Here is a 57,671-nt window from a genome sequence, read left to right on the forward strand (position 1 = left end):
AAAGGGATTGATTTAAATCAGGCAGATCAGCATTATTTAAATCAAGTTGCCATGTCACTGAATACTCGTCCTAGAAAGGCGTTAGATTGGCTTACACCATTAGAGAAATTTGCTCAGCTTGTTGATTATCATATGGCTTTTGAAACTGTCGCACCTCATGTTTGAATTCGCCCTACCACTCTTAAAGAGTGGTAGTTGTATCTAGCACTAAAAAAGAATAATTAAAAGTTAAAATTAATTCATATTTTTTTGCTCCTTAATACCCAATTTCACTGCAATTTTATGACTTTCACCGCGTTTCGGAACTCTATTGTTCTTTAAAATTCGATAAACTAGGTCTGGAGAAAAATGATTATCTCTTGCCCATTCAGCAATGGAAATTCCATTTGCTGAAAACTCTTCTCTAACTTGCTGAATCGATTTGATCATATCGGATAAATTTTGAATGATGTTGACGAAAAAATAGAATATTTTTCAGGATCAATCAATCACTTTTTTATTGCAAGTTATTGTTTTTATTATATTAATATTATATATAATGGTTTTTATAATCATCCATTATATATTTTAATAATGCTATTTATTGTTTTAATCTTTACTTCACAAAAATTAATCTGATAATCAATTTCTTCTTTATATTTTTGAATTGAATCACAAAATTCAGGGTAAGAAACTGCCAATTCATTAATAAAATCTACCTGATTTTTTAGAAAGCTTAACTCTTTGTTTATAGTGTTTTTTTGGGTAAATAGTGGGTTGTTTTCATCAATATCAATCAGTTTTTTTCGCAGTTCTTTTAATTTTGGCGTTTCACTATATAAATATAATCTTTTATTACATAGTGATCTTTGTGCTACCAAAAAATCATTTTTCAATAATACTTGAATTGCTGTGTACATGCGCTCACGTAATGTCTTCATACTTAAAATGCGTGGTCGATCTGATTGTTTAATAATTAACCAAAAGCATTTTGATTCCCAATTTTTAATTTCATTGTTTTTTATTATTTCAACGAAATCTTCGGCTAAGGGAATATTCAATTTCAACATTTTAGACCTCTTTCATAATGAAAATGAGGATTATAAGCCGTGGATGTTTAATCCTCAATTGGTGATATTTCTGTTTTTTGAGAAATTTTTCAAATGTCAGAATTATCTACTGAAATTGGTCGATTATTACGAAAAAAAAGAGCGGAGAAAAAAATTACCCAAGAAGCATTAGCATTACAATGTGGAATTGATCGTAGTTATTTAGGTCGTATTGAACGTGGTGAAGTAAACATCACTGTCTTAAAACTCTATGAGCTTGCTTCTGTGCTTCAGATTGATGCTAAAGAGTTATTGCCTTAAATTTCTCACGCCAAACCATGTCGCATCTCATTTAATTACAATAGCTTTTTCTATTAATATCTACCACAATATCCTCAAAGAAATTTGAGAGTCATCGGTGTGATTACAGGCGAAATTAAAAGCAAAATTGACCAAATCTGGAATGCATTTTGGAGTGGGGGTATTTCTAACCCACTCGAAGTGATGGAGCAGATGACCTATTTGTTATTTATTCGCCGACTTGATGAAATCCAGATTACAAAAGAGCGCAAAGCCAATCGTCTAAAAATAACAATAGAAAAACCAGTGTTCAAACCAGAGCAAGATCATCTGCGTTGGTCAAAGTTCACTACCTTGGGTGATCCTACTCAGCTTTACAATATTATTGCCAATGAAGTTTTTCCGTTTATTAAAAATCTTGGTAATGAAGGTGATACTACATACAGTCATCACATGAAGGATGCCCGTTTCACTATTCCTACACCTGCACTTTTAACGAAAGTGGTCGATCTCTTGGCTGAAGTGCCGATGGATGATAAAGATACTAAGGGTGATATTTACGAGTACATGCTTGGTAAAATTGCATCTGCAGGTCAGAACGGTCAATTCCGTACACCTCGCCATATCATCAAGATGATTGTGGAGTTGATGCAGCCAAAACCAACCGATACCATTTGCGACCCTGCTTGTGGTACAGCAGGCTTCCTCGTTGCTGCAAGTGAATACTTAAATGAACATCACAGCACAGAAATTTTTGCATCACCTGAAGCAGCAAAGCGTTTTAGTGAAGAAACTTTCTTTGGCTATGACTTTGATAGCACAATGCTTCGTATTGGTTCTATGAATATGATGCTGCACGGTGTTGAAAATCCAAGTATTGAAAACCGTGATTCTTTAAGCGAAGCACATTCACATATTGAAAGTCAGTTTAGTTTGATTCTTGCCAATCCACCATTTGCAGGCAGTTTGGACTATGAAAGCTGTGCTAAAAATATTCAGGCGATTGTTAAGACCAAAAAGACTGAATTGCTATTTTTAGCTTTGTTCCTACGATTACTGAAAACAGGTGGTCGTACAGCAATTATTGTGCCTGATGGAGTGTTATTCGGCTCATCTAAAGCACATAAGGATTTGCGTAAAAAGATTGTAGAAGAGCAAAAGCTTGAAGCGATTATTTCGATGCCTTCTGGTGTATTTAAGCCTTATGCAGGGGTTTCGACTGCGATTATGATTTTCACCAAAACCATGTCGGGCGGTACGGACAAAGTTTGGTTTTATGATATGCAGGCGGATGGTTATTCGCTAGATGATAAGCGTAACGAGCTAGATAGTTCAAAGCATGAAAATAATAACATTCCTGACATTCTTGCCCGTTTTAAAAATTTGGATGCTGAAGCAGATCGTAAAGCGACTGAGCAAAGTTTCTTGGTGGATAAAGCGGATATTGCTGCCAATGGTTACGACTTGTCGATTAACCGTTATAAAGAAGTGGTGTATGAGCAAGTGGAATATGAAGCACCAAGTAAAATTTTGGCGGATTTAGAAGTACTTGAGCAGGATATTTTAAAAGGAATGACTAAGCTTAAGGAGTTGTTGAAATGACTATTCCTGTTAAAAAAATAAGTACATTTTGTAAAACAGGTAGTGGTGGTACACCTTCTCGTTCAAATAATGCTTTTTTTGAAAATGGTACAATTCCGTGGGTTAAATCAGGCGAATTAAAAAACCGTTATATCACTGAGATTGAAGAATACATAACTGATTTAGCGGTAGAAAAATCTTCAGCTAAATTAGTGTCAAAAGGTTCTTTACTAATTGCTATGTATGGTGCAACAGTTGGAGAAGTTTCTCAGCTCACTTTTGATGCAACAACTAATCAGGCTATTTGTAATATTCAACCTGATGAAAATGTTTGTGATGTTAATTATTTATACAGATTTTTAGAAGCATCAAAACCATATCTTTTAAGTCGTCGAGTTGGTGGTGGTCAGCCAAATATTTCTCAAAGTGTAATTAAGGATTTAGACGTTCCACTCCCACCACTTTCCGAACAACGCCGAATTGCGTCAATTTTAGATCAAGCGGATGAATTACGCCAAAAACGTCAGCAAGCGATTGAAAAGTTAGACCAGCTTTTACAAGCTACATTTATTGATATGTTTGGCGATCCTGTGAGTAATCCTAAAGGATGGGACATCGGGTGCATTGGAGACATGCTTGAATCAGTAAAATATGGTTCATCTGATAAAGCTACATTGGAAGGCGAAATACCTATTCTTCGCATGAATAACTTGACGTATTCAGGTGAAATGAATTTAACCGATTTAAAATATATAACTAAAGTCCAAGCTGATGAAAAATACCTTGTAAAAGAAGGTGATATTTTATTTAATCGAACGAATAGTAAAGAATTGGTTGGCAAGACTGCTGTTTATAATGGCCCTGAACCAATGGCTTATGCAGGTTATCTTATAAGAGGTAGAACTAAAGCAAATTATACACCTGAATATATCTCTGCTTTTTTAAATTCTCCTTGGGGGAAAGAGAAATTGCAAAGTATGTGTAAAAGTATTGTTGGGATGGCAAATATTAATGCCAAAGAATTTCAATCAATAGTTTTACCTATTCCACCTGAAGCTTTACAAGCTCACTTCAAGAGTAAAGTTTTAGCAATCAGAGAGAAGAAACAATTACTTGCTAATCAATTGAAAGTTTTTGAAATTTTATTTAAATCATTACAAAACCAAGCATTTAGCGGAAATTTATAAAATTATTAGAGGGTGGATACATGAGCAACTTTCAGTTTTTAGAGCCTGAATTTAAAAGCTTGGCAAACACTGCTAAAGAAGCTGAAAAGCTCGTGTATATTTCCCCACAATTTGCCCTTGCTGCTGCAAGAACATCACTAGAAAATCTCGTGCTGTGGCTGTATCAATACGATAAAAAACTCACTCAGCCTTATGACCCATCACTCTACAACCTCATCACCGATGTAAAGTTTAAGGAAATTATCCCACCCTACATTTGGGACAAAATGGATAACATCCGCATGGTGGGAAACAGTGCGGTACACGGTAAAAAATTCAAACAACTGACGACTGAAGAAACAGTTAAACACATTAGCCATCTGTTCCTGATCTATGTCTGGTTTGAGCGTAATTATGGCTCACCATCAAAAGATCGCTCTCAGACCATTTTATTCAATCCTAGACTAATTCCAAATGCTGACCACACACAGCAAATGGCAACGAATCAGGAACAACTGCAAAAAGAAGTTGAAGCCAAAGAAAAAGCATTTGCAGAACAACACAAAGCATTGCGTGAACGTGAACAACAGCTATTTGAATTATCTGCAAGTCTAGAAGAACGTGAAAAACTACTTGCCAATATTGACGCTGAACTTGCTCAAAAACGTGCTGAAGTTGAACAGGCTAAACTTGCCAATAGCCAGATTCCTGATCATACCGACTACAAAGAAGACGAAACTCGTAAACTAAAAATTGATCTTTTACTAGAAGAAGCGGGTTGGGAAATTGGTGTAACGGCAAGAGAGGAAGTTCCAGTTACTGGCATGCCAAGTCCATCAGGTAAAGGTGCTGTCGATTATGTACTGTATGATGCCAATGGCTTGCCTTTAGCCTTGGTAGAGGCTAAACGTACATCGGTTGATCCTGAAGTGGGACAACAACAAGCAAAACTCTATGCAGATTGTCTAGAACAGCAAACAGGTCAACGTCCTGTGATGTTCTACACGAACGGTTATAAAACCCGTATCTGGAATGATGTGCAAGGTGGCCCACCTCGTTTGGTACATGGTTTTTACACGCAAACTGAACTAAAACGCCTAATCGAAAGACGCAAAAATAATCCAGATTTGGGGAGCTTTCCGATCAATGCGGAAATTGTTGAGCGTTATTATCAAACCCGTGCCATTAAAGCGATTTTGGCCGCATTTCAGCGTAAAGAACGTGCAGGTTTACTAATTATGGCAACTGGTACGGGCAAAACCCGTACCGCAATTGCGTTGGTTGATGTACTGATGAAAGCCAATGCTGTTCAGAAAGTTTTATTCCTTGCTGACCGTACCTCATTGGTCGTACAAGCCACCAATGCTTTTAAAGCCAATTTACCTGACTCTGCACCTGTTAATTTAGTAGACAGCAAAAACCAAAATGGACGGGTGTATTTATCTACCTATCAAACCATGATGGGGCTGATTGATGAAGTGAATGCAGATGGTACACGTAAATACGGTACAGGCATGTTTGACATGATTATTGTCGATGAAGCCCATCGTAGCGTGTACCAAAAATTCGGTGAGATTTTTAAATACTTTGATAGCTTATTGGTTGGTTTAACTGCTACCCCACGCGATGAAGTAGACCGTGATACTTATGCACTTTTTGGTTTGGAAAGTGGCGTTCCGACAGATTATTACGATTTAGACCAAGCTATTGCCGATGGTTATTTAGTTCCACCTAAAGCCTTTTCAGTCCCCTTAAAATTCATGCGTGAAGGTGTGAAATTTAATGAGTTGTCCGAACAAGAAAAAGAACACTGGAATGAGCTAGATTGGGGCGGTGATGATGCACCTGAAGAAGTAAATGCATCAAAAATTAATAAGGAACTGTTTAATACAGGCACAGTAGACAAAATGCTGCAGCACTTGATGGAAAATGGCATCAAGGTTGAAGGTGGAGATATGTTGGGTAAAACCATCATCTTTGCAGTCAATCAGAACCACGCCAATTTCATTGCAGAACGCTTTGATAAAAACTATCCACAATATGATGGTAAGTTCGCCCGTGTGATCACGCACTCCACCAAGTACGCACAAAGCCTGATTGATAGTTTTAGTAAAAAAGAGCTGGCTGATCCACAAATTGCTATTTCTGTCGATATGCTCGATACAGGCATTGATGTGCCTGAAGTGGTCAACCTAGTCTTTTTCAAAGCTGTACGCTCTAAAGTGAAGTTTATGCAGATGATTGGTCGTGGTACACGGCTTTGCAAAGACCTCTTTGCCCCAGGAATGGACAAAAAAGAATTCTATATTTTTGATTACTGCTCAAACTTTGAATATTTCAACGAAAATCCTGATGGTGCGCCTGTATCTACTGCTGAACCCTTGGGGCAACGACTATTTAAGGCACGTTTAAATCTTTTGAGTTTGTTGAATGCTCAAGACTATCAAACTGAAGAATTGGCAGCCGTCCGTCAAGACATACAACAAAGCCTACAAACTGAAGTGAAATCAATGAACAAAGATAATTTTATTGTTCGTGATGAGCTTGAGTATGTTGAGCAATTCCAAAAAGATGAGGCATGGAACAATTTAGATGATCTTGCTATTGGTACGTTGCGAGAACACATTTCTAAACTTCCAAATGAACTAGAAGCAGAAACACTAGAAGCCAAGCTGTTTGATATGTTGTGCTACAACATCGAACTTGCTGTGCTGAATAAGGATGCCAAAGCAGTACTTGCCTATGCTAATAAAGTGATTGAAATCGCTTCAAAACTGGAAAGTAAAGAGAATATTCCTGTGGTCGTAGCGCAGATTAAGTTGATACAAGACATACAAACCGAAGCCTATTGGGAAGGAATTACAGTCCCTATACTTGAGTCGATGCGTAAATGTATCCGCGGTTTAGTGAAACTCATTGAGAAATCGACCTCAACGATTGTCTATTCTATGTTGGATGATGAAATTGGAGTGATGCAAGCAGTCGATATCCCCGTCGTTTCAAGTGGTGTGAACCTAGCTCAATACCGTAAGCGTGTTGAGAGCTTTATTAAAGCCAATGAGAACCACATAACTATTGCCAAACTCAAACGTGGTTTAGCATTGACTCCAACCGATCTAAGTGAACTTGAACGCTTCGTATTCGAAGCTCAGGAAGTTGAGAGCAAAGAAAAATTTGAAGAATGCTTTGGTACAGAGAAATCTTTACCACTATTTATTCGTTCTTTAGTCGGCTTAGATCGTCAGGCAGTACAACAAGCCTTTTCAAAATATTTACAAGGCTCAAGCTATAACGAAAAACAAATCCGTTTTGTTGAAATGATTATAGATCATCTGACTCAAAACGGTGTATTGGCTGCTGCACAACTTTATGAGCCTCCATTCAATCAGGTTCATTTTGAAGGGATTGATGGTGTATTTAGTGATGGCGATGTCGATAACATATTTGGGGTTGTTGAAGTGTTTAATGAAGCGGTCGCGTAATTTTTATAATTTTGCATTAATGAGATAAAAATGAATCACATTGTATTACCTGAATTAAAGAAATTAATTTTCAAGAACGTAGACTGTAAAAATAAAGTTGAGCACTTAATTTTAGAAAACGATACTGTTGATTTTACATGGGTTGAGTCAAATCGAAGCTATGATGTAATCCAAGTTCAAAGTATAAATATACTAATCACCTCAAATAAAAATTTTGAAACATCAGCATTCGACTATGTAATTCACTCCAATCTTAAATTTAGTCAAAGTAATTTTTCACAAGGTAAGGTTCAACTAAAGGGCTGGATAAAACATCCTAGCTTCAGAGATTATAGTAATAGTGAAATTATTGGCTCTTGGGTTAATAACTTCAACTTCAAAGAAGAAAACCCTGCTACAAATTCTTATGGACTGCGTGAACCTCAGATTGCAGCTCTATATTCCATTTTAAGTCACTTAAAAAGTAAAGATGATGTCATTGGAACTGTAGTTATGCCTACAGGAACTGGTAAAACAGAAACAATGCTTTCAACACTAATCGCAAATAAACTAAATAAGATTATTATTGCTGTTCCGTCAGATGCTTTACGTGAACAAATATATGAAAAGTTTATTAAATTAGGTCTGTTAAAAAAATTTGGTATTGTAAGTAATGACGTTCTATATCCTAGAGTTGGCATTTGGTATGAAAATTTTAAAAAGTCGGAAGACTTAAACAACTTCGTTGATTCAAGTGATGTAATTGTTACCACTATGAATGTTCTAACAAACAACCATGGTGAAATTTTAGATGAAATTAATGAAAAAATAAGCAATATCTTTATTGATGAAGCACACCATGTCGAAGCTGATACATGGAAAAAAGTTAGTAATGCTTTCGCTAAACAAAAAATTCTACAATTTACTGCAACGCCTTTTCGTAATGATAGAAAACGATTAGATGGCAAAATTATCTATAGTTTCAGTTTAAAGAAAGCCCAAGAGCAAGGATACTTTAAACCGATTCACTTCAAATCTATTCGTGAATATGATCAAAAAAAAGCTGACGAATTGATCGCACATCAAGCAGTTGAAATTTTAAAAGAAGATTTGTCTAAAGGATTGGATCATATTTTAATGGCAAGATGTGCAGATAAAACTAGAGCTAATGAAGTCTTTGAATATTATAAGCAGTTTACCGAATTAAATCCTGTATTGGTTTATTCAGGGATTCCAAAGAAAAAAGAAATTCTAGAAGCTATTGTAAAAAAAGAGCACAAAATCATTGTTGCTGTAAATATGTTGGGTGAAGGTTTTGATCTTCCTCAATTAAAGATTGCAGCCTTTCATGATATTCGCAAAAGTTTACCCATAACCTTACAGTTTGCAGGTAGATTCACAAGAACATCAATAGACTCAACTTTAGGAAATGCGACCTTCATTGCTAACATTGCTATAGCAGAAACTGAAGAGGAATTAAGTGAATTATATGCTCAAGATTCTGATTGGAATTTACTATTATCAAACTTAAGTAGCGGGCAAATTAATGAACAGATTGATCTAGGAGATTTTATTAAAGGATTCCAAAATTTAGAAAATTCTAAAATACCTTTTCAAAATATTAGATTTGCTCTGAGCACTGTTGTTTTTAAAAATATTGGGAACTCATTTAATCTTTCTCGATTTAAAAAAGGAATAAAAGGATATGATGATTTAGAATATAAATTTTATGATATCAATAATGATGCAAATACAGCCGTAATTATTACAGCTTCAAAATCTGAAATAGAATGGGTGAATTATAAGGAAGTATATGGTTTAGATTGGACTCTTTACGTTATTTATTATGATGAAATAAATAAACTACTTTTTATTCATAGTTCAGATAAAAGTAGCCTATATCATGAGTTAGCTAATGCTGTTCTGTATAAAAATGCAACTTTAATCGAAAAACTAGATGTTTTTAAAAGTTTTTATGAAATTAAAAGAGTCTCTTTACAGAATGTTGGACTTAAAGAATATTTAAATAGAAAAATTCGTTTTTCAATGAAGGTTGGAACTGATATACAAGATGCATTATCTATTGCAGAACAACAAAGGGGAGAAAAAGCTTTTGTATTTGGCACAGGATACATTGAGGGGAAAAAAATTACTTTAGGTTGCTCTTATAAAGGACGGATATGGAGTTATTTAAAGAATGATATTAAGGAATTTATAAAATGGTGTAATGCAATTGGTGGAAAATTAATTAATCCTTCTATTGATCCAAATCAAATCCTTAAACATACATTGATTCCAGAATCAATAAGCAAACTTCCAGATATTCAACCAATCTATATTGATTGGAGCGATAGTTTTTATTTAAATACAGAATTTAAAATGAATATCAGAGATGAAAAAGATGAAACTAATATTGCTTTTTGTGAGCTAAAACTAATTAGCTATGATCTGATTAATGGTATTTCCTTTGAAATTTCAACGCCATCAAAGAGTTACAAGTTCAATAAATTGTTATTAGACGTTACAAGTCCAAATGGTAATAGTATTCCTGATTTCAACATATCTAAAGCTGACTCTGAAAATGCACAAATAAAAATTGGAAATAAAATTTATAGTTTAGAAGACTATTTAAATAGTAACCCTCCTATTGTTTGGTTTGCAGATGGTTCATCACTACAAGGTAATGAATTTGTTGAAATTAAATCTGTTATTCGTCCATATCCAATAGAAGCCCTAATTCCATGGAGTTGGGTTGGTGTTGACTTAAGTAAAGAAGCTCAAGGTGTTAATCCAATTCAAACAGATTCCATTCAATATAAAACTCTTCAAGTTTTAGAGCAGCAAGATTTTGATATTATTTATGATGATGATTTTTCAGGAGAAATTGCTGATATTATTACAATCAAAGAAACTACAGATAGTATTGATGTACAGTTTTACCATTTAAAATTTGCAAAAGATGGACTTGTGAGTGCCCGGGTTGATAATTTTTATGAGGTTTGTGGTCAGGCACAAAAGTCTATTCATTGGAAACATAAAAGTGGATTAGAGTTTTTTCAACACTTGTTACGCCGAGAAGAGAAAAAGAAAAATGGGTTTTCAAGAAGTCGTATTGAAAAAGGTTCAAAAGAAGATCTTGAAAGATTATTGAGAATTGCAAAAAACCATAAACCTATGAATTTTGAAGTATTCATTGTTCAACCTAGTTTATCCAAGCAGGCAACTACAAGTTCAATTATGACTTTACTTGGAGTCACAGAAAACTATCTCAGAGAAGTTGCAGATATCGATCTCAGAGTGATTGTTAATGAGTAGTTTTTAACTTTAATCTGTCAGATTTTTAATAAATTTAGAGTAATCCTTCAGATCAGTATGAGATGATTTTAGTTACGTTGAAGTTACCAAGTTAGATACGTCTAGCCATTAAAGTATTTTTGATATTTTGTATCCATGTTGATAGGAATTTGGACTACCTTTGTAAATATGTCTAAGATTAACTTGCTTGTTTTTGAGTGTATCCAGTGGACTACTCTTAAATGGAACTAGTGGACTACTATCAATGATATTTACAGAAAAGGTGGCATTCCAAGATGCTCTAAAATCTGTTCCTGTTCCCATCTATCCAACGACCCTCCTTCCAATCCAGATATCAACTCACTTGCTGTTTCCAAATATTGTGCTGTCTTTTCTCTGGACTCTCTTAAACTTAGCCACTGCATTTCTCTAGCGAGATGAAGAGGAGCAACTTCCTCAATTGAAAGCCAAACACTCCAATCATCTTTCGGTACATCAATATATCCTGGCGTATAAAAACGTTTAGGAATCGGCTGTCTACGTTCGATCCAAGATGACAAAGGCTTAAACATATACAAAAAATCCATTACTAATCAAACAGATCATAAAACTCACGTAAGAAGCACGAAAGAATATAATATTCTAGACATAATAATATAATCTAAAAACTGCTTTTCAGAAAATGACAGCTTATGTGTCGCAAAACTCGAAAAATGACACTAATTGTGTCGCAGAAGTTGTCATTAATTATCCCTAATGATGTCTAACTACTTGATTTTTCATATTCTCGATGACAACTTATGTGTCGCATGATGTTTAGCTTAAAATGACACGACATCTGTGATTTTAACTTTAAATAAAAAGCCACCCTTGCGGTGGCTTTTTTATGATCTGATTTATCGTCTTCAATTCTGGGATTTATTTCAACCGCTTTCCTGCTTCATCAATAATCATTTCCCACGTCTTCTTTGCTAAAAGCTGCGCGCTGCGGAGCAGAAAAAATATCTAAAACAACTTCTGATAGAGGAACTTTACGAGTTCACCCTCCTCACTCGCGGTCAGTCTGCTGATCTCACAGATCGATATTCTGAACGGGTCGAAAGTGCTGAAGAATTATCAAAACGGGTGAATCAGCAGACAATCTAGTTTTATCTCAAATCCGCTGATCAACTTTTCAAAGCTTAAATATTAAAAAATCCCGCTCAAGAAGCGGGATTTTGTTTTTTGAGAATTTAACAGCCCTAAATCATTTCAATTAAAATTCTTTTGTCACACTCAGACCAGCACTCCAGTTCCGCCCTTCTGCCGGCTCATAATAACGTCCTTCTGGTCTACTACTTTCATTAACAATCACCGAACCAGAATAATCTTTATCAAACAGGTTATCGACACGCACAAAAGTATTCACCGCCCAATCTTGCATTTTCCAGTGATAACCTACATTGGCACCAGCGACTGTGTAGCTTGGCGCATATTCAGTATTGGTATCATTGACATAAATATGATCTGAGTAACGCACGTCTAAACCCGCACTCAAACCATTTTCAGGTTTCCAGCCTAAACTTAAAAATGCCTGATTTTTGGCAATCCCCGGAATATAGTTTCCTGATTCAACTCTCGACACTGCAATACTGCCATTCTGATTTAAAATTTCAGGAATATCTGCATCAAAAGTTGCATCTATATAGCTATAGCTGGCCTGTGCAATTAGGTCACGCCATAGGTTTTTATTCCAGGAGAGTTCAATACCTTCTCTTAAAGTTTGATCGGCATTACGGAAAGTAGAGCGACCATTGTCATTACCTGCAGAAACAATGTCATCCTGAGTCGTCGTATGGAAAACTGCAACAGTAAAATCACCTAATGTATTGGCAGATTTCAATCCCATCTCATAGGTTTCACTTTCTGCTGCTTTTAAACTGAAGCTGCGGTTTTCTGCAGTATTTGCAGGATAAGACATTTCGGTAAAGGTCGGCGTTTCAAAGCCTTGTGCATAACTGACATAAGTCATCAGCTCAGGTAAAATCTGCCAGCTTAAAGCCATGGAGGGCAATAATTTCTGATAATCGGTTTTACCTGAATTATTGCCATTCGCCAGAAACTTGTCTTTAGACTTGAAATGCACATTGCTATAGCGCAGGCCGGCATCCAAGGTCCAATCGGGAGCAAAGTGATAAGAAGCTTGCAAATACGGATCTAAATTCCACAGGGTATTATCTTCATCTCGACGCAGTTCACCTTTAACCCCCAAGCGATCACCTAAAAAGTTTTGATAGCCTTTACGGTCTTCGGTCATCGCATCAATCGCAACACCAGCAATCAGTTTTAAATTTGGTAAAACTTCTTTGCCTGTCCAGCGTAAATCTGCCCCATAAAAATTACGGTCAAAATCAATCACGCCACCCACATGATTAACTCCACCTTGTGCTGTACGAGGAATCGATTGATATTGCGTGACTGCGCGCTGTCCCCAGTAGGCCATGCCATACAGTTCATGCTGGTCATTGATCGGTTTATTCCAGGTCAAACCTGTTTGCAACTGCTCAATTTCTTTACGTGCATTATAAAGAAGGACGTTGGTCGCGACCTGTCGGGGATTGACCTTCCACTGTTCTCGGGTTAAACCGCCCGGATCATCCGCTGCAATTTTAACGTAGTTATTCATCCAGTTGATTTTAGAACCATCTTCCAGATCCCAAGTCAGCTTGGCATTATGCAGAACTTTATGTGCACTGCTGTGGTCACGGTAACCATTGGTATCAAAATAAGAGGAGCTAATGACATAGCTTGGCTCTGAAGCATTCTCTGAACCGCCTTGCAAAACCAGCTTGGTCTGCCCTTTGTTCTGGCTCCCTGCAGAATGCCCCAGTTCAATTGAGTCAGCGCCTTGCCCTTCCCTTGTGGTGGTTAAAATCGTTCCTCCGGAAGAGTTGCCATACAGTGATGAAAATCCACCACCCAATACTTCAATATGGTCCAGACTATTCAAGTCAATATTCGAGGTTTGCCCCTGTCCATCCGGCATTGTTGCAGGGATTCCATCTACATATAAACGCACACCACGCACACCAAAACTGGAACGTGCCCCAAAGCCTCGCATCGAAATTTGTAGGTCTTGGGCATAGTTTTCACGATTGTTTAACTGTAATCCCGGAACGCCTTTTAATGTTTCCGAAAGATTCACATTCATGCTGTTATCTTGTTCTTGATTCAGATAATACACTGACGCCGGTGTGGTCAATCGCTCCCGATCTGTACGGGTCGCTTGAATGACAATCGTGTCTAAGCTTTGGACTTCTTGTGTATCATTTTCTGCATAAATGTTCTGACCTGCGCAAGCAATCAGGCAGGACAAGGTCGATCTCACGAATGGAAATTTCGGGCTTTGGTACATAAATGACAGGCCTTATTTGAAAGTGGTTTAATGCGGCAAATACCTTATCGAGATGGCGTACATCTCATGATTCAACTCATTTTGTTTTAAGCATCGATACCAAATAAGTATGCTAATTCGATGACATATAGTTCGCTCAATGGATAGAAAAACTTTGAGCTTAAAATTCTGTGTTCGATAAATTCAGACTTGATTAATCCTTTATCTGAATAGCGCTTAAAATCAGCTATATACAAAAAATATTATTTTAATGCGATCTGAATGAAATTGATCTTTCAGCAACAAATCAACATCATTTCTCTGTGTCCGTAAAACTCGATTTAGGCATTCAACAATAGCGTATAAAAAAGCCTGACGAATCAGGCTTTCCCATACAACAGCAGAGAGTCAGTTACTTATTTTCTGGCAAGGCATAAGCCACCAGAGAGTCGCCCATTTTAGTCCCAAAGGAACCATGACCACCTGCCATAATGACCACATACTGCTTGCCATTGGCTTCATAGGTCATTGGTGTAGCCTGACCACCTGCAGGTAGACGGCCTTTCCACAACTCATCACCGTTGTTCACATTGATGGCGCGAATGTAGTTATCTTGAGTTCCGCCCACAAACATCACGTTGCCCGCAGTTGAAATAGGACCACCCAACATCGGCACACCCATTTTGAATGGCGGCAATGGAATGCCCGGCATACTGTCACGAATGGTACCGATGCGGCGTTTCCATGCCACTTCATGAGTATTTAAGTCCACACCTGCAACAAAGCCCCATGATGGCTGTTTACACGGTAGACCGAATGGAGACAGGAACGCACTGATTTCAACGCCATAAGGCACACCATACATCGGTTGAACGCCGGCTTCTGTACCTGCACCTTTAGCCGTCTTAGGACGGTTCGGATCTTGAGGAATCAGTTTTGATACAAATGGCAGGCCAATCGGGTTGGTTAATGCAATTTGACGGTCCGGATTCACCGACATACCACCCCATTCAAACACACCTAGGTTACCCGGGAAGACCAGCGTCCCGTTTTCAGAAGGTGGGGTATAAATGCCATCGTAATTCAGTTTGTGGAAAGCAACACGGCAGACCAACTGGTCAAACATGGTCGCACCCCACATCTGTTTATCGGTCAATTTATCTTGTGGCGCCAGATTAAAATCAGAGAACGGTTGAGTCTTAGAATAGAACTCGCCCTTGGTTTGAGGTCCACGCTTCACAGATTGTGGTACCGGTTTCTCGGTAATCGGTACAATGGCTTTACCATTACGACGATCCAGCACAAAAGCATTCCCGGTTTTGGTCAAGACATAAATAGCCGGGATCATATTCCCGTTTTTATCTTTAATCTCGGTCAATGTCGGCTGTGAAGGTACGTCCATATCCCACAAATCATGATGGGTAGTCTGGAAGTTCCATACCAGCTTACCAGTCGTCGCATTCAGGGCCAGCATCGAGTTGGCATAACGCTCGTCCAGTTCAGTCCGGTGACCACCGTAAATATCCGGGGTACCGACACCCGTTGGTACGTAGACGATATCCAGCTCTGCATCATAGGCCAAAGGTGCCCATGCATTAGGTGAATTATGTACAAATTTTTGACCCGGTGCAGGAATCAAATTCGGATCTTCAGCGCCTGTGTCAAATACCCAAAGCAGTTCACCGGTATTCACGTCATAACCACGGATCACACCCGATGGTTCTTCAGTTGAATAGTTGTCGGTAGTTGAACCCGCAATAATAATGGTGGTACCGGTGACTACAGGCGGTGAGGTTGGAATATAACCGCCCGGATATGGGAATGGCATATCTTTTTGCAGATCGACTTCGCCATTTTTACCAAAATCAGAACAGACTTTACCGGTGGTCGCATTGACCGCCACTAAACGCCCATCATTGACCGGTAAAATGACTTTTTGTGGACATTCAGCAGAGCTGCTTTTTTTCGCAGCGAGACTGCTTTCAAAACCAGCCGTATTGTTGACATCATAATAAGACACGCCACGACAGGTTAAATGCTGATAGGTATGATCAGCTTTCAGCTTTGGATCATAGGTCCATTTCGCCTTACCTGTTGCCGGATCAAGCGCAGTCAATTTCTGGTGAGTGGTACAGATGTACATGTTGTCACCCACCTTGATTGGGGTAACCTGATTGGTGGTTTCACCCGAGTCATTTTCAGTCTTGAATTCGCGCGTGTGATATTCCCAAGCCACCTGCAAATCTTTGACATTTTCAGTATTAATCTGCTTTAACGGTGAATACCGTAAACCGGACTGGGTACGACCATAAGCAGGCCAGTCTTCATCTGCCACACCCGGGATTGGCTGGTGGGCTGCAGGCTGCTGAGATTTTAATTCACCGCGAATTTCTTGCGGGTCATTAAATACAGCATAAATCATGACAGCGATGGTAATAGCCAGTGAACCACCCAGGGCAATTTTCGCACCTTTGCTTTGATCAAAACCGCGTGTTACTGCCGGAATCAGCAGGGCCAGACCAAACAGCCCTAAAATATCTAAACGCGGCGCAAGTGCAAAGAAATCTGAACCGACTTCCCACAGCCCCCACACCACTGTCGCCAAAACGAATATGGCATAAACAAGGAGTGCAGCACTTTTTCGTTTATACAAGAGAACTGCGGTCGCAATAAAGAGAATACCTGCAATGATGTAGTACCAAGACCCACCCAGCACTGCAAGATAAATCCCTCCAATCAGCAGTCCTATACCGAAAACAGCGGCAATGACCGCTAAAATCGTTTTCAGTACTGAACCTGATGATGAAGTATTCATATTGAACACCTATAAAAGTTTTTTTTGAAAGTCCATGCACATGACAGGCATGAGCACCCTTATTGTTAAATTCTGAGTTATAAATACATCAATGTCTTAAGCAGGCATTGCCCATTACTGCAACAAAGCACCTAGAGATTCAATAGTGTATTTGCAACTAAAAACTATGTTTTAAAATGACGTATTAAACTTAATTCCGCCCACCCAGACATTTTCACCGTTTTTGTCCGCACCGACGTGACGCACATATTGCACATTCGGGCGAATGGTGAGCCAGGGGGTGGCATGTAAACCATAATAAATTTCTGCATCGATTTCTTGATGACGATCAGTACTGACATCGTTATTCATGTTGATGCGTGCAATACCGAACGCAATTTCATCTTGAGGACGTGAATCCATCGCGCCTTTGTAAACCAGCCCGATATTTTGCATATCACTGACATTATTGGTTTTGGAGTCATGCACTGTCGCATTCACAAAGCCGGTCAAACCACGCGAAGTATCTCCGTGATGTGCAGTCAATTGTTGCTTGGCAACAATCCAGCCCCCATGGTGATGATCGGTTTGATCTGGATTGGAAATGACTTCAGCCTCTGCTGTACTGTAGTAATAACCGGCACGGTATTCACCCGGTAGTTTCTGTTCACCCAGTTTAGGTGCCCAAACCACTTCTGCAGGAAGCATTGCCCCTTTGGAACCATCCGTACTCAGGTTAAATCCTTTACCACGTTCCAGATTCTCAGGGTTGTATTCATAAGCACCGACTTGGGCATAAAATTCAGGGTTAATGTTGTATTTGACCCGGGCTGCCCATTGGCTTACTGGCCAGTTGTACCATTGATCACCAACCCAGTTCCCGACTTGTGAACCGCATAGGGCCAGATTCTGAAAATCGCAATCAAAACTGTTGAAGTCTTCACCCTCACCAAAGCGTCCGACTTTCACATCTAGTTTTTGTTCCAGGAATTTTTTCTTGATCCATAAATCAGTCAGACGCCAGGTTTGACCACGCCCCCAGACCTCTTGCACTGAACTCAAATGGCCGTTTAAAGCAGCAGCGCTTTGAGACAGTGACTGACCGTTACGCTGGGTCACTGTTATTTGTGCTTCGGTGTCTTGCCAGCCTGCAATTTTTGCCAGATCCAAATGTGCCCCAAAAACAAACTGGTCCGTATATTCAGTTTTATGGTTTGAAGATCTTTGCGCATCGATCAAGGTTGCCATTTCACCCGTATAACCAAAACTGAAATCATAGCCCTGATTTTGGAGTGCTGTACGTTGCCCGTTCCAGTCACCGAGCATCCACGGGCTTTCCGAACTGAAAGCAGCTTCAGCATGCACAGTGGTCGTGGTTAAGATGAAAGAGGCACAGCAAAGGTAAACGGCCTTCGATAATGGGGAGAGATACATTGAATGTGATACCTTCATCACAATATGAAGCTTTTTATTATACACCTGTTGATTTTAAAAAATCATTACTAATAGATAAAAAGTATGAATAAAATGTTGTATTTATTAGTATTATTATATACTTTTTGTAAATTTAAATATTATAAGTATTTGTTTATCATCATATTAAATTTAATAACACCAAACCATAGCTCCAAAGAAAAATTTGATATTCATCAGATAGATTTAGCTTTAATTTCTTATAACAGGTTCAGAGATAAATCAGCTCCATTAATGTTTAATGTTCTTCATTTTCAAATCATGCAACGCCACATTTTTTGTTGATTGAATATTAAATCACTATTGCGATAAGGCTTTTAAAAACATGAAAAAATTATTGTCATTTCACCATAAACTTTTAAAAATTAGATTATGCTAAAGTTATTCTGATAAGAAATTGCGTCGCTTTAAAACAATAATCTGGCTTAATAGACGAGAACAAGCATGAAAGGTTCAATCCTTGATTTTTCTATTCAACACAATACCGGTTTTATCTCGGGGGATGATAATCAGCGCTATAGCTTTAATGGCGCAGACTGGCGTAGTGAGCGTCCACCTTCACGCGGTGATCGGGTCGATTTTATCGTCAATACCGCGGGTGAAGCATCTGAGGTTTATTTAACCTCAGGCAGTTCTATTTATCTGGGAGAAAAAATTTCCAGTCAGCTTGGCAAATATTCAAATCTGGATCAAGCCGAGGAAAATTACAGCAGCATTGACTGGTTTGTAAAATGTCTGACCAACTATGCAAACTTTTCCGGCCGTGCACGCCGTAAAGAATTTTGGTTCTTTATGCTGTTTTGTGTAATTTTAGGCATTGTTGCTGAGGTAATTGATACAGTTTTAGGCACTAAGCCGCTGGTGAATAGCCTGCTTAATCTGGCACTTCTAGTCCCAAGTCTGGCCGTTGGCGCGCGTCGCTTGCATGATGTAGGACGCTCTGGTTGGTGGCAATTACTGACGCTTACCGTGATTGGCATACTGATACTGATCTGGTGGTGGGCAACTGAAACCAAGCAACAAAACAATGAGTATGGTGCTCCTGCCAAATAACCGAACCTTACAAATCCCGTCTTGATGCGGGATTTGTTTATCGATTATTTAATGACTAAATATCAGCAAAATCAGACTTTCTCCATGCTGCAAGATCAATTAGTGAAATTTCCAGATGCTGTATGGGTGCAAATCTATAAAGATAAAATGCAGCTGATGAATATAGATGGCACGATTACGCATACTCTGCTACCCGATGTGCCTTATGCCCATCCGCGGAGTATTATTGCCGACTTTGATGCAGCCGCGGTGACGCTGAAACGGCTGTTACCATCGTCAATGATGAAGAAACTATTTAGCTCTATAGCACTGCTGCAAATTATGGATCTGCCTGAAGACGGTTTAACCGAAGTTGAAAAGCGCGCGTTACTCGAACTCGGTTATGAAAGTAGCGTGCAAAATGTCATCCTGTTTGACCATGCAGGAAATGCACTGACCAAAGCCAGAGTTCCACCCCAACATCGAATGACGATCATTAACATTTTACTGGTGATTATCATTATGGTGGTGCTGGCATCGACCTGGTTTTTGACGCTTTAAATGTTCTTGCAAGAGCAAAAATCCCGCATGCTGCGGGATTTTTATCGAGATAACCATCTAATAAGAGAATTGATCTCTATAGATGAACCAGCTTATAGACATCGCCTCTCTAAAAATCAGCTCAAATAAAATAAGCAAAAATTAGGGTTTATTTAAAATAATCTAGCAACTGATTAAAGCAGTCTATTTGATATTTTGGCTGTGCCAGTGCTAATTCTTCCTGACTGCCATAACCATAATTTACCGCAATAGTCTCAATACCATTTTGACGGGCACCAAAAATGTCATGCTCACGGTCACCCACCATCAGGCATTGATCGGCCTGTAATTTTTGCTGCTCTAAAATATACTGAATCAGCTCAGCTTTATTGGTTCGCTCGCCATTCAGCTCACTACCATAAATGTCGGTAAAATACTGGGCCAGATCAAAATGTTCCAGAATCTGTTTGGCATACACTGTCGGTTTTGCTGTAGCGACAAACAAGCGATAACCACGGCGTTTCAGTTCTGCCAGCGTTTCTGCTACACCCTCAAAAACATGATTTTCATAGAGACCCTTGACTGCAAAGCGCTCCCGATAACCCATCAAGGCCTGTTCAGCCAGAACATGATCGGCCTCAACATTTAAAATTTTGGCAAGCGAGGCTTTTAAGGGCGGACCAATAATCCAGTCGATATTGATCTCGTCACTAATCGGATGACCGATCTTTTCCAGACCATAGCGTGCAGACGTCGTAATCCCCACTTTCGGATCGGTTAATGTCCCATCCAGATCAATTAAAATATTCTTAATCACCGCCCATCCCCTCTCATTAGTACCGATATAAATTAATATCGAGAGTTCATTCAAATTTGCCTATACTAATGCAATTTTAGTGAATGAAGGACATCATTTTGCGCCCTACCGTACTTTGCTTTTCCGGTTTAGACCCTTCAGGTGGAGCCGGCCTTCAAGCAGATATTGAAGCCATTGGTCAAAGTGGTGCACATGCGGCAATTGCCTGCACAGCCCTCACTATTCAAAATTCACAGCAGGTTTTTGGTTTCGAAGCCACTTCCAGAGAATTGCTGTTGGCACAGGCCAATGCGGTGGTCAATGACCTGCCCATTCGTTGCGTAAAATCTGGCATGTTAGGCACCACAGACAATATCGCAGCACTGGCCGAGTTTCTGGCTGCACATCCAGATTATCTCTATGTGCTGGATCCGGTTTTGGTCGCGAATAGTGGCGGTTCGCTGGGTAATCAAGAAACGCTGGTCAAAGCATTTACCCAGTTGATTCCATTAGCCACTATCTTAACGCCGAACACGGTTGAACTACGCGCCCTGACGGGTGAGCAAGACCTCAAACTGGCCACTCAAAAATTATTTGAAATGGGTGCACAGGCAGTTTTGGTCAAAGGTGGCCATGAAGATACGCCAGATTACATTCAGAACAGCCTATATATCGCAGGTGAGCTGGTCAACGAAACTCGCTGTCCACGTCTGCCAGGTGAATATCATGGTTCAGGCTGTTCACTGGCCAGTTTCATTGCCGGACGTCTGGCCATGGGTGATCAGTTGAAAACTGCGGTACAGCATGCTGAAACCTGGTTATTTGGGGTATTAAAAAATGCTGAAATTCCTGTTCCAAATGGCCAGAGAATTCCAAAGCGTTTTTAAGATCACACTTCTTAAAATCAAAACTAAAAAAGCCTGAGTCATTCAGGCTTTTTTATCACTGCTATTTTTTAAACAATACTATTTGGCCTGATAAATGATTTTGCTTACATAGGTCGGTAAATTCCAAGCACCACCGGCGAAGCCTTTGCATTGTACGGTCAGACCACTGAAGCTTTTGACAAATTTCTTGCCATTCCAGGCCCATTCGTTCTGACTCAGACAATCGCCCAAACCACGCACTTTATGCCCGGAAAATATCTGGCCTTGGTTAAAGGTTTCTCCCGAGGTCGTTACCAGCTGTTTAAATTGCTTGTTTCGATCCATCAGCCAGAAGCCACTACCCATATTATAAGCCCCGCGCCAGCATGGAATCTGAATCAGCTGATTCTGGGCATTAATGGGATAAATTGTCATAACATTATCATCGAGAAAACGCTGGCTAAACAGCAAATCACATTGATCCTCGTTGGTAGTCGCTTGCAGTTTTCGAATCATCTGCTGACTGGCTGCCGTATTCAGTTTCGCTTGGGTGACTTTGCCTGACTGATATTTTGGTATCTGAATTTTCGGTATCGCTGCAGCTTTGAGCACCGCCTGATTGGATTTTTCCCCCGGCCTGATCAAGGCTGAGGGCGTAGAAAGTCGACGCTGAAATTCATCCATCTTGAGTAAAACGGCACTGGCGCCGGCGGTCGACAGGTTCCAGCGTGATTGCGCATTTTTAAATATCACTGGACTCGTTCCCTGCACCGCTTTCAGCAAGGCACGCGTTTGACTGCTATTGAGTTGCCCTATTCCCTCCCTATTCAGACCAATCACGCCATAAGGTGTGCTGGCAATTTGCAGCCGAAGCTGTCTGGTGGGTGTGGCAGCAGCTAAGGGTAAAATCTGGACCTGAACTTTGATGCTACTGTTTGCACCTGCAGCACGCTCTAATAGCACCGAAACCGGCTGATCAATATCTTGATCCGATTGATAACCGGCAGCACGGCAGGTACCAGTATTATCACAGGCAATTTCCCAGTCTTTATGTGAAAAATGCAGTCCTTGAATGGCCGCCAGACTTAATGAGCTGATACTGGCTAGACCAAATGTGATACTCATGATTTTGATGCTGTAGATCCATTTTTGTTTCATCATCTAGTCCTTATTTAAAACGCTTGCCGAGGTGGCAGGCCGCATCTGCTCAATCTGCTTCTGTTTATCTTTTTTCTTGCGCTCATTGCTCAAAGTCGCCATTAAATCCTGCGCCAAAGCCTTAAGCAGAATCATATCTTCGGCCTGCATCTGCCTCGGTTGTTTATCCAGCAGACACAGACTCCCAAGCGCAATTCCATTTTTATCTTTTAAGGGTACACCAGCATAGAAACGGATATGATGCTGTCTTAACTCTGACAGATGCGGAAAGCGCGGGTCACGCTGCAAGTCTTCTATCACCAAAGGCTCATTCTGATAGAGCAAGTGGGTGCATACTGAATCCTTGCACATTTGTCGGGTTGCAACAGGCTCCTGAGTAAAAGGACTGACTGGAATATACATTTCGTGCTGATTCAGCCAGGAAATTTGTGCGTAGTCGACATCAAAAGCCTGACGGGCTTCTTCAATATATTGTTTATAAAGGATCTGATGAAAGTGATCTAATAATCCCAACTCATTTAAAGCCTGCTGCCGTTCTTTTTCATTCTTGATCTCCAGATTCTCAAACCAGCTTTCCCCTTCATTCTAGGTATAAGTTTCGATAGTCAGAATCAGATCATCGACATTATTGACCAGTGCCTGCAGCTCAAAACGTTGTTGCAGTTCATCCAGAAGCTCCAGCTGCATCACACTCCAAGTCGCAAAAATGATTTTCAGCTCAGGATATTGCTGCGCCAGTCTATATTTCAGCAACCGAATCTGTGCCGCAGGCGCATGATGAAAAATCGACACACATAAAATCTTGATCGAAGCTGGTAATACAATACCCTTTCCTGATTCACTCGATTGAATCAGCACATCCAGATCATTTCGGGCAGCAATATTTTTGAGATTCAGCGCGTGTGCCACCATGGCAGAAATCTGGGTGTCAATTTCCCAACGCGCACCGACACAATAAACTTCGGGCTGCTCAGCACTTAATTTACTTGGATAGGCTTTTTGAAATGCATGATTAAAGAATTGCAAGCCCTGATAAAGACGCAACCGGTGTTCGGCAGTAACATCAGTATCATGTCCTTGAGAATAAATCCGAATGGCTGGAATGGCCACTTCGCCATAGAACATTTGGACACGACGGGCCACCTCCTCTGCACTGGGTTTTTTCGGTAATTGCGCACAGATATAATCATTGGCTACCTGCATTGCATCATTGACTTCATCTGCCACCAGTCGCTGGTAAAAGCGTTCGGAGGGTGACAATACTGGCGTACTGCCGAGCAAGGTTTTGACAAAACCCAGTGCCGGCACATAATTGGACAAAACCAGCAGACAAGCAGTCAAAGGGGTCGACAAGATCAGCCCTACCGGTCCCCAGAGAGTGGTCCAGAACGTGGCAGCCAGAATAATCGCCAAGGTAGACAGACCGGTACTTTCCCCATAAAGCCAAGGTTCAATCACGTTATTGCTGATCAGTTCCAGCACCAGAATCAAGCCCACAGTCCAGAGCACCATGTCCCAGCCCGGATCAACGGCGAAAGCCAGCGTAATCGGGAAAATAGCTGAAACAATCGGACCAACATAGGGTACAAAACGCATAACCACCGCGACCAGCCCCCACATGATCGCTGCCGGTACGCCAATCAATAACAGACCAATCGCCATGGGAATGCCATAAGTGACATTGACCAGCAGCTGCATGCGCAAATAGGTTCCGATACTCTTGCCGGCATCATCCAGCGCATCGGTGCCGATATTCAGATTACCACCCAAGAGTTTCAGAAAGCGGTCATGCAAGTCTTTGCCATTGAATAAAATCAATACCATAAACAGGAACACAATCCCGATAATCGCCAACGGATTCAGGATTTTATTCAACCAGTCTAGGGCAGCTTCTTCACTCGTTGGTTCCAAACCGACCACTTTGACATTCTGCACATTTGGGTCTTCTGTTTCCTGTTCTGGGGTGTCTATCGAATCTTCGACTGTGTCAAAGGTCTGGATCGCACCGTCCCACATACTCGGTCCCTGACGATAGTTTTCGAGCATTTTCAGTTTTTGCTGGATGGTGTCCTGATATTGCGGCAGTTCCTGACTTAGCTTGCCAAGTTGCACCCCCAGATAAGTTGCAGTGCCACCCAGAAATGACAAGGTCAGGCACATGACCAGGCCAATCGCCGCCCATTGGGGACAGCCCCAGCGCTTTAAACGGGAAACCAGAGGAGAAAGTAAAAATGCCAGCAGAATGGCCAAAGCCAGCGGAATAAAAATATCACGGCCAAAATACAACGCCGTCATGACCACAGCAGCAATTACAAAGCCTGCCATCATTCTGAGTGCATGTTGGGTGCGCTGCCGCTCGGACTGATCCGGCATCAATACTTCAGTCTGTTGTTGCAGGTTGGCCTGTCTTGGTTTTACTTGACTGTTCTTGTTGTTATCCACCTGAAAAGTCCTAAAATATTATTCCTTCAACATAATTTAGGACTTTCTATATTTTTGTTACAAAGGTATTCCTGTAATCATTTGCAAAGATATTTCACTTAAATCTTTTCAGGTAAATGGATTAACTCACGCTTTTGATCCGGCGCATTTTCCGGGTTTCGAGTTGCACAGGGACTGAAGTATGTTGATGTAACAATTGCCATTTGCCCTGCTGCTTGCTCAGGCACATGCTGACCCGACACCAGCCCAACTGGAAAATCGGTTCAATCACCGCATAATTCACCCGGACATAACCATCGACTACAGCCAGATCAGAAGTGACATGAATATTAAGATCTTGGCGTTCGATGCGTATTCCTTCCGGCATAAAGCTTAAATATTGTTGCCAGAGTGCCTGATAGGCCTCGACACCTTTCACTTCCATACTGACATCGACCAGACGGATCTCCGGTCGGCACAATTGAACAATATCCTGAATATCGAGTCTGGCTATGGCATTGTCCCACTCCTGAAGAAATGCCATGACTTCCCGAGCCAATTGTTCATCCCCAAAAATCTGCATCAAATTTTCCTCAACCGGACAAGTCAGACCTGAAATAGGGATTCAATCAACTCACCGGATTTCTGATCTTTTGTTCTTATTATTTTGCCTGTGCTAAAGCGTTATTCTCGCTTTGCTCTCCCCACTGCCGGATTGGATACAGCTCACCTGAAGATTATTTTTTAAATTATTTTTATTTCAATCAGGATGAATATGCTGTTTCTAGATTGGATGATTCAAAAATCAGCAGCAATTAAAAGTTACTTTAGAACTTTCATCGCATGCCTGTAAATGACATAAAGCGTCATTTAAAAATAGAAATAATTTTAGATCTGAATAGGATAGCGAGCTGTTGCAGACCAAGTCGATCTGTTTATAAATTTCGTACGGCATTGATAAAATTTAAGGCATTTGATCCATGTGATATCAGCAGATAAAAGCCATCATTCAAATAATGGCTTTACGATAAGTCTGCTTTGGCATTTCAATGATTTCGACACAAAGCTGTATTTTTAAGTCTGGCTGGGCCGCAATATATTGCTGCATGACGTCGAGCACCAATTCGGAAATTGCCTGACGAACTTCGACACTGCGCCCGCTCAACAGTGAAACTTTAGCATGCACATAGGCCTGATCTGTAACAACATTCAGTCCAATCACATAATCCTGCTGCATAATCGCACGACTTTTTAAATCATTGGGATCGGTGACATGGCCGGCGTTAAAAAGTGCCTGATGAATCGCGACCAATAAGGGTTTGATCTCGATATGTTGCAGATTGTCAGAATATTCCAGATGCAGGTGCGGCATTAAAGGGATCTCAAATCGAAATGTGAGGATCAGGCGACAGGAAAATGATCAGCCCCGAATTTCAGCAATAATGAGAATAATACGATTAATCAACCGTATTATTCTCTCGTCAGAATTTTAGTCTAAGGCTAAATTTAAGCTTTCTTGACATATTCGGATTTCAATTTCATCGGGCCGATCCCCTCGATTTTACAATCGATATCATGCCCATCGGCAGCATCAGGCAACAAACGGATACTTTTGACTTTAGTGCCCACTTTCACCACTGAAGATGAACCTTTGATTTTCAGGTCTTTAATCACCGTGACGCTATCACCGTCCGCCAGCACATTGCCGTTGGCATCCTTGATGTTCACTTGTTCTTCAGTGACTTCACCTTCTTTCCACTCATGTGCACATTCAGGACAGATCAGTAGATCGCCATCTGTATAGGTATATTCAGATTGACATTTTGGACAGTTTGGCAGACCCATAAAAACCTCGAAAAAAAGAGAAAAATAAAATAAATGAAACAAATAAGCGCACAGTATAGCATCTTTGTCTAGAGCACTCATGAATAGAACATTGAGATGAAAACCACACAGGAGATCGAAGGAATTAATTGTCTGAAATCTGCGGATTAACCAGCAAAGACAGGAGTTGTAGTGATTCCTGCCAGCTCAAATGACACACCGCGGGCGGTACCACATCCGGATAACCCACCTGAATAATATGCAAACCGGTACCGATTGAGACTTTTTCAAAGATGATCGTCACCTCTATTTCACCCTGCAAGTCTGGGGTAGAAAACTGATCGGTATAGCGCAGCAGCTGATTAGGAATGACCTCATGATAAATGCCGTGAAAATGATGCTGGGTCCCGGTAGAAAAATTGGTAAAGGTGGTTTTATAGCTGCCGCCAGGTTTGACTTCCGCATGTTCTACTTTGGCAATAAAGCCATGTGGTGCCAGCCATTTGGCCAGTGCATCCGGATGCACAAAGGCACGATACACCCGCTCCGGTGGCGCACTGAACACACGATGCATTTTTAAGGTGTAACTCATTTTTTTGTCCTTTGTTCTTATTATTTTTTTATTGCGGGATATTCCCTGCATTTGTTGTGACTAAAATCATCAGCCTGAGTTAAGTACTCATCTGAGTTATTTTATCCAGTTTTGAGCTGGCTATATATAATGAGTATGTATCTATACTCAAGCTCAAATCTTCGTATAGCAATTAAATAAAGCAATAAAAAACCCGACAGACCGGGTTTCTTACTTTAAATCATTTAAATACAAGCATGCTCAGCTACTACGCAGGCTGCTCTCTTCATCATCCAGCTCATCATCATAGACATAGGCCATGCAACCCCAACCATCATATTCGCCCTGAAATTGTGCCGCGATTTTGCTGAACCATTGTTCCAGATCAACGATATCTTCGTAGGCAGGCTCCATATACACATAAATCGTGATGATCCATTCCAGGGTATCGCTTTCTTCATCCTGAAACAGGCTAATTTTTTGCTCTTCTTTTAATAGATGCAAGGCACAACGATCCGCCTGCGCTTCATCCGCAAAGGCAATCGAAAATTCAATTTCGTGCGCTTCTTGCAAGTCGTCGCCATCCTGATGCATTTGCCACAGTACATTGCCATTTTCATCGTCAGGGAATTGATTGTAATCACGTGACATAGAAGTTTCCTTATTATGATGCTGTTTTATTCTGCATTTAAGATTAGCTGATTTTTGTACAATTATCGAGATACAGACAAAAAATATTATCTTTTAACCATAAATAAACATATGATTTTTATAAATATAAAAACAAGTAAGGGGATCAATATATTCGAGATTCCTCAAGGCCAAAAATCCTGAAAAATATCAGGATTTAAACCAACTTATAGCATTCAGAATACTCTGGTAAAAATCTTCTAGCCCTATGAGTGTCATGATCTACGCGATGTATGGATGCAGATGATCTTGTTTCAATTGCAAAACCAGTGCAGCAAACTTGAGCTCCTCTAAACGCAGATCAAGATAGGATTCTTGAATCATCGCCTGACTCAGTGTCTGCCCGGTATAATTCAGCAAGACATAATCATCCTTTAAGGCCTGCAATATCTCGCCCAAATTTTCTGTGCTTAATTGAGAGAGATATAAATCTGCCTTACAGTTGAAAGCCAGACTCAGGATTTCAATAGTACTTCGACGGCGATTGTCGTCGACATAATTACAGCTCCCCACCTGCTGTTTTTCTATGGCCTGTTGAATTCTGTCACGGACATTGCGTAAATGCCGAACCGCATCCGTTTCGCTATAACCCTCAATCAGCTGCTCTAAAACCTGTGTTGCGGGAAGCTGCAAGCCGAAGCGCTGGGCCTGTATTTTATGCTGTAAAGCACTCAATACCTCTTGCAAGCGATGCTGTTGTTTAGCCTGTTCATAATAACCGTGCAAACTTTGTCGGGCCTCCTGCTCAACCTCGGCCACGGCCTGCGCCTGAAACTGGGCAAGATAATCTTTTACTCTTGCGATATAGGCTTTGAGATCATCGATCATGATCGAAGCATCCAGCTTGGTCGCTTCAACAAAGTTTTCGGCCTGCAAAGTCCGGTTAATAATATATTGCTCGATATCCCAGATATCCTGATATTTTTTATATTTATTCAGGGCAATGTTTAAACTGCCATTTTGTACCCGCAATTGGGTGATTTCATAATTCAATTCATCGACTTGAGTTTCATAATCTGCCAATTTGCTGCGGGAATGATCCAGGTTTTCCTGTAAAAACTGGATATTGCTGCGTAATGAAGCCTGTACCTTTAAGCTCCATAGCAATGCACATATTAAAATACTCGCGAGAACGAAGAGAGCCATACTGAGCATCGTTCTTTCCTTTAACCCCGGGCAGCGCCCTAAACCATCAAATTAAAAATTTATTATAAAGTCATGATTAATTTTGCATCACTTTAGCCAGATAAGCAAAGCCATTAATCAATACTAAGTCATTCATTCATTTTATTTTTCTACAAAATTTTTATGTGAAAGTCATGTAGGACAGACTGCTTTCCGGCTCAAATCAAATCTATTCTGAAACAACTTACGATATTTTTTATATCAAAGGATATAATTTAAAAGTTTAAAAATAATAAAAGGAAAATTAAAAAATCATAAAAATAAAGGCATCAGGCCTATAGCGGGAGATAAAAGAATAAAAATTCTCTAGACTCATCATCAAGAGATAAACCGAATATTAAAATTTATACTCTGCAGTGACAGCCGATCAGGCAGTGGATCAGTAGAAAATTTCATTTGAACATGCTTATAAAGCCACTCATCTCCAAGTTGCTATCGAAATAAATTCTCACACTTTTTATATGGGTTTCCCAGTTTAAGAGCTTGATCCTCATCATATTTATGAGATTAAAAAGCATCTGTCCGGTTGGCTCTGATTATTAAGCAGAATCAAATTAGAACGGTATGTCTGCCTTTATTTCGACCGGGACACCACTCAAAGGCTGGGTAAAGGCCAGATAACTGGCATGCAAGGCCATGCGATTTAAAGGACTGCGCTGGGGTTCGGGATGATAAATTTTATCGCCAGTAATGGGATGACCGATATGCAGCATATGCACGCGTAGCTGATGGGAACGGCCAGTAATTGGTGTCAGTAGTACCCGGCTAATGTCTTGCTGGGGTAGATATTCTAAGGCCTGATACAGGGTTTTGGCGGCCTTGCCCAGTTCAAAATGCACCATCTGACGCGGACGGTTTTCCCAGTCGGTAATCAAAGGCACATCAACGCTGCCCTCACCTTCAAGTTTGCCTTGTACCAGTGCAACATAATTTTTATGTACCGTGCGTGCCTGAAACATTTTACTCACCGCCACTTCTGCATCGCGGTGTTTGGCAAACATCAAAATACCGGAGGTGGCCATATCCAGACGATGGGTAATTTTGGCCTGCGGATACTGGTTCAGAACCCGCAAATAGGCACTGTCATGATGTTCAGGTAAACGCCCCGGAACCGACAATAATCCGGCCGGCTTTTCAATTACCACCAGATCATCATCTTCATAAACGATATGCAGTGGTTCTTGCGGTGGACAATAGACAAAGTCATGGTTGATGGGCATTTTAAGGGTACAGCATCTGGAATAATGCGCGCAAAATAACAAGCGGCTTCTAGGCTGTCAATTACCGTGCTTGACCAGCTCAGCTTAATCTGCCAGATAATAATCGACCGTCGAGACCACGCGTACTTTTTTCAAATACGGCGTATTGCTGTCGCGATCTTCAATACTAAACAGCCCCTGATTGGCGGACTTGATTTTGCCCAGACTGCTTTTTGAATCTGCAGCACATTTTTCCGCTACACTGCGCGCATTTTCGGTGGCCTGCTCAATCATCGCAGGCTTGATGTCATTCAGCTTAGTAAATAAATATTCCGTTCTTTGTCCGGAATCATCTCCGACAAAGGCAATGCCTTTTCTGCCCAAGGCCACCAGACGACTTTGTGCCGCACGCACTGCATCTATTTTGTGGGTATAGACGGTGATGGTCTGGCTGGCGGTGTAACGTAGCGCGACATTGGCATCCCCGCCATATTGCTGCGCGTATTTATCGGTGATACTCGGTGAAGCACTGGTAATCTCTTCCGCGCTAAATCCTTCATTTTTTAAGAAGGTCTGAATTTCCTGGGTATTGGTTTGCATGGTATCGTACAACTCGGCCAGATCCTGACTGCCGGCATTAAAGCGGATTGGCCATACCGCCACATCGGCTTTGACTTCGCGTTCCGACAAGCCTTTGACCGAAACTATACGTTCATACTGTTTAATTTTCAGCGCGCTATTGCCGAGAATCCATCCTGCAATAATCATTCCCAAGCCGATCAAGGCACCTAAAATCAGGGCCGGTTTGAATTGATTCATCCTTCAACTCCTTTGAAATCTTTTTTCGTTCTTATTGATCCTGCCACGCTATCAAGTAGCGATAAAATGATATTAATCCAATCTTATTTTTATCACTTGAAAATTCAATCACAACATCGCACTTAGCTTTGATTCATCAGATAGATTGCAATTAACGGCGTCAGGTTAAATAGCAGAATCCCAATTTTATAGAGCGCCATACCCGAATAATGAATCATATCGAAACTGGTATCTGACAGCCGAAACCATTTTCCATGCACCTGCTTCATCCAGTTTCGGGCAAAGACATAGACCACGAACCAGATCATGAGAATGACATAATTGATGAGTGTGCAAAACAGTAAAAAACGACACCAGATATCGAGATTCATGAGGATTCCCCTAGGGGGCAGCTGATGTTTTTAAAATAACAGATCGTGTTGAGAAATGAAGAGCTTATTTGTATCTTGCGTAGATGGATATTTTTCTTAAATTTATGATTTATATTTATTTTAATTTTTTATTCTGCGTATATTACTAGAGAATTTTTTAGGGTGTTGGGAAAACTCGCAATGGTTTACTTCAACTATCATTCTTTGTAAGACCTGATCTTATAGCCTATAAACTTTTGGTCTATAGCGTCCTAAGCCGGATCGAGACCTTTTGGGTTCGTACTGCACTCGCGTTTTGCGCCGCTCACAGCATGCTACTCTTTCCGATCCCATCACACCCTTGAAAGCTATATTAGGCAAAGATGGACGGGATTAATTTCCTATGTTTTTTTAATTTCGATTAAATCTGAAAATTTATTTCACTATTAACCCTAATATAGAGAAATAAATTCCATTTTTTATTTTTTACGCTTTTTTATTCGCCAAAATGAGACTTTATTGCAATTTATATTCAGGTCAGGATTGCTGTTTTATTGAAAGAATGTTCCCTGAATCCATTGCGCACTAAACCACCATGCACTGATCGCTGACATCCCGCACAGAAGATTGGCCAGAACCTTATTGAGTCTCGTCAGTTCAGAATTATAGATTTTCAGATTCACCAAATAAGCCATCACGCCGTAGAGCAAGCCAATTACGCCCCCAAACAGGATCAGAATTAATGGCCATGCGGAATAAAAATGGGCTTTTTTGCTTAATTTGCCTGATTCTGGTGCGTACTCTCTGATTTCCATATGCGCTTACCCTCTTTCCAATATGTACATATGCACTATTTCAAGGCAGATATTTAGCTGTTATTAAATATTTGCCGACTCAGACTTGGATTGAAGCAAGAAGCAGACCAGTTCTAGTGTACAAAGAGCTGACGGGTATGCTGGTTAATATAGGCATTTAGCCCATCGCCATATCGGGCAAGCTGTTTCATGTTCTCGACATGCTGATAACCGGCACTGCTATAGCTGTAGGTATAAACCTTAGAGGTTTTCTTAAATTGAACCCGAATAAACTCGTTACCAATCTCGTAATTGGCAACACCTGAGTCATGATTAAGATCAAGATAATGTTGCAATTGAGCTACCCTAAATACTTTGAATCTAAGGTTTTATATGGGGTTTTATTAATCAATTTTCAATCAACTTCAAACTATAAATAGCGAAGTTTGGATAGCAAAAAGCCCTATTGAGTAATAGGGCTTTCGTTCAAAACAGAGGGTAACTGTTTGAGTTGTTTTGCTTAGGCATTCTTATTGTTAAATTGATTGCCTTGGCATTTGGTACACGGTGGTAAACGATCAGTACCAATTTCTAAGTAGGTGCGGTGTCCGCATTGAACACAAAAATAGAAGCCTGTTCCGGGTTTTTCGCCAGCAGTAACCATCTTTGTTCTCCATGGTTTTAGAAATGGTCTAACTAGTATAACCCTCTGGTGATGAATGTCTATTGTCCATTTTTGTAAATGATAGTGTCGTTTGGGCTAACCCAAATTTTATGAAATTTGGGTTCTGACAAATTCCTGTAATGATTCCTTTACCTTGATATCTCCATGTAAATAACAACATTTTTTATATTTTTTACCTGATAAACAAGTACATGGATCATTAGGCTTAACTTTTTGGCTTATATTCCTAATCGGCTGCTTTTTGTTTTTATTTGCAGCTTTATCCAAGGCATCTGCAAAGGCTTTAAGCCCTGAAGCTAAGAAACCTTTTAAATCATTAAACTCAATCATGTAATAATTTCGCCCTAAAGCACTTCCTAAATGTATTGATTCTTTTAAATACCGTTCTGCCTTTTCATCATCTTTAGTCAATAAAATGCCTTTATGATATTCCATACCTAATGTTGCTAATGAATCTGGACATCCTAAATCAATTGCCTTTTCTAAGTAGTCTATGGCCAATTCCTTGTCAAAGACACCTGTATCAACATCAGAGTAGTAATAAAATAAAAACCTTAAAGCCATAACATCATCTTTTGCTTGGGCTTCAATCAAATATTTAAGAGAATCCTCATACTTTTTCAATTTGTATAAATAAGCTCCATATAATCCTTGGGCAGGTGAATAGCCTCTAAAAGCAGCAGCTTCCAATCTTTTCCAAGCGATTGAATTGGGGTTTTCTTCTATATCTTGTGTAGTTAAAAGACTATTTGCATATCTATATAGAGCCTCTAAGGCTGCACATTTATTAATAGCTTTTTCTTTATCACCTTTAAAAATATAAATATTTTTATCTAAATCTGCAGAAATTTTACATGCTGCATCATAAAAGTTAATTGCAATTTCATTTAATGAATCAGTATGTGCACTAAATGCTGAACTTACGACTAAACCTTTATCAAATGACTGTTCCTTTATAATTGTTTCACAAGCAACACCTGCTATTAACTTCTTTTTATAATCCAATTCTGTAGTTGCTTGGAACAAAATATCTTTAAATTCTAGCTGCTTAATATTTGTAAGTTGAATATCTTTAATACTTATATAGAGACAACGTTTTAAAATATTTAGAGTATCCACAAAAATTACTATCAGTTTCTGCCTAACCTCATGTGATTTTTGAATAAGCAATTCCTTACTTTTTTCATAAAAATCATTTTCATCTTTATCATATTTGCTATTGCTATTTTTATGCACTCCGCTATTACATAATTTTCTTACTAAATGTAGATTATCTCTCAAATCTTTATTAATAATTTGAATATCATATAATTCTTCAATTTGGTTAAAAATAATTTCTGTATCAAACTCAATTTTTTTACTCTTAGCTATTTCATTGATAGTATTTTCTATAATGAGCCTAAATTTAAGAAGACTATAATCTGGATTATGATTAAGAAATTCTAAAGCTACACAATAATCTTCATATATTTCCTCTGTGAATTCACTCGCTAATTTTAGATCACTAATTTTATGAGACATTTTATAAATTTTAAAATAAAAAAACTTACCCTAAAGTAAGTTTTTTCATAATATATTTCAATAAGTTTTCACTTAAACCATCAATGTACTAGGCCTTCCAAAAAATCCTGTGCAAAGCGCTGTAATACCCCACCCGCTTCATACACATGCACTTCTTCTTCAGTATCCAGACGACAAGTGACTGGTACTTCAATAATCTGGTTCTTACCATCATCGGTTGAACGCTCAATTACTAAAGTTAAAGTCGAACGTGGCGCAATATTACCAATCACGCTATACAGCTCAGTACCATCAAGACCTAAAGTCTTACGATCTGTACCCGGCTTAAACTCAAGCGGTAAAACGCCCATACCGACTAAATTAGTACGGTGAATACGCTCAAAACCTTCAGCGACAATTGCTTCTACACCTGCCAGACGCACACCTTTCGCCGCCCAGTCACGGCTAGAACCCTGACCATAATCCTTACCGGCAATAATAATCAACGGCTGTTTACGGTTCATGTAGATTTCAATCGCTTCCCACATCCGCATCACTTCGCCTTCCGGCTCCACACGCGCTTTCGAACCCTGTTTGATCGTGCCGTCAGAACGCACCACCATTTCATTAAACAGTTTCGGGTTGGCAAAAGTCGCACGTTGCGTCGTGAGGTGATCACCGCGATGCGTTGCATAAGAGTTAAAGTCTTCCTCAGGCACACCCATTTTTTTCAGGTATTCACCCGAAGCACTGTCTAAAACAATGGCATTTGATGGTGACAAATGATCGGTGGTGATGTTATCGCCTAAGATCGCCAGCGGACGCATATTTGACAATGTACGCGGTGCAGCCAAAGCCCCTTCCCAATACGGCGGACGACGAATATACGTACTTTGCGGACGCCAGTCATACAGCGGACTTGTTGCCTTTTCATTCACACCCAAGTCGAACATCGGAATGTAGATTTTTTTGAATTGTTCTGGTTTTACAGCCACTTTTACCAGCGCATCAATTTCTTCATCCGATGGCCAGATGTCTTTCAGGTAAATCGGGTTGCCGTCTTTATCATTTCCTAATGCATCCTTTTCTATGTCAAAACGAATCGTACCGGCAATCGCATAAGCCACTACTAATGGCGGTGAAGCCAAGAATGCCTGCTTCGCATAAGGATGAATACGTCCATCGAAGTTACGGTTGCCCGAAAGCACCGCTGTTGCATACAGGTCACGGTCGATGATTTCCTGCTGAATCTTTGGATCGAGTGCACCCGACATACCGTTACAGGTCGTGCATGCATAGGCCACGATACCAAAGCCCAGTTTTTCTAAATCTTTAAGTACACCTGCTTCTTCCAAATACAAAGCAGCCGCTTTAGAACCGGGTGCAAAAGATGATTTCACCCATGGCTTACGCACTAAGCCAAGCTCATTGGCCTTACGTGCCAGCAAACCTGCCGCCACCGTATTACGTGGGTTAGATGTATTGGTACAAGAGGTAATCGCCGCGATAATCACCGCGCCATCTGGCATCAAGCCTTCCGCTTCTTGCGCACGAGCTGCTTCTAAATTACCGGCAATGCCTTTTTCTTTCAGGTCAGCCGTAGATACACGTGCATGCGGATTTGATGGGCCAGCGATATTACGTGTCACAGTCGATAAATCGAAACGCAGCACACGTGGATATTCCGCTTGGGTCATGTCTGATGCCCAAAGACCAATTTCTTTGGCATAAGTTTCGACCAGTTTGACTTGCTCAGGTTCACGGCCGGTCAAAGTCAGATAATCAATGGTGTTCTGGTCGATATAGAACATCGCAGCCGTTGCGCCATATTCCGGGGTCATGTTGGAAATCGTGGCACGATCACCCACCGACATGCTGTCAGCACCTTCACCAAAGAACTCTAAATATGCGCCAACCACACGTTCTTTACGCAGGAATTCAGTTAATGCCAAGACGATATCCGTTGCGGTAATACCCGGCTTGCGCTGACCTACCAATTCCACACCAATGATATCAGGCAGACGCATCCAAGACGCACGACCAAGCATCACATTTTCAGCTTCCAAGCCACCCACACCAATCGAGATCACACCCAATGCATCTGTATGTGGCGTATGCGAATCTGTACCAACACAGGTGTCCGGGAATGCCAGACCATCACGGTTTTGAATCACCGGAGACATTTTCTCCAGATTGATCTGGTGCATGATGCCATTGCCCGCAGGAATTACATCAACATTTTCAAACGCGGTTTTAGTCCATTCAATAAAATGGAAACGGTCTTCGTTACGACGGTCTTCAATGGCACGGTTTTTCTCAAAGGCATCCGGATCAAAACCACCAAACTCAACCGCCAGTGAATGGTCGACAATCAGCTGGGTTGGAACTACCGGATTGACTTTAGACGGGTCACCGCCCTGTTCTGCAATCGCATCACGTAAACCGGCAAGGTCCACCAGCGCCGTTTGCCCCAAGATGTCATGACACACTACACGTGCCGGATACCAGGGAAAATCATGTTCCTGTTTACGCTCAATCAGCTGGCGTAAAGACTGTTCCAGAATGGCAGGATCACAACGACGCACCAACTGCTCTGCCAGGACTTTGGAAGTATAAGGAAGTTTGGCATATGCGCCTGGCTGAATATCTTCTACGGCCTGTCGTACGTCATAATATTCCAGCTGGGTGGATTGCAGCGGTTTACGGTAGTTGTTGTTCATAAGCTTGCCTGCCCTCGTTTATCTCTATTTTTATTCATCAATAGATATTGATGAGTTACTTTTGTAATAGCAGCATTGTACGCTGCACAAATAGCATTTCCCAAATTCTATATTTTTCAAATACTTAATTATAAAAATCGGTATTTTCGCAAAAATTTGTTACATAGACTTTAGAATTTTTGCTTTAAAGCGGTCTTTTGCTAAAAAAATCTGAATAATTCGCCTTATTCTTTAGTCTTATGTTGCAAAATATTTCTCTATCTTTTTATTTGAATATTACTCCAAACCACTAATATCATTAATAAATAATTAATTTTATGTGCATTTTTTTAAAGATAAAAAAATATAGTCTCACTGGTTTTCATAGGCCTGTCCTGCCGCCGCATTTAGCAAAATTTCAATCCCCTAATTTAGGATAGCAGATTTTCCAAAACTATCAGAACCTCAGTGTGACGCATGTCACATTATTCGCAATCCTCACATTAAAACAATAACCATAACAGGCAGAACTGAAATGTTGAAAATCGCAATATTCGGAGCTATAGCCGCCATTTTGACGCTCTTAGCTCGCGGTTGGGATGGAACAAAAAATCCATCACCACCGTCCAATCCATCTAACCCGTCCCAACCCTCTCATCCCTCACACCCAATACATCCACCCAAGCCATCACATCCCGTTCCGACAACATCAGACAGCTTAATTAGCAACCCACCTCTGTTACCGAAAAGTGCCAAGGGCAAATATGAGCTGATCGTGGCCTATAAAACCAGCAAACTCTATAACCCCAGAAACGGATTATGGGATCAGGTACTGCTGAGAGGCTATTTAACCAAACCCAGTTTATTTGATAAGAAAAAAACCGGTGAATATGTCGAGGATCAGCTGGTCGGACCACAGATTCGGGTCAAACAGGGTGAAACCATGGCGCTTAACCTGAATAACCAGCTGCCACCCGAGTCAGAAACAACCTGCCCAACTCATGTTGAGAATGTAAATGAACCACACTGCTTTAATACCACCAACCTGCATACCCATGGCTTCTGGGTCAGTCCTCAAGGCAATAGCGATAATGTCTTTTTGAAATTCAAACCTCAGGAAAAATTTGATTATCAGTTCAAAATGGAACCGAATCATCCCGCAGGGACTTACTGGTATCATGCCCATCTGCACGGTTCAACTGCTCTTCAGGTGTCGAATGGCATGGCAGGCCCATTGATTGTTGAAGGCTCAAGAACACCAAAAGTCAAAAATGGCAAAGTCACCTCAACTGGAGATATGGATATTCTATGGAAAGAAAAAAACAGTTACCCGAACGAAAACATCCTGTTGTTCCAGCAAATCCAATATCGCTGTAGCAACCCCGACCCTAATATCACATTCGCTGTTCCCAATAACTGTGAAGGTGTAGGTATAGGCATGCTGGAAAATTATAATGACCTCGCTGCATTTGCCTCCTGGGGCGACAATAACTACTACACCTCTATCAATGGTAAAATTTTAGGTGAAATCAAAGTAGAACAGAATCAGTTTAACCGCTGGCGCATAATTCATGGTGGAGTACGCGATACCATTGGTTTAATCATTAAGGAAATTCCTAACTCCAGTAAGTTTAGTGCAGAACAAACCATTAAAGCCTGTTCAGCCTATCAGGAGGCAGACAAAAAAGCTGAATTTGACAAGCTGAATAGCCTGAATGTGCATACTATCGCGCAAGATGGCTTAACCATGAATCATGTACAGACCAGAACCCTGTCCGTGTTCCATCCAGGCTATCGTCATGATGCAATGGTTGCCTTTCCGACCACCAATAGATACTGCATTTTTGACACCAAATTGAATATCGATGATGAAATTAACGCGCCATTACCAACGGGTCAAACTACACCTCAACTTGCCCCAACCAATCTCTTTAATGCCCAACTGCTGGGATGGGTCAATGTAAAAGCAGCCAAGACCAAGGCTCAAACTGCTGCCCAGTTCCTGAAAGAGCGTGCACAAAAAATTGGTTTAAACAAAGACATCCAGACCCAGTTATCTCAGCTTAATCTTTCTGCGTTTAGTGATCATCCATCATTGATGACGAAAGAGATTGATAAGGTGGTCGCTGCCCGACCAAAACAGTACAGTGCATTTGTGCTGGCTTTTGCGAATGGCTTGAAATTTGGCTTCCGGCATAAAGAAGGTGGTGACTTAATAAGTTTTGGAGATAAATTTGATGGTGATGGATCAGTGGGTGGAGAATATGTCCGTCAATTACAAGTTGGACAGACTGATGAATGGGAACTGACGACCGAAAATTTTGGCGGTCATCCGTTCCATATTCATGTTAACCCGTTCCAGATTGTTAAAATTTTGAATCCTGATGGTAAAGATGTCAGTGAAGCGTTATCTGAGCCAGTCACAGATCCAAATAGACTTGAAGATGTGCAATACCGTGGCATGAAAGGACAATTTAAGGATACGCTTTTTATCAAAGCTAACTATAAATTTATTCTCAGAAGCCATTACAAAAAATTTGAAGGTGACTTCGTACAACACTGTCATATTCTCGATCATGAAGATCAGGGCATGATGGAAACCGTACGGGTCTGTGGAGGCAAATTCCCTTGTGATTCGCCATTACCGGCTAGCCATCATCACTAAAGATCTGCTCGCTAAAAGCCAATGATTTCGATTGTTGGCTTTTTTGTTTGCCTCTATTTGATGCTTGCTGCACAATAACTGCATTGATTTATAGTATTCAAAACGGGGCTTATTATGGCAGCGTCTCCTGCTTTTACATTGTTTAGTCTGAATGGTGTAGATGTACAAAAATTCCTTCAAGGTCAGGTGACTTTGAATACTGAAACTTTGGCGGAAAACCAGACACGCTATACTGCAATCTGCAGTCTGAAAGGACGCATTCAATTTGGCTTATGGCTTAAAAAAATCAGTCCGGAAAACTTTGAAATCGTCAGCACTGCAGATCAGGCTACGGAACTGGCCAATCATATTAAAAAATTTGGCGCCTTTTCAAAAATGAAACTGGAATTGGTCGGTCCGGTTTATCCAGTCATCAATGGCATTCATACTGACTTTGTGGCAACTGAAACCGATGTGACGATGTGGGAACAGCAAGCCATTGAATCAGGTCAGGCCTGGATTCAGGCGGCTACCGCCAATCTGTTTCAACCACAAGAATTACGGTTGCATCAACGCGAAGGCATTCACTACGATAAAGGTTGCTACCTGGGTCAGGAAGTGATTGCGCGCCTGTGGTTTAAGGCCAAGCCAAAACACTGGTTACATCTGGTTCAAGGCACAGGTGCCGCGCCTGATATTGCGACCAAATTGAGTAATGATGTTGAAATCGTCAATAGCATCGCGATTGAAAATGGTTATAAAGCGCTAGTCGTGGCAAAACCTGAAGCATTGAACGAGCTAGGTCTAGAAGTTCTGGAACTTCCTGAAGCCTTAAGTGGTGATGTGGCGCGTCCGCAATAATGAGTGCTTAGCACATAAAAAAAGCCAAGATGAAATTCTTGGCTTTTTTGTTTTAGAAACCATGAAACAGCTTGTTCATGTCTTTCACGACATAGTCTTTGAAATGATAGGCTCGCGCATGTTTGGCATCAAACTTTGCCGTGAGTTCACCTTTTTGAAAGACATATACTCGGTCTTCCTGACTCATCAAAAACTCTGCACCAAGTTTCATCAGCAGCGCATCAATCTTGTCTTCATAGGCAATCGATTCATCAGCATTGATTCTGTCATAGTGACGTTTAATGGTTTTGACAAACATGGTGAAATCCTGGGAGTCTGATTCAAACCGAGATTTAACCAGAGAAGTCGTCTTAAGCAAAGTAATCCTTTTGATATCTGCAAGATTGAGCAAAACCTGTCCAAATCATGCATCGATTTAATCGGTATATTGTGCTTCGATGATTTGTATTTAGTGACAAATTGTATATTTACAAAGCACAAAATCCTTTTATGATGTAAGTGAAAATGATTAAAATCGCACCAAGGAATAAGGTGCCAGCAATAATAAGGTTATAGGAACCATGAAAAAATTAGTACTCGCTACAGTTCTTGCCCTTTCTGCGCAATTCGCTCTGGCAAATACCGTAAAAGATCAAGTCGATCCCCAATTCCAAAAAGTTGAGGCCATGGTCAAAGCCAATAACTTTAAAGGTGCCTATGACGCTTTGAATCAATTGGCTAGCCAAGGAAATGCCCAAGCTTTATATAACTTAGGTTATTTAACCCAAACCGGCCAAGGTACAGCCAAGGACGAGAAAAAAGCCATTCAGCTTTACGAGCAGGCAGCCAGCAAAGGCTATCCGGTGGCCAATTATGTACTGGGTAAAAATTATGCAGCCGGCACACTCGGACTCAAACAGGATTTGACCAAAGCCAAACAGCACCTGGAACGCGCTTCGGCAGCCAAATTTGATGATGCCAGCATTGATCTAGCCATACTGCTATTTTCTGAAAATACGGCAGCGTCAAATAAAGCCGGACTACAAAAGCTGCAACCGCTGATCAGCAAAGGCAATATGCAGGCCATTCATGCCAAAGCCTTATATGACATCAGCAGCGGTTTCAAAAACAAAGATGAAAAACCGATTCAGCAAGGCCTAAGCAGCATTCAGGAACTGGCAAAAAAAGGTTATATTCCAGCGCTGATGGCAGTAGGTAATATGTTTGCCAATGGCAGTATTGTTCCGCAAAACCTGCCAGAAGCGAAGAAAATCTTTGCTGCATTGGCGCAGCAAAATGTTCCGCAGGCCAAGGAATCTTTGGCAGCAGTAGATAAAATGCTGGCTGAGCAGAAAAAAGTACCTGCGAAGAAAAGTTAAGTTAATTCCACAAAATTAAAATATAAAAAGCCCCATGCAATTTGGGGCTTTTTTTAGTAGCAGAGCATCCATCTGCTAAAAGATTATCCCCACCACAAGGCAATTAAGCCACTGGTCACGATAAAACCGACAATAGTACTCATCAACAATGGCGTTAAGGTTCGATCATTCAAACCATACGCCTGTCCCAGCATGCCAAAAATCGTCGGCATCGGCAAAGCTGCAATGAGCGTACCAGCATGGACCATTTCCTGACTTAAATCAGTTAACTGGCTCAGTCCCAGATACATCAATAACGGCATCATGATATTGCTGGAAAATACCAGATAGAAACTTTGCAGATTGACATATTTCAGACTCATTCCCACGATCCCACCTCCAATGGCAAACAGGGCCAATGGTGAGGCTGTCTGACCAATCAAGGCAAAGACCTGATCGAGATAGACTGGAATTTTAATCTGGAAAACCGCACAGGCCATACCGAGCATTACCCCCATAAATAAGGGATTCTTCAGCAAGGTCAGCAGTACACTTTTCAGAATAGCGCCGAGATTTGCCTGATGTTGAGTACCCAGCGCCGCCATGACTAGCACCAGCGGAATCAACAGTACGCTTTCGATGATGACCACCAAAGAGGTATAGGTCATCGCCTGTTGCCCGATCAATAAACTGAGCACAGCCGTACCAATCAATCCAGTATTCGACATTGCAGCACCCAGCGACAAGACTGCACTTTGCGAATGTGTATTCTGAAAATGACGGCGCATGATCCAGAAACCGCTACCATAGAGCAGTAAGGTCACGCTGCTATACACGGCAAAGTATTCAAAATACCAGATTTCATGCAGGTCTTTGGAGGCAAGGGACTGAAAGAACAGCAAGGGCAAGGCTACTTTAATCACAAAAGCACCGACCGTCCCCACCTGCTCTTTGCTTAACACTTGACTCTTTACAGTCAGATAACCCACTGCCAACAATAAAAATATGGGCACAATGACCGCAAAAATCATAATGCAGTATCCTCTTGTCAGTGATATTCCATTATAAGAATTTCTGAGACTAAAGCAGTGTTAAAAAGGCTCAAACAGGTGATTCAAACCATGCGGTGCGCAGCGCAGATATTGCGGTGAAATCTTGATTTTTTCATCAAGTGCTGCCGCTGCATGCCAAGGCCAATGTGGATCATAAAGAATGGCACGAGCCAGTGCTATAGCGTCGGCTTGGCCCTTTTGTAAAATATCTTCTGCCTGCTTAGCTTCAGTAATCAATCCCACGGCAATCACGGGAATATTCACGACTTTCTTGATCGCATCTGCAAAAGGTACCTGATAATTCGGCTTCACATCAATGTTCTGTTTGACATGCAGCCCGGCACTGGAGATATGAATATAGGCAGCACCCGCAGCTTCTAGTGCTTTAGACAATTCAACTGAAGAATCAATGGTCCAGCTGTCTGGCTGATCCATCCAGTCGCTGGCTGAAATACGCACTCCAATTGGATAACCTTCTGGAACCGCCGCTTTCATGGCTTGTAATACTTCCAGAGTCAGGCGAATCCGGTTTTCCAGTGAACCGCCATACTGATCATCACGTTTATTTGAAAGTGGTGACATGAACTGATGCAGTAAATAACCATGCGCTGCATGCAGCTCAATCAGGTCAAAACCGGCCTCAACTGCACGTTTGGCACTTTCTGCAAAGTCAGCAATGACCTGCTCAATTTCCGACTGGCTTAAGGCTTTGGGTGGATGTTCATCGGCCTGAAAAGGAATATCACTGGCAGAAACAGTTTGCCAGCCATGTGCTTCATCCGGCTTAAACTGACCTTTACCTGCCCATGGTTTATCTGTTGAAGCTTTACGTCCGGCATGTGCGAGTTGAATCGCAAAAGGCATCGGGGAAATGGATTTGACTTTTTCCAGTAAGGTCTTGATCTGCTTTGCCTGTTCGTCATTCCATAAACCCAGATCGGCATAACTGATCCGGCCTTCTGGCTGTACCGCAGTCGCTTCGACGATACATAAACCTGCACCCGATAAGGCATAGTTGGCCCATTGCTGCTCGTGCCAATAGGTAATTTCCCCCTGCTCTGTTGCAGAGTACTGACACATCGGCGCAATTACGATTTTATTTTGAAGTTGCAGTGATCCAAATTGAATAGGTTGAAATAGTAATGCCACGCTGTATTTCCTCTTTTTATTGCACAGTTTCACTCTAGAAATAAAAACAGGCTCCCAAGAGCCTGTTTAGTTATAACGTGAACGATCAAACTTTAGAAGATGATTCGTGTAGTCAAACCGAGTACCAGTGCATCATCCACATTGTTGCTTGAACCTGGATTAATGACATATTGCAGGTTTGGACGCAGCATTAGCCACTTTGTTGCGTTATAGCTATAGTTCAGTTCAATATTGTATTCTGCACTCGCATCAAAATTCAGATTCTTGATCCGGTCATTAATATGCACACGGTTGACCGCCAGACCTAAAATGTCGTTCGGTTGGCTGTCCGCAAGACCGATATATTTCACACCAATTTGTTGTGAATTATCTACTTTGTTAGTATCGCGGTCATGCCAGGTAAAGTTGGCAAATGAATGCAAACCCTGACGGCCCTGACCTATAGACGTTAACTGCTGTTCTACAGCTAACCAGCCTGCAAAGGTACGGTTTTTGGCATCAGTAGGATTGGCAATATCTTTTTGGTTGGCAACATCATCGGCCGTATTGTACATCCCGCCAACCCGGTAGCTGCCCGGCAAGCCATTCACCCATGATTTCGGTGTCCAGATCACTTCTGCCGGAATCGTCACACCATCTGCATGGTCGGTATCCAGACTCCAGCCCTGACCTTCTTTAGCGCCATTACCATTATCCGGATTAAACTCATACACACCGACTTGTACCGCAAGTTCAGGATTGAGTTGCTGCTTCACGCGCGCACCCCATTGTGCTACAGGCGTATTCATCCAGATATTGCCCTGCCATTTACCCATCTGAGCAGCACAAAATGCCGTACTGGCAAAATCACAAGCCATGACATTAAAATCCATGCCCAGACCAAGACGACCCGCCTTAATACTGAGCCCTTGATCTTTATAATTCTTTTCAATAGACAGCTCGCTCAGACGGCTATCCTGATTACCACGCCCAAAAGTACCTTGTACATTGGCCAGTTGCGGCGTACTAGGATCCTGCAAGTCACGAACGGAGGTACTTTGACCCTGGCGTGCACTCATCAAGGCACGTACAGTGACACCATTCCATCCCGCCAGCTTTTCCATATCCAGTTGAGTACCCAGCCATAATTGGGCAGAAGTTAATGGATCTGCGCCCTCATTACGACCACCATCAGCAAGATAGGCGGTATCGGTTAACAGATTGGCTTCAAATTTAATTCCCTGTTGGGCCAGTTCTGTACGTTGACCATTCCAGTCCCCCAGTAAATACTGACCTTGTGGATCAAATGCAGATTCCGCCTGAGCGGTTGTCATGGCAGCCATTAAAGGCAATAGAGCTAGACCTAAATATTTCATGTAAAACCTAAACATTCGGAGAGAAAAACAAGCAAGGTTTTTAAATTGCTATTAGGTGCATGAATTTACATAACTTTTCATACAAATTCCCAGCATTTTTTTTATTACTCATTAAACTTTTAGTTATGTCTTAAACATAAAAATATAATTTTTATTTAAAAAATCTTAAATTATTTATATATTTTTCATCAGCTTATAATGTATTGATAATTTCCATTCGATTTACTTCTAAGAAAATGCGCTATAAAAACATAGAAACCCAGTTTATTCTTTAAACAATTACAACTTAAATAAATATGAATACCCAGTCATTTTCCAGCGATTTCACCCAGATTAACGCTTGCAATCCCAGCCAATTCACCCAATATTAGCTGCATCTCCCTCGCCACTGATGTGTTATGCCTGAATTACCAGAAGTTGAAACCACCAAAACCAGTTTATTGCCTTTATTAGAGCAACGCGTAAAACGTGTTGAAGTACGTCAGTCAAGTTTGCGCTGGCCTATTCCGGAGAATATAGAAAAGCTGGTGGGGCAAAAATTACTGAAGCTCACTCGCCGTTCTAAATATATTCTGGCGGAGTTTGAACACGACACCATGCTCTGGCATTTAGGCATGTCGGGGAGTTTCCGTCTATGCGAGAGCAATGAGGAATTACGCAAACATGACCATCTAATCATTCAGTTTGAAGATATCGAACTACGTTATCATGACCCTCGCCGTTTTGGCTGCATTCTTTGGCTAGATGCACAATCACAAAGCAAATTGATTGACACGTTGGGGCCAGAACCCTTAAGCGAGAACTTTAATGCCAAGTATTTATTTGAAAAATTGAAGAATAAAAATGTTGGCACCAAAGTTGCAATTATGGATAACCATGTAGTGGTGGGCGTAGGCAATATTTATGCGACTGAAAGTCTGTTTAATCTGGGGATTCATCCGGCACAACCGACCTCGACGTTAAGCTTGGTGCAGCTTGAAAAGCTAGTGCTGGAAATCAAGCGTATCTTGAAACAGGCAATTGATCTGGGTGGTTCAACCTTAAGAGACTACACCAATGCCATGGGCGAAAATGGCTATTTTCAGCAAACCCTGCTGGCTTATGGCCGTGCCGGTGAAATGTGCGTGAACTGTGAAACTACGCTTGAAAATATCAAATTGGGACAACGTGCTTCAGTTTTTTGTCCTGAATGCCAACCTTTGAAAAAGATCCAGCTCCCTGTCAAAAAAGTGGCAACTGTACGAGGGAAAAAGTCATGAAGACAGCTATTGTGCGTCATATTCTGGTTAAAGATAAAGAAACTGCTGAACAGCTTAAAAAGAAGATTTTAAGTGGCGCCGACTTTAATAAAATCGCAAAACAATATTCCACCTGCAATTCTGCCAAACGTGGCGGTGAGCTAGGTGAAGTGAAGAAAGGCCAGCTGGTTCCAGTGATTGATAAACTGGTTTTTACTGCCGCTGAACGTGTATTACATGGTCCGGTCAAAAGCCAGTTTGGTTTTCATTTGGTCGAAATCAAATTCCGGATGGATTTTTAATATTTATAAATCCCTCCTTACCTCCCCCTTTGTCAAAGGGAGGAGTTCCCTTTTTATAAAGGGGATTTAGGGGGATTAGAAAAATTAGACTTGAGGTGGACGCTTTTTCAATTCATCACGAATTTCACGCAGTAATTCAATATCGGCTGGGGTAGTCGGAGTTTCCTCGACTGGGCCTTCTTGTTTACGTAAACGGTTCATGAATTTCACCAATAAAAATACGACCCAAGCCAAAATTAAGAAGTTAATTAAAATCGTTAAGAAGTTACCGTAAGTCAGTACATTTACACCGGCCTTAGTTAATGCATCCAGAGATTGTAAATTGTCTGGGTTTCTTCCTAAGATAAAGAATTTTTGGGTAAAATCGACGCCACCACCGGTGATCACCGTAATTAAAGGCATAATGATGTCTTTCACCAATGAATCGATGATCTTGCTAAAAGCACCACCGATAATGACACCAATCGCCAGATCCATCATGTTGCCTTTGATCGCAAACTCTTTAAATTCTTGAATAATGCTCATATCTGCTCCTATATTTTATTTTCAAGTTTTGGGTCAAATTATACCTGAATAAATACTTTTAATTTTGACTTAGTTTAATGCGTTTTAGTAAATTGTGATTTAAGCATAACGTAAATATAAAAAAACCGTAATCTTCGAAAAGATTACGGTTTTTGAAAACCCGAAATAATTTAGAGATTATTTACCTGAACGGTTACGTTTACGTTCATTTTCAGTCAAGAAACGCTTACGGATACGGATTGACTTAGGTGTTACTTCCACTAGTTCATCATCTTCAATAAACTCAAGCGCTTGCTCAAGTGTATATTCAATCGCAGGAACCAGCGTTAACGCATCGTCAGTACCAGAAGCACGTACGTTCGTTAACTGTTTTGCTTTAGTCGGGTTAACTGTCATGTCGTCTGAACGAGAGTTAATACCGATGATCATACCTTCATAAACTTCTAACTGTGGTTTCGCGAATAGACGACCACGGTCTTGAAGTGTGAACAGTGCATAGCCCAGACAAGTACCTTGAACCATAGAAATCAGTACACCGTTTTGACGTTTTGCAACAGTACCTTGCTTCATTGGACCGTAGTGCGAGAAGCTAGACGTCATGATCCCTGTACCAGAAGTCATGGTCAGGAATTCCGAACGGAAACCAATCAGACCGCGTGAAGGAACAGTTGCTTCAATACGGATACGGCCTTTACCGTCAACTTCCATATTGGTCATTTCACCTTTACGGTGACCCATTTGTTCCATTACAGCGCCTTGGTGCTGTTCTTCAACGTCAAAAGTAACGTTTTCGTATGGCTCTTGTTTTTCACCATCAATTTCTTTGATGATTACTTGTGGACGAGATACGCCCATTTCGAAGCCTTCACGACGCATGTTTTCAATAAGAACTGAAAGGTGAAGTTCACCACGACCAGATACTTTGAAACGGTCTGGGCTGTCAGTATCTTCAACACGTAATGCTACGTTGTGAATCAATTCGCGATCTAGACGTTCACGGATATTACGTGAAGTTACAAACTTACCTTCTTTACCAGCAAACGGTGAGTTGTTTACCTGGAATGTCATCGATACTGTAGGTTCATCTACAGACAATGGAGGTAAAGCTTCAACATTTTTCGGATCACAGATGGTGTCAGAAATGTTGAGTGCATCGATACCCGTTACACAAACGATATCGCCTGCAGAAGCTTCTTCAACGTCAACGCGATCTAGACCATGATAACCCATGATTTTTAAGATACGGCCGTTACGTGTTTTGCCATCTTTATCGATTACAGTTACTTGTGTGTTTAATTTCACTGAACCGCGCTGGATACGACCAATACCGATAACGCCTACGAAGCTATTATAGTCAAGTGAAGATACTTGCATTTGGAATGGGCCATCAACGTCAACCGCTGGTGGTTCAACGATATCTACAATCGTTTGAAACAACGGAGTCATGTCTTCAGCAAGTTCTTCTGGAGAAGGACCAGCAACACCACGAAGGCCTGAAGCATAAACAACCGGGAAGTCTAACTGTTCGTCAGAAGCACCTAAGTTATCGAACAGATCGAATACTTGGTCAATTACCCAGTCTGGACGCGCACTTGGCTTGTCTACTTTGTTAATAATCACGATTGGTTTCAAACCACGTGCGAACGCTTTTTGCGTTACGAAACGAGTTTGTGGCATCGGGCCTTCTTGTGAGTCTACAAGAAGAAGTACGCAGTCAACCATCGACATTACACGTTCAACTTCACCACCGAAGTCGGCGTGTCCCGGGGTGTCCACGATGTTAATACGGTATTCAGTATTGGTACGTTCATCTAACCATTTGATTGCAGTGTTTTTTGCAAGAATGGTAATACCACGTTCGCTTTCAATAGCGCCAGAATCCATGACACGCTCGATCTCACCCGCGCGATCACCGAGAGCACCTGATTGTTGCAAAAGTTTGTCTACAAGAGTGGTTTTACCATGATCGACGTGCGCAATAATGGCGATGTTACGGAGAGTTTTAATATCTGACATGTAAATTCAATGCGTATGTAATTTGAGGGCAAATTATACAGAAAAATACAAAACTTTTATAGTCACTGTAACCACACTCCTCAACTTTTTTTGCCCAGTTGGGGCTTTTTTGATTTTGTAAAGACGTGTAACTCGATTAGAATAGCGCCACCCAGCCTTAATTTGCATTGACACATGTCTGATTTTAATCAATCTCCTCCTTCTAAAGATCAACTCGACCTGGTATATGGTCTCGAAGATCGACCAAAACCACTGATTGCTTTTTTAGCTGCATTCCAGCACTTACTGGCGATTATTGTCCCGATTGTGACCCCTGGCCTGCTGATTTGTTTGGCGCTCGGTGTTTCCAAAGAAGACACCAACATGATTTTGTCCATGTCCTTGGTGATCTCGGGCATCGCAACTTTTTTACAGTCTAAAAAAGTGGGGCCATTTGGTGCCGGTCTGCTGATTGTCCAAGGAACCAGCTTTAACTTCATCGGTCCAATTATTGGTATGGGTTCAGCCATGGTGGCTGCAGGTACACCTGTAGAAGCAGTCATGGCTTCTATTTTTGGTGTGGTGATTGCAGGTGCATTCATTGAAATGGGCGTGTCACAAATTCTGCCTTGGATCAAAAAACTGATTACCCCTTTGGTGACCGGGATTGTTGTGCTGCTGATTGGTTTGACCTTAATTAAAGAAGGTTTAATCAGCATGGGTGGTGGTTATCAGGCCATGAGCGATAAAACTTTTGCCAATGCTGACAACCTGATCATGTCTTGTACCGTCTTGGCGTTGATTATTATTCTGAACCGTATCCGGATTACCTGGGTAAAAAGTTCTGCCATTTTGATCGCCCTAATCTGTGGTTATGTTCTGGCGGGCTTTATGGGGCATCTGGATTTCTCTGGTCTAAAAGATGCACCGTTGGTACAGATTCCAACCCCAATGCATTTCGGTTTAAGCTTCTCCTGGAGCCTGTTTATTCCGATGGCATTCATCTATCTGGTGACCTCTTTAGAAGCGATTGGTGATATCACTGCGACTTCAAAGCTTTCCAACCAGCCAGTTGATGGTCCAAAATGGATGCAGCGCATTAAAGGCGGTGTACTGGTCAATGGCGCGAATTCATTCCTTGCCGGTATTTTTAACACCTTCCCAAGTTCGGTATTTGCACAAAATAACGGTGTGATTCAGTTGACGGGCGTAGCGAGTCGTTATGTCGGCATCTGGATTGCTGCTTTGCTGGTTATTCTTGGTTTGCTGCCTGCAGTTGCTGGTATTATTCAGGCCGTTCCGCAAGCGGTACTGGGTGGCGCAGTCATGGTCATGTTTGGCGCAGTTGCAGCATCTGGTATTAACATTCTGTCTGGTGTTCATCTGGACCGTCGCGCCTTGCTGATTATTGCGATTTCACTGGCACTGGGTTTAGGTGTTGCACAAGTTCCACAAATTCTTGAACATCTTCCTGAGTTATTCCGTAATATCTTTAGCTCAGGCGTTGCTACTGGTGGTATCGCTGCCCTTATTCTGAATGTAGTACTTCCTGAAACAAAGAAGTAATTTCATGTCCAAAGAACACTGTCTAGGTCAGACTTAGGCAGTGTTCTTTATATTGGAGAGATACCTATGGATCCTAAAAGCGAAGTTTTATTAAGACAATATGATTTTTTGTCGGGTCGCATCTTACTGATTAATGCACCAACAGATGATCTGCTCGCTGAATTCGATGCCTCTATCAATCCGGCTGTCTGGACATGGAATTTTAACGATTTTCAATATTTCCAGTCACAACAAGCAGATGTGCATTTTGGTGCAGAGATGCCTGAAGCTGAGTTTGATCAGGCGGTTATTTTTGTACCCAAGTCTAAAGAACTGTTAAATTATTTACTGCACACTGTAGCAGCGCAGCTTAAACCGGGTAGCAGTGTTTTTCTGGTCGGTGAAAAGAAAGGCGGGATAGAACGCGCAGCCAAACAGTTGCAGCCTTTTGGTAAAACACTCAAACTTGACAGCGCGCGTCATTGCCAGCTTTGGCAATTGGTTCTAGAACATACGGTCGAGAAAAAAGCACTTGCAGACTGGGCACAGCGTTATACCGTATCGACACCAAATGGCGACCTGAATATTTGTGCACTTCCAGGCGTTTTTAGTCAAAACCGTTTGGATGTAGGAACTGCCACACTATTACCTTATTTGTCACAAGTCACTTCAGGTAAAATCGCTGACTTTGGTTGTGGTGCAGGGGTGATTAGTGCGTATTTGGCAAAATTGAATCCGAAAAACCGGATTTTTGCCATGGATGTTGATGCCTTTGCACTGGCTTCTACACAAATGACATTTGAAGAAAACCAGCTTACTCCTGAACAGATTGAAATCAAAGCGGTTACAGGCATTGAGGATGCACCCTTGTTCCTGCATGCCATTGTGAGTAATCCGCCTTTTCATATGGGAATCGAGACCGATTACACAGCCAGCGAAACCTTGTGTAAAACCTCGCGTCGTCATTTAAAATCGGGCGGCGAGCTTTGGATTGTGGCCAACCGTTTCTTGAACTACCCGACCCTGATTGAACAAAACTTTGGTCGCTGCACAGTAAAAGCGGATCAACAAGGCTTTAAAGTGCTCTTCGCCAGCACTCAAAAAAATGTTAAGGAATCATGATGAGCGAAACGCAAAACACGATGCAGCTGCAGCGTAAGCTGGGTGCTCGTCATCTGAATATGATCGCAATTGGCGGATCAATTGGTACAGGTCTATTCCTGGCCTCAGGGGCGACCATTGCCAATGCTGGACCAGGCGGTGCACTACTTGCATATGTACTGATTGGGATCATGATTTATTTCCTGATGACCAGCTTGGGTGAACTTGCCACGCACAATCCGACCTCAGGTGCATTTTTCACTTACGGCACCAAATATGTCGAAGGTGGTTTTGGTTTCGCTTTAGGTTGGAACTACTGGTACAACTGGGCTATTACCGTGGCTTTTGAGCTGGTTGCTGTTCAGTTCATTATGAAATTCTGGTTTCCAGATATTCCGGGCGTGTACTGGAGCGCCATTTTCCTTGCTATTATTTTCGGGATTAATGCACTGACGGTAAAAGGCTTTGGCGAATCTGAGTTTTTCTTTTCTCTGGTGAAAGTTCTCGCAATCATTGCCTTTATCATCATCGGAATCTGGATGATCGTGAAGATCATGCTCACCCCGGGTGCAGAAGCATTTGCCAACTGGAGCATTGGTGATGCACCCTTTGTCGGTGGTTTCCAGGCATTAATTGGCGTGGCCATGATTGCCGGATTCTCTTTCCAGGGTACCGAAATGGTCGGTGTCGCGGCAGGTGAATCGAAAGATCCAAAGAAAACCATTCCGGTCGCCATCAAACAGATTTTCTGGCGTATCCTGTTGTTTTATATCGTATGTATTTTCATTATTGGCACCTTAATTGCCTATAATGACCCACGTTTATTACAGGCAGCTGCAACAGATAATATTGCGCTTTCGCCATTTACCTTATTGTATGAAAAAGCCGGTTTTGCCTTTGCCGCCAGTATCATGAATGCGGTGATCTTGACGGCTATTCTATCTGCAGGCAACTCGGGCATGTATTCATCTACCCGTATGCTGTTTGATATGGCACGTAAAGGCAGTGCACCTAAAATGTTTGCGCGTCTGGACCCGCGTGGTGTGCCGATGAATGCACTCTATGCCACTACGGCGATCGCAGCTCTATGCTTCTTGACTACTTTCTTTGGTGAACAGGAAGTCTTTAACTGGCTGCTGAATATGTCGGGGATGTGTGGCTTTATTGTCTGGCTCGGGATTGCCATTTCACATTACCGTTTCCGTAAAGGGTATCTGGCACAAGGATATAAACTGGAAGATCTGGCTTATCGCGCTAAATTCTTTCCTTTTGCTCCTTGGTTTGCATTTATCCTGTGTGCGATTGTTGTTCTCGGACAAAACTATCAGGATGTTTTGGCCGGTCAATGGATGGGTGTGTTATCGACCTATATCAGTATTCCGCTGTTCCTGGCCATTTGGTTTGGATACAAATGGAAGAAAAAAACCAAACTAGTCTCTTATCAAGAGATGGATGTGCAGCCGATGAAACTTGATCAGGAATAAAAAATTATTCATTAAAAAAATCAGCTTACGGGCTGATTTTTTATTTCTTGAATTAACTATGACGCATCACGAAATTGCGATCATCAATCACAATCACTTGCTGGCAAATTCCGTCTACCCGACGTTGCTGCTCAAATACCTCTTTAGGCATGGACTCAAAACTATCAAAGAAGCTAATTTCATTTTCATCAATTTCATATATCAGGGAATGATTCCCTACTCCCTCTAAGGTGTCATAGAACACAATCACAAAACGTCCTGCTTCTACATTTTCCTGAATTTCTGCATAAGACAATGGCTGTTCTATAACAGGAATATTTAAGCGATATGCTTGTTGATAAAACTCAAGCTCAACCGGCTGTTTGTCTGCATCATATTCACTAAAAAAAGTGACATCCAGTCCTAAGGTCCGCAAAGCAACAGCAAGGGCAATAGTTGAAGTTCCCATCTCGGGATCATATCGACACAGTTGAACCAAGTCCGGAATATGCAGATCAATCCCATAATGATGAAAAATCATCCAAATCGAAAAAATTCCGCTATTGGCTTCCAGATTTTGCAAATCTTCAGGAATTTCGACACTCATAGTTTTACTCAACAACATCTTAACGGGCTAAGTGTAGTCAAAATACAAGCATAAAAAAAGCGACTCCAAAGAGCCGCCTTTTTAATCAGTATTCAATAACGAATTATTGAACTGGTTGTTCAGCTAAAACAGTACGGCTACCAGTAATCGTCGCGAATACACGACGGTTCATAGCACGGCCTTCTTTAGTGTTGTTGTCAGCAATCGGTTGATCCCACGCGAAACCTTGAGTAGACAAACGAGATGCGTCAACGTTGTATTCGTTCACAAGTGAAGATTTAACAGAGTTAGCACGCGCTAGAGATAAACGTTCGTTTAATGCACGTGGACCAGTGTTATCAGTGTGACCTTCGATGCGAGCAGTAGCGTTTGGATATTCAACTAGCTTCTCAGCAACTTTCGCGATTTCTGGTTTGTATTGATCTTTGATGTTTGATTTGTTGGTATCAAAGAACACACGAAGTTCCATGTTCAGGTCTTCAGTCAACTCTTGTGGAGCTGGAGCAACTGGCGTTACTGGCTCAACTGGAGCAACTTCTACCACTGGAGCAGCTGGTTTCAAACGGCCACCTAGAACTACGTTAAGACCAGCAAGTGCTGTATAGTTCCAGAACTGTTCGTCGAAGTGATAAGTACCACGAGCTTCTGTACGGAGCGCCAATGCATCGTTAATGTGCCAGAATGCACCGATACCTGCATTACCTAGAGTACCTTCTTCAGTGTTACCACGGTCAATCGCATTTGCTGCATTTACAGAGTTCTCACGACCTACGCCATCAAATTTGTATTTGTAGTGACCGGCACCTGCTAATAGATAAGGCTTCACTTTGCTGTCATAGTTGCCAGTGATTAAATCAGAAGTAACATAGAAGTTACCATTGATTTGAGTTGATTTGTACTCAGCACCAGGTAGAACTTGTGTATCAGGACGTTGTTCACGATTACGCGAACCATTCATTTGGCTAACATCGCCTTTCACTTGGTTATATTCAGCTTCGAAACCTAACCATGGAGTTAGTTCAACACCAATCGCAGCGCCAACGAACAAGTCGTCTTTCATTTCGCCTTGACCAAGTTTTGAAGATAATAACTGTGATTGACCGTTGTTGTGTTTAGTGTCCTGCCAAGTATAACCAAGCATTAACGGAGTAACAGTTACGCCTGCATTGGCAGCAGCAAAAGGTGCAGCTACAAGCATAGCTAAAGCAATACGACTCATTTTCATGGATTTATCCTCCAGAGATAACAATTGTTGTTCAAGCTCAAGCCCGTAATTAGGCCATCCTGAGATAGGCTTTTTATTACCCCAGTATTATTCTTAAGCTATTCACATGGCATCATACAAACACTTTCTTCTTTTTCCAAGTGCTTGATAAATCTAATCAAGTAAATTATTGACAAAATTACTTACAATTTCCGTTGTAATTCGGTAAATTTTTACTCAATTTTTTATTCTGAATGACCTATTGTGATTGCCAATTATTTTTAACAGCTTTCTTGAAACTTAAGTAAGCACTGATTTACACGCTCAATAAAGCATAAAAAACGTATAATTAATAACATCTTTATTATAAAAATAATATATAAATCAGGTAACTCTATGTATAAAAAAATAACAAGAGCGTTCACTATTGTTGAGTTAATTATCTGTATTGCAATGATCGCAATTCTCGTCAGTATCGCCCTACCGTACTTCCATGAGTATCGATCGAAACAGGAAGCCAAAAGTATTCCGATCAAATTATCTCAAATTAATCGCTATGCACGCAGCCAGGCTGCAGTGTTCCACCAAAATATTGTGATCTGTCCCAGCCAAGATTCTCTGAGTTGCCAAGCCAATCAATGGAATAAGAACATGCTGGTTTTCATTGATAACAATAAAAACAGGCAAGTGGATGCAGGCGAACAAATTTTACATATTGATGTACTTAACCTCAAATACGGTAACCTAAGTTGGCGAGGAACTTTGAGTTTACCGAGTGTCACTTATCAAGCGCACACTGCCTTGCCGATTGGTTCAAATGGTAGTTTCTATTATTGTTCTACCCATCTTTCTAACCAACAGCGTATTGTACTCAGCAAAATGGGGCATATCCGGATTGAAAGTCTCTCGTCTTGCTAACAGAACTATCCAGTTTATGCTTCGCTGCGATTAACGCTTCAATCCTGAGTTTTTTTCAATATACTGCTTAAGTTTGAAAAAATTGATTAAAACTCATACGGAGAGAGAACAATGACTGACATCGTAATTGTCAATGGTGCACGTACAGCCATGGGTGGCTTTCAGGGCAGTCTGGCCAGCGTAACTGCTCCAGAACTCGGTGCGGTCACCATTAAAGAGGCAATTTCCCGTGCTGGTCTGCAACCAGCGGATATTGAAGAAGTCATTATGGGTTGTGTCCTTCCGGCAGGCTTAAAGCAGGGTCCTGCACGTCAAGCGATGCGTCAAGCTGGTCTTCCAGATTCTACTGGTGCTGTGACCATTAATAAATTATGTGGTTCAGGCATGAAAGCCGTCATGCAGGCTGCTGACATGATTAAAGCCGGTTCTGCTGATATCGTGGTTGCCGGTGGCATGGAATCCATGACCAATGCACCCTATGTATTGCCAAAAGCACGTGGCGGTTTCCGTATGGGTCACGGTGAAATCAAGGACCATATGTTTCTAGATGGATTGGAAGATGCTGAAACAGGTCGTTTGATGGGTTCATTTGCCCAAGATATGGCAAATACCAAAGGTTATAGCCGCGAGCAGATGGATGATTTTGCAATTCGCTCATTAAAGCGTGCACAAACTGCTGTCAATGAAGGCTACTTTGCTGATGAAATCGTGCCAGTAACAGTTAAAACCCGCAAAGGCGATGTGGTCGTTGATAAAGATGAACAGCCGTTCAATGC

At 41.2% G+C, this 57,671-nt stretch carries 50 protein-coding genes and 2 pseudogenes (1 of these 52 running past the window's edge); 20 read left to right on the plus strand and 32 right to left on the minus strand.

Annotated elements, in window-relative coordinates; all coding sequences use genetic code 11:
* Window positions 1–165, plus strand: a pseudogene (locus tag PV763_RS07585) (IS30 family transposase); the annotation flags it as partial.
* Window positions 166–234: 69 nt separating this feature from the next.
* Here PV763_RS07585 and PV763_RS07590 read toward each other — a convergent pair.
* Both PV763_RS07590 and PV763_RS07595 read right to left on the minus strand, forming a co-directional pair.
* Complete coding sequence (locus tag PV763_RS07590) at window positions 235–429, minus strand: DNA-binding protein (protein ID WP_179996868.1); 195 nt, start codon at window positions 427–429, stop codon at window positions 235–237.
* Between the two features lie 122 nt (window positions 430–551).
* Entirely contained in the window at window positions 552–1,049 is a 498-nt protein-coding gene (locus tag PV763_RS07595; protein ID WP_236094677.1) for a hypothetical protein, read from the minus strand.
* 93 nt (window positions 1,050–1,142) lie between these two features.
* Between PV763_RS07595 and PV763_RS07600 the strand changes: the two genes are divergently transcribed.
* From PV763_RS07600 to PV763_RS07620, 5 genes are all read left to right on the plus strand, one after another.
* Window positions 1,143–1,349 (plus strand): helix-turn-helix domain-containing protein, encoded by a 207-nt coding sequence (locus PV763_RS07600; protein ID WP_032057260.1) that lies wholly within the window; start codon window positions 1,143–1,145, stop codon window positions 1,347–1,349.
* Between the two features lie 99 nt (window positions 1,350–1,448).
* Window positions 1,449–2,930 (plus strand): type I restriction-modification system subunit M, encoded by a 1,482-nt coding sequence (locus PV763_RS07605; RefSeq protein WP_087662175.1) that lies wholly within the window; start codon window positions 1,449–1,451, stop codon window positions 2,928–2,930.
* Window positions 2,927–4,096, plus strand: coding sequence for a restriction endonuclease subunit S (locus PV763_RS07610; RefSeq protein ID WP_087662176.1), 1,170 nt, complete (start codon window positions 2,927–2,929; stop codon window positions 4,094–4,096). Before PV763_RS07605 ends, PV763_RS07610 begins: the two co-directional genes overlap by 4 nt.
* A gap of 20 nt (window positions 4,097–4,116) precedes the next feature.
* Entirely contained in the window at window positions 4,117–7,557 is a 3,441-nt protein-coding gene (locus PV763_RS07615; RefSeq protein ID WP_087662177.1) for a DEAD/DEAH box helicase family protein, read from the plus strand.
* A 30-nt stretch (window positions 7,558–7,587) separates the two neighbouring features.
* The gene (locus PV763_RS07620) at window positions 7,588–10,851 is read left to right on the plus strand and encodes a DEAD/DEAH box helicase (RefSeq protein WP_087662178.1); all 3,264 of its coding nucleotides are present in this window, start codon (window positions 7,588–7,590) and stop codon (window positions 10,849–10,851) included.
* Between the two features lie 251 nt (window positions 10,852–11,102).
* Here the strand turns inward: PV763_RS07620 and PV763_RS07625 are convergent, their stop codons facing one another.
* A complete protein-coding gene (locus PV763_RS07625) occupies window positions 11,103–11,402 on the minus strand; it encodes a hypothetical protein (RefSeq protein ID WP_178319533.1) in 300 nt (99 codons plus the stop codon).
* Between the two features lie 445 nt (window positions 11,403–11,847).
* On the opposite strand from PV763_RS07625, the pseudogene PV763_RS07630 reads away from it, so the two are divergent.
* A pseudogene (locus PV763_RS07630) lies at window positions 11,848–11,976 on the plus strand (arsenical resistance protein ArsH); the annotation flags it as partial.
* A 109-nt stretch (window positions 11,977–12,085) separates the two neighbouring features.
* Here the strand turns inward: PV763_RS07630 and PV763_RS07635 are convergent.
* From PV763_RS07635 to PV763_RS07645, 3 genes are all read right to left on the minus strand, one after another.
* Window positions 12,086–14,224: a TonB-dependent receptor domain-containing protein gene (locus PV763_RS07635; RefSeq protein WP_420937580.1), complete on the minus strand. Its 2,139-nt coding sequence runs from the start codon at window positions 14,222–14,224 to the stop codon at window positions 12,086–12,088.
* Between the two features lie 391 nt (window positions 14,225–14,615).
* Window positions 14,616–17,018 carry a glucose/quinate/shikimate family membrane-bound PQQ-dependent dehydrogenase gene (locus PV763_RS07640; RefSeq protein ID WP_420937581.1) on the minus strand — a complete coding sequence of 801 codons (2,403 nt, stop codon included), beginning with the start codon at window positions 17,016–17,018 and terminating at the stop codon, window positions 14,616–14,618.
* A 171-nt stretch (window positions 17,019–17,189) separates the two neighbouring features.
* Window positions 17,190–18,431 (minus strand): carbohydrate porin, encoded by a 1,242-nt coding sequence (locus tag PV763_RS07645; protein WP_420937582.1) that lies wholly within the window; start codon window positions 18,429–18,431, stop codon window positions 17,190–17,192.
* 483 nt (window positions 18,432–18,914) lie between these two features.
* Here PV763_RS07645 and PV763_RS07650 point away from each other — a divergent pair, with 483 nt between their 5' ends.
* Together PV763_RS07650 and PV763_RS07655 are read left to right on the plus strand one after the other, a co-directional pair.
* On the plus strand, window positions 18,915–19,523 hold the full coding sequence (locus PV763_RS07650; protein ID WP_312325870.1) for a DUF805 domain-containing protein: 609 nt from the start codon (window positions 18,915–18,917) through the stop codon (window positions 19,521–19,523).
* Window positions 19,524–19,547: 24 nt separating this feature from the next.
* On the plus strand, window positions 19,548–20,063 hold the full coding sequence (locus PV763_RS07655; protein ID WP_004645901.1) for a hypothetical protein: 516 nt from the start codon (window positions 19,548–19,550) through the stop codon (window positions 20,061–20,063).
* Between the two features lie 148 nt (window positions 20,064–20,211).
* Here PV763_RS07655 and PV763_RS07660 read toward each other — a convergent pair whose 3' ends face one another.
* Window positions 20,212–20,859 carry an HAD-IA family hydrolase gene (locus tag PV763_RS07660; RefSeq protein ID WP_312325873.1) on the minus strand — a complete coding sequence of 216 codons (648 nt, stop codon included), beginning with the start codon at window positions 20,857–20,859 and terminating at the stop codon, window positions 20,212–20,214.
* Between the two features lie 98 nt (window positions 20,860–20,957).
* Between PV763_RS07660 and PV763_RS07665 the strand changes: the two genes are divergently transcribed.
* Window positions 20,958–21,725, plus strand: coding sequence for a hydroxymethylpyrimidine/phosphomethylpyrimidine kinase (locus PV763_RS07665; protein WP_035341206.1), 768 nt, complete (start codon window positions 20,958–20,960; stop codon window positions 21,723–21,725).
* 78 nt (window positions 21,726–21,803) lie between these two features.
* Here PV763_RS07665 and PV763_RS07670 read toward each other — a convergent pair whose 3' ends face one another.
* From PV763_RS07670 to acnD, 17 genes are all read right to left on the minus strand, one after another.
* On the minus strand, window positions 21,804–22,862 hold the full coding sequence (locus PV763_RS07670; protein WP_312325874.1) for a DUF1176 domain-containing protein: 1,059 nt from the start codon (window positions 22,860–22,862) through the stop codon (window positions 21,804–21,806).
* 3 nt (window positions 22,863–22,865) lie between these two features.
* Complete coding sequence (locus PV763_RS07675) at window positions 22,866–23,375, minus strand: GAF domain-containing protein (RefSeq protein ID WP_420937583.1); 510 nt, start codon at window positions 23,373–23,375, stop codon at window positions 22,866–22,868.
* Window positions 23,376–23,447: 72 nt separating this feature from the next.
* The gene (locus PV763_RS07680) at window positions 23,448–25,304 is read right to left on the minus strand and encodes an AI-2E family transporter (RefSeq protein ID WP_420937584.1); all 1,857 of its coding nucleotides are present in this window, start codon (window positions 25,302–25,304) and stop codon (window positions 23,448–23,450) included.
* 121 nt (window positions 25,305–25,425) lie between these two features.
* Window positions 25,426–25,866, minus strand: a complete 441-nt coding sequence (locus PV763_RS07685; protein ID WP_420937585.1) for a YybH family protein — start codon at window positions 25,864–25,866, stop codon at window positions 25,426–25,428.
* Window positions 25,867–26,292: 426 nt separating this feature from the next.
* Window positions 26,293–26,655, minus strand: a complete 363-nt coding sequence (locus PV763_RS07690; protein ID WP_420937586.1) for a 5-carboxymethyl-2-hydroxymuconate Delta-isomerase — start codon at window positions 26,653–26,655, stop codon at window positions 26,293–26,295.
* 134 nt (window positions 26,656–26,789) lie between these two features.
* Window positions 26,790–27,128: a zinc ribbon domain-containing protein YjdM gene (locus tag PV763_RS07695; protein ID WP_420937587.1), complete on the minus strand. Its 339-nt coding sequence runs from the start codon at window positions 27,126–27,128 to the stop codon at window positions 26,790–26,792.
* A gap of 124 nt (window positions 27,129–27,252) precedes the next feature.
* Window positions 27,253–27,699, minus strand: a complete 447-nt coding sequence (locus PV763_RS07700) for an SRPBCC domain-containing protein (protein WP_004732106.1) — start codon at window positions 27,697–27,699, stop codon at window positions 27,253–27,255.
* A 240-nt stretch (window positions 27,700–27,939) separates the two neighbouring features.
* A complete protein-coding gene (locus tag PV763_RS07705; protein ID WP_004281735.1) occupies window positions 27,940–28,329 on the minus strand; it encodes a ribonuclease E inhibitor RraB in 390 nt (129 codons plus the stop codon).
* Window positions 28,330–28,590: 261 nt separating this feature from the next.
* On the minus strand, window positions 28,591–29,523 hold the full coding sequence (locus PV763_RS07710) for a hypothetical protein (protein ID WP_420937588.1): 933 nt from the start codon (window positions 29,521–29,523) through the stop codon (window positions 28,591–28,593).
* Window positions 29,524–30,107: 584 nt separating this feature from the next.
* Window positions 30,108–30,773 carry a pseudouridine synthase gene (locus tag PV763_RS07715; RefSeq protein WP_044111116.1) on the minus strand — a complete coding sequence of 222 codons (666 nt, stop codon included), beginning with the start codon at window positions 30,771–30,773 and terminating at the stop codon, window positions 30,108–30,110.
* 84 nt (window positions 30,774–30,857) lie between these two features.
* Window positions 30,858–31,571 (minus strand): SIMPL domain-containing protein, encoded by a 714-nt coding sequence (locus tag PV763_RS07720; protein WP_420937589.1) that lies wholly within the window; start codon window positions 31,569–31,571, stop codon window positions 30,858–30,860.
* A gap of 122 nt (window positions 31,572–31,693) precedes the next feature.
* A complete protein-coding gene (locus tag PV763_RS07725) occupies window positions 31,694–31,942 on the minus strand; it encodes a DUF6868 family protein (RefSeq protein WP_005106158.1) in 249 nt (82 codons plus the stop codon).
* Between the two features lie 530 nt (window positions 31,943–32,472).
* Window positions 32,473–32,736: a hypothetical protein gene (locus PV763_RS07730; RefSeq protein WP_180086433.1), complete on the minus strand. Its 264-nt coding sequence runs from the start codon at window positions 32,734–32,736 to the stop codon at window positions 32,473–32,475.
* A gap of 113 nt (window positions 32,737–32,849) precedes the next feature.
* On the minus strand, window positions 32,850–33,071 hold the full coding sequence (locus tag PV763_RS07735; protein WP_005104128.1) for a hypothetical protein: 222 nt from the start codon (window positions 33,069–33,071) through the stop codon (window positions 32,850–32,852).
* 164 nt (window positions 33,072–33,235) lie between these two features.
* Window positions 33,236–33,379, minus strand: a complete 144-nt coding sequence (locus tag PV763_RS07740; protein ID WP_004645925.1) for a zinc ribbon-containing protein — start codon at window positions 33,377–33,379, stop codon at window positions 33,236–33,238.
* Window positions 33,380–33,487: 108 nt separating this feature from the next.
* Complete coding sequence (locus PV763_RS07745; RefSeq protein ID WP_180078635.1) at window positions 33,488–34,921, minus strand: tetratricopeptide repeat protein; 1,434 nt, start codon at window positions 34,919–34,921, stop codon at window positions 33,488–33,490.
* A gap of 80 nt (window positions 34,922–35,001) precedes the next feature.
* Window positions 35,002–37,620 (minus strand): Fe/S-dependent 2-methylisocitrate dehydratase AcnD, encoded by a 2,619-nt coding sequence (acnD, locus tag PV763_RS07750; protein ID WP_420937590.1) that lies wholly within the window; start codon window positions 37,618–37,620, stop codon window positions 35,002–35,004.
* A gap of 514 nt (window positions 37,621–38,134) precedes the next feature.
* On the opposite strand from acnD, the gene PV763_RS07755 reads away from it, so the two are divergent.
* The gene (locus PV763_RS07755) at window positions 38,135–40,264 is read left to right on the plus strand and encodes a multicopper oxidase family protein (protein ID WP_420937591.1); all 2,130 of its coding nucleotides are present in this window, start codon (window positions 38,135–38,137) and stop codon (window positions 40,262–40,264) included.
* A 114-nt stretch (window positions 40,265–40,378) separates the two neighbouring features.
* Entirely contained in the window at window positions 40,379–41,104 is a 726-nt protein-coding gene (locus PV763_RS07760) for a YgfZ/GcvT domain-containing protein (protein WP_420937592.1), read from the plus strand.
* Between the two features lie 52 nt (window positions 41,105–41,156).
* On the opposite strand, the gene PV763_RS07765 is transcribed toward PV763_RS07760, so the two are convergent.
* Window positions 41,157–41,402, minus strand: coding sequence for a hypothetical protein (locus PV763_RS07765; protein ID WP_409654959.1), 246 nt, complete (start codon window positions 41,400–41,402; stop codon window positions 41,157–41,159).
* A 262-nt stretch (window positions 41,403–41,664) separates the two neighbouring features.
* On the opposite strand from PV763_RS07765, the gene PV763_RS07770 reads away from it, so the two are divergent.
* Window positions 41,665–42,462, plus strand: a complete 798-nt coding sequence (locus PV763_RS07770; RefSeq protein WP_420937593.1) for a tetratricopeptide repeat protein — start codon at window positions 41,665–41,667, stop codon at window positions 42,460–42,462.
* An 83-nt stretch (window positions 42,463–42,545) separates the two neighbouring features.
* Here PV763_RS07770 and PV763_RS07775 read toward each other — a convergent pair whose 3' ends face one another.
* The 3 genes from PV763_RS07775 to PV763_RS07785 all read right to left on the minus strand — a co-directional run bounded on the left by PV763_RS07775 (window position 42,546) and on the right by PV763_RS07785 (window position 45,997).
* A complete protein-coding gene (locus tag PV763_RS07775) occupies window positions 42,546–43,472 on the minus strand; it encodes an AEC family transporter (RefSeq protein ID WP_222110721.1) in 927 nt (308 codons plus the stop codon).
* Window positions 43,473–43,532: 60 nt separating this feature from the next.
* Window positions 43,533–44,642, minus strand: a complete 1,110-nt coding sequence (locus PV763_RS07780) for an NADH:flavin oxidoreductase/NADH oxidase (protein WP_420937594.1) — start codon at window positions 44,640–44,642, stop codon at window positions 43,533–43,535.
* A gap of 92 nt (window positions 44,643–44,734) precedes the next feature.
* Window positions 44,735–45,997 (minus strand): carbohydrate porin, encoded by a 1,263-nt coding sequence (locus tag PV763_RS07785; RefSeq protein WP_420937595.1) that lies wholly within the window; start codon window positions 45,995–45,997, stop codon window positions 44,735–44,737.
* A 398-nt stretch (window positions 45,998–46,395) separates the two neighbouring features.
* On the opposite strand from PV763_RS07785, the gene mutM reads away from it, so the two are divergent.
* A complete protein-coding gene (mutM, locus tag PV763_RS07790; RefSeq protein WP_420937596.1) occupies window positions 46,396–47,256 on the plus strand; it encodes a bifunctional DNA-formamidopyrimidine glycosylase/DNA-(apurinic or apyrimidinic site) lyase in 861 nt (286 codons plus the stop codon).
* Window positions 47,253–47,537, plus strand: coding sequence for a peptidylprolyl isomerase (locus PV763_RS07795; protein ID WP_004281718.1), 285 nt, complete (start codon window positions 47,253–47,255; stop codon window positions 47,535–47,537). Before mutM ends, PV763_RS07795 begins: the two co-directional genes overlap by 4 nt.
* Before the next feature lie 84 nt (window positions 47,538–47,621).
* Here the strand turns inward: PV763_RS07795 and mscL are convergent, their stop codons facing one another.
* The gene (gene mscL, locus PV763_RS07800) at window positions 47,622–48,062 is read right to left on the minus strand and encodes a large conductance mechanosensitive channel protein MscL (protein ID WP_004281717.1); all 441 of its coding nucleotides are present in this window, start codon (window positions 48,060–48,062) and stop codon (window positions 47,622–47,624) included.
* A 177-nt stretch (window positions 48,063–48,239) separates the two neighbouring features.
* On the minus strand, window positions 48,240–50,078 hold the full coding sequence (gene typA / locus PV763_RS07805; protein ID WP_004281716.1) for a translational GTPase TypA: 1,839 nt from the start codon (window positions 50,076–50,078) through the stop codon (window positions 48,240–48,242).
* A 174-nt stretch (window positions 50,079–50,252) separates the two neighbouring features.
* On the opposite strand from typA, the gene PV763_RS07810 reads away from it, so the two are divergent.
* The 3 genes from PV763_RS07810 (at window position 50,253) to PV763_RS07820 (ending at window position 54,187) form a co-directional block, all read left to right on the plus strand.
* Window positions 50,253–51,623, plus strand: coding sequence for a uracil-xanthine permease family protein (locus PV763_RS07810; protein ID WP_191112633.1), 1,371 nt, complete (start codon window positions 50,253–50,255; stop codon window positions 51,621–51,623).
* A 66-nt stretch (window positions 51,624–51,689) separates the two neighbouring features.
* On the plus strand, window positions 51,690–52,724 hold the full coding sequence (locus tag PV763_RS07815) for a methyltransferase (protein ID WP_420937597.1): 1,035 nt from the start codon (window positions 51,690–51,692) through the stop codon (window positions 52,722–52,724).
* Window positions 52,724–54,187: an amino acid permease gene (locus PV763_RS07820; RefSeq protein ID WP_121980021.1), complete on the plus strand. Its 1,464-nt coding sequence runs from the start codon at window positions 52,724–52,726 to the stop codon at window positions 54,185–54,187. The genes PV763_RS07815 and PV763_RS07820 overlap by 1 nt, the downstream gene beginning before the upstream one ends.
* A gap of 52 nt (window positions 54,188–54,239) precedes the next feature.
* Here the strand turns inward: PV763_RS07820 and PV763_RS07825 are convergent, their stop codons facing one another.
* Window positions 54,240–54,773, minus strand: a complete 534-nt coding sequence (locus PV763_RS07825) for a peptidase C39 (protein ID WP_420937598.1) — start codon at window positions 54,771–54,773, stop codon at window positions 54,240–54,242.
* A 103-nt stretch (window positions 54,774–54,876) separates the two neighbouring features.
* Window positions 54,877–55,998, minus strand: a complete 1,122-nt coding sequence (gene omp38 / locus PV763_RS07830; protein WP_420937599.1) for an outer membrane protein Omp38 — start codon at window positions 55,996–55,998, stop codon at window positions 54,877–54,879.
* Between the two features lie 375 nt (window positions 55,999–56,373).
* On the opposite strand from omp38, the gene PV763_RS07835 reads away from it, so the two are divergent.
* Window positions 56,374–56,895 (plus strand): GspH/FimT family pseudopilin, encoded by a 522-nt coding sequence (locus PV763_RS07835; protein WP_420937600.1) that lies wholly within the window; start codon window positions 56,374–56,376, stop codon window positions 56,893–56,895.
* Window positions 56,896–57,006: 111 nt separating this feature from the next.
* Window positions 57,007–57,671 carry the 5' portion of a thiolase family protein gene (locus PV763_RS07840; protein ID WP_420937601.1) on the plus strand. It continues 511 nt past the right edge of the window, so 665 of the gene's 1,176 nt are visible here — the first part of the coding sequence; the start codon lies at window positions 57,007–57,009; the stop codon falls past the right edge of the window.

Source organism: Acinetobacter sp. AS5 (assembly GCF_048957595.1).
GTDB lineage: Bacteria > Pseudomonadota > Gammaproteobacteria > Pseudomonadales > Moraxellaceae > Acinetobacter.

Coding starts and splice junctions, on each gene's coding strand:
- PV763_RS07640 (WP_420937581.1), bottom strand. CDS start 17,018: ATGAATACTTCATCATCAGGTTCAGTACTGAAAACGATTTTAGCGGTC.
- PV763_RS07635 (WP_420937580.1), bottom strand. CDS start 14,224: ATGTACCAAAGCCCGAAATTTCCATTCGTGAGATCGACCTTGTCCTGC.
- PV763_RS07770 (WP_420937593.1), top strand. CDS start 41,665: ATGAAAAAATTAGTACTCGCTACAGTTCTTGCCCTTTCTGCGCAATTC.
- PV763_RS07785 (WP_420937595.1), bottom strand. CDS start 45,997: ATGAAATATTTAGGTCTAGCTCTATTGCCTTTAATGGCTGCCATGACA.
- PV763_RS07775 (WP_222110721.1), bottom strand. CDS start 43,472: ATGATTTTTGCGGTCATTGTGCCCATATTTTTATTGTTGGCAGTGGGT.
- PV763_RS07710 (WP_420937588.1), bottom strand. CDS start 29,523: ATGCTCAGTATGGCTCTCTTCGTTCTCGCGAGTATTTTAATATGTGCA.
- acnD (WP_420937590.1), bottom strand. CDS start 37,620: ATGAACAACAACTACCGTAAACCGCTGCAATCCACCCAGCTGGAATAT.
- PV763_RS07650 (WP_312325870.1), top strand. CDS start 18,915: ATGAAAGGTTCAATCCTTGATTTTTCTATTCAACACAATACCGGTTTT.
- PV763_RS07740 (WP_004645925.1), bottom strand. CDS start 33,379: ATGGTTACTGCTGGCGAAAAACCCGGAACAGGCTTCTATTTTTGTGTT.
- PV763_RS07590 (WP_179996868.1), bottom strand. CDS start 429: ATGATCAAATCGATTCAGCAAGTTAGAGAAGAGTTTTCAGCAAATGGA.
- mutM (WP_420937596.1), top strand. CDS start 46,396: ATGCCTGAATTACCAGAAGTTGAAACCACCAAAACCAGTTTATTGCCT.
- PV763_RS07765 (WP_409654959.1), bottom strand. CDS start 41,402: ATGTTTGTCAAAACCATTAAACGTCACTATGACAGAATCAATGCTGAT.
- omp38 (WP_420937599.1), bottom strand. CDS start 55,998: ATGAAAATGAGTCGTATTGCTTTAGCTATGCTTGTAGCTGCACCTTTT.
- PV763_RS07620 (WP_087662178.1), top strand. CDS start 7,588: ATGAATCACATTGTATTACCTGAATTAAAGAAATTAATTTTCAAGAAC.
- PV763_RS07645 (WP_420937582.1), bottom strand. CDS start 18,431: ATGTATCTCTCCCCATTATCGAAGGCCGTTTACCTTTGCTGTGCCTCT.
- PV763_RS07615 (WP_087662177.1), top strand. CDS start 4,117: ATGAGCAACTTTCAGTTTTTAGAGCCTGAATTTAAAAGCTTGGCAAAC.
- PV763_RS07705 (WP_004281735.1), bottom strand. CDS start 28,329: ATGTCACGTGATTACAATCAATTCCCTGACGATGAAAATGGCAATGTA.
- PV763_RS07815 (WP_420937597.1), top strand. CDS start 51,690: ATGGATCCTAAAAGCGAAGTTTTATTAAGACAATATGATTTTTTGTCG.
- PV763_RS07745 (WP_180078635.1), bottom strand. CDS start 34,921: ATGTCTCATAAAATTAGTGATCTAAAATTAGCGAGTGAATTCACAGAG.
- PV763_RS07760 (WP_420937592.1), top strand. CDS start 40,379: ATGGCAGCGTCTCCTGCTTTTACATTGTTTAGTCTGAATGGTGTAGAT.
- PV763_RS07725 (WP_005106158.1), bottom strand. CDS start 31,942: ATGAATCTCGATATCTGGTGTCGTTTTTTACTGTTTTGCACACTCATC.
- PV763_RS07600 (WP_032057260.1), top strand. CDS start 1,143: ATGTCAGAATTATCTACTGAAATTGGTCGATTATTACGAAAAAAAAGA.
- PV763_RS07730 (WP_180086433.1), bottom strand. CDS start 32,736: ATGGAAATCAGAGAGTACGCACCAGAATCAGGCAAATTAAGCAAAAAA.
- PV763_RS07715 (WP_044111116.1), bottom strand. CDS start 30,773: ATGCCCATCAACCATGACTTTGTCTATTGTCCACCGCAAGAACCACTG.
- PV763_RS07820 (WP_121980021.1), top strand. CDS start 52,724: ATGAGCGAAACGCAAAACACGATGCAGCTGCAGCGTAAGCTGGGTGCT.
- PV763_RS07655 (WP_004645901.1), top strand. CDS start 19,548: ATGCGGGATTTGTTTATCGATTATTTAATGACTAAATATCAGCAAAAT.
- PV763_RS07795 (WP_004281718.1), top strand. CDS start 47,253: ATGAAGACAGCTATTGTGCGTCATATTCTGGTTAAAGATAAAGAAACT.
- PV763_RS07695 (WP_420937587.1), bottom strand. CDS start 27,128: ATGGGTCTGCCAAACTGTCCAAAATGTCAATCTGAATATACCTATACA.
- PV763_RS07700 (WP_004732106.1), bottom strand. CDS start 27,699: ATGAGTTACACCTTAAAAATGCATCGTGTGTTCAGTGCGCCACCGGAG.
- PV763_RS07825 (WP_420937598.1), bottom strand. CDS start 54,773: ATGAGTGTCGAAATTCCTGAAGATTTGCAAAATCTGGAAGCCAATAGC.
- mscL (WP_004281717.1), bottom strand. CDS start 48,062: ATGAGCATTATTCAAGAATTTAAAGAGTTTGCGATCAAAGGCAACATG.
- PV763_RS07720 (WP_420937589.1), bottom strand. CDS start 31,571: ATGAATCAATTCAAACCGGCCCTGATTTTAGGTGCCTTGATCGGCTTG.
- PV763_RS07690 (WP_420937586.1), bottom strand. CDS start 26,655: ATGCCGCACCTGCATCTGGAATATTCTGACAATCTGCAACATATCGAG.
- PV763_RS07835 (WP_420937600.1), top strand. CDS start 56,374: ATGTATAAAAAAATAACAAGAGCGTTCACTATTGTTGAGTTAATTATC.
- PV763_RS07755 (WP_420937591.1), top strand. CDS start 38,135: ATGTTGAAAATCGCAATATTCGGAGCTATAGCCGCCATTTTGACGCTC.
- PV763_RS07810 (WP_191112633.1), top strand. CDS start 50,253: ATGTCTGATTTTAATCAATCTCCTCCTTCTAAAGATCAACTCGACCTG.
- PV763_RS07685 (WP_420937585.1), bottom strand. CDS start 25,866: ATGCAGATTTTTGGGGATGAACAATTGGCTCGGGAAGTCATGGCATTT.
- typA (WP_004281716.1), bottom strand. CDS start 50,078: ATGTCAGATATTAAAACTCTCCGTAACATCGCCATTATTGCGCACGTC.
- PV763_RS07595 (WP_236094677.1), bottom strand. CDS start 1,049: ATGTTGAAATTGAATATTCCCTTAGCCGAAGATTTCGTTGAAATAATA.
- PV763_RS07610 (WP_087662176.1), top strand. CDS start 2,927: ATGACTATTCCTGTTAAAAAAATAAGTACATTTTGTAAAACAGGTAGT.
- PV763_RS07670 (WP_312325874.1), bottom strand. CDS start 22,862: ATGAAACAAAAATGGATCTACAGCATCAAAATCATGAGTATCACATTT.
- PV763_RS07625 (WP_178319533.1), bottom strand. CDS start 11,402: ATGTTTAAGCCTTTGTCATCTTGGATCGAACGTAGACAGCCGATTCCT.